Source organism: Pedobacter sp. AC402, from assembly GCF_979252805.1.
The window spans coordinates 288358-344030 of the sequence record NZ_CEEDAI010000009.1; the positions used below are offsets into that span (position 1 = coordinate 288358).

67 protein-coding genes, 1 tRNA gene and 3 pseudogenes (1 of these 71 running past the window's edge) are annotated in these 55673 nt (G+C 37.8%); 40 read left to right on the forward strand and 31 right to left on the reverse strand.

The genetic code is table 11. From position 1 onward, the window contains the following. The first annotated feature begins 121 nt into the window (after nt 1-121). The 3 genes from AC0IWE_RS11725 to AC0IWE_RS11735 all read left to right on the forward strand — a co-directional run bounded on the left by AC0IWE_RS11725 (nt 122) and on the right by AC0IWE_RS11735 (nt 1162). Nucleotides 122-361, forward strand: coding sequence for a hypothetical protein (locus AC0IWE_RS11725; RefSeq protein WP_055904767.1), 240 nt, complete (start codon nt 122-124; stop codon nt 359-361). A 27-nt stretch (nt 362-388) separates the two neighbouring features. Next, nucleotides 389-817, forward strand: coding sequence for a hypothetical protein (locus AC0IWE_RS11730; protein WP_471793211.1), 429 nt, complete (start codon nt 389-391; stop codon nt 815-817). A gap of 63 nt (nt 818-880) precedes the next feature. Next, entirely contained in the window at nt 881-1162 is a 282-nt protein-coding gene (locus tag AC0IWE_RS11735; protein ID WP_055904773.1) for a hypothetical protein, read from the forward strand. Between the two features lie 88 nt (nt 1163-1250). Here the strand turns inward: AC0IWE_RS11735 and AC0IWE_RS11740 are convergent, their stop codons facing one another. Next, nucleotides 1251-1511: a hypothetical protein gene (locus AC0IWE_RS11740; RefSeq protein WP_471793212.1), complete on the reverse strand. Its 261-nt coding sequence runs from the start codon at nt 1509-1511 to the stop codon at nt 1251-1253. 386 nt (nt 1512-1897) lie between these two features. Between AC0IWE_RS11740 and AC0IWE_RS11745 the strand changes: the two genes are divergently transcribed. From AC0IWE_RS11745 to AC0IWE_RS11780, 8 genes are all read left to right on the forward strand, one after another. Beyond that, the gene (locus AC0IWE_RS11745; protein WP_471793213.1) at nt 1898-2317 is read left to right on the forward strand and encodes an RNA polymerase sigma factor; all 420 of its coding nucleotides are present in this window, start codon (nt 1898-1900) and stop codon (nt 2315-2317) included. Nucleotides 2318-2672: 355 nt separating this feature from the next. Further along, entirely contained in the window at nt 2673-3143 is a 471-nt protein-coding gene (locus AC0IWE_RS11750) for a (2Fe-2S)-binding protein (RefSeq protein WP_471793214.1), read from the forward strand. Beyond that, nucleotides 3136-4155, forward strand: coding sequence for an FAD binding domain-containing protein (locus AC0IWE_RS11755; protein WP_471793215.1), 1020 nt, complete (start codon nt 3136-3138; stop codon nt 4153-4155). Before AC0IWE_RS11750 ends, AC0IWE_RS11755 begins: the two co-directional genes overlap by 8 nt. A 27-nt stretch (nt 4156-4182) precedes the next feature. After that, nucleotides 4183-6420, forward strand: a complete 2238-nt coding sequence (locus tag AC0IWE_RS11760; RefSeq protein WP_471793216.1) for a xanthine dehydrogenase family protein molybdopterin-binding subunit — start codon at nt 4183-4185, stop codon at nt 6418-6420. A gap of 194 nt (nt 6421-6614) precedes the next feature. Continuing rightward, complete coding sequence (locus tag AC0IWE_RS11765) at nt 6615-7133, forward strand: SDR family NAD(P)-dependent oxidoreductase (protein ID WP_471793217.1); 519 nt, start codon at nt 6615-6617, stop codon at nt 7131-7133. Further along, on the forward strand, nt 7070-7591 hold the full coding sequence (locus AC0IWE_RS11770) for an SDR family NAD(P)-dependent oxidoreductase (RefSeq protein WP_471793218.1): 522 nt from the start codon (nt 7070-7072) through the stop codon (nt 7589-7591). Before AC0IWE_RS11765 ends, AC0IWE_RS11770 begins: the two co-directional genes overlap by 64 nt. 3 nt (nt 7592-7594) lie before the next feature. Further along, nucleotides 7595-8191: an arylesterase gene (locus AC0IWE_RS11775; RefSeq protein WP_471793219.1), complete on the forward strand. Its 597-nt coding sequence runs from the start codon at nt 7595-7597 to the stop codon at nt 8189-8191. A gap of 17 nt (nt 8192-8208) precedes the next feature. Next, entirely contained in the window at nt 8209-8682 is a 474-nt protein-coding gene (locus AC0IWE_RS11780) for a hypothetical protein (protein WP_471793220.1), read from the forward strand. Between the two features lie 16 nt (nt 8683-8698). Here the strand turns inward: AC0IWE_RS11780 and AC0IWE_RS11785 are convergent, their stop codons facing one another. The 3 genes from AC0IWE_RS11785 to AC0IWE_RS11795 all read right to left on the reverse strand — a co-directional run bounded on the left by AC0IWE_RS11785 (nt 8699) and on the right by AC0IWE_RS11795 (nt 10148). Continuing rightward, a complete protein-coding gene (locus AC0IWE_RS11785) occupies nt 8699-9013 on the reverse strand; it encodes a hypothetical protein (RefSeq protein ID WP_471793221.1) in 315 nt (104 codons plus the stop codon). A gap of 174 nt (nt 9014-9187) precedes the next feature. Then, complete coding sequence (locus AC0IWE_RS11790) at nt 9188-9607, reverse strand: hypothetical protein (protein ID WP_471793222.1); 420 nt, start codon at nt 9605-9607, stop codon at nt 9188-9190. A 181-nt stretch (nt 9608-9788) separates the two neighbouring features. Beyond that, on the reverse strand, nt 9789-10148 hold the full coding sequence (locus AC0IWE_RS11795; RefSeq protein ID WP_055904797.1) for a response regulator: 360 nt from the start codon (nt 10146-10148) through the stop codon (nt 9789-9791). A gap of 242 nt (nt 10149-10390) precedes the next feature. Between AC0IWE_RS11795 and AC0IWE_RS11800 the strand changes: the two genes are divergently transcribed. The 11 genes from AC0IWE_RS11800 to AC0IWE_RS11850 all read left to right on the forward strand — a co-directional run bounded on the left by AC0IWE_RS11800 (nt 10391) and on the right by AC0IWE_RS11850 (nt 20584). Beyond that, nucleotides 10391-10768, forward strand: a complete 378-nt coding sequence (locus AC0IWE_RS11800) for a hypothetical protein (protein ID WP_471793223.1) — start codon at nt 10391-10393, stop codon at nt 10766-10768. A gap of 192 nt (nt 10769-10960) precedes the next feature. After that, the gene (locus tag AC0IWE_RS11805; protein ID WP_471794032.1) at nt 10961-12937 is read left to right on the forward strand and encodes a PAS domain-containing sensor histidine kinase; all 1977 of its coding nucleotides are present in this window, start codon (nt 10961-10963) and stop codon (nt 12935-12937) included. A 495-nt stretch (nt 12938-13432) separates the two neighbouring features. Next, nucleotides 13433-15316, forward strand: coding sequence for a type VI secretion system Vgr family protein (locus AC0IWE_RS11810; RefSeq protein WP_471793224.1), 1884 nt, complete (start codon nt 13433-13435; stop codon nt 15314-15316). A gap of 2 nt (nt 15317-15318) precedes the next feature. Then, nucleotides 15319-16179 (forward strand): hypothetical protein, encoded by an 861-nt coding sequence (locus tag AC0IWE_RS11815; protein ID WP_471793225.1) that lies wholly within the window; start codon nt 15319-15321, stop codon nt 16177-16179. A gap of 2 nt (nt 16180-16181) precedes the next feature. Next, a complete protein-coding gene (locus AC0IWE_RS11820; RefSeq protein ID WP_471793226.1) occupies nt 16182-17837 on the forward strand; it encodes a PAAR-like protein in 1656 nt (551 codons plus the stop codon). 1 nt (nt 17838) lies between these two features. After that, entirely contained in the window at nt 17839-18576 is a 738-nt protein-coding gene (locus tag AC0IWE_RS11825; RefSeq protein ID WP_471793227.1) for a PoNi-like cognate immunity protein, read from the forward strand. Continuing rightward, on the forward strand, nt 18554-19318 hold the full coding sequence (locus tag AC0IWE_RS11830) for a PoNi-like cognate immunity protein (RefSeq protein ID WP_471793228.1): 765 nt from the start codon (nt 18554-18556) through the stop codon (nt 19316-19318). Before AC0IWE_RS11825 ends, AC0IWE_RS11830 begins: the two co-directional genes overlap by 23 nt. A gap of 5 nt (nt 19319-19323) precedes the next feature. Then, on the forward strand, nt 19324-19599 hold the full coding sequence (locus AC0IWE_RS11835) for a hypothetical protein (protein WP_471793229.1): 276 nt from the start codon (nt 19324-19326) through the stop codon (nt 19597-19599). Continuing rightward, nucleotides 19586-19768, forward strand: coding sequence for a hypothetical protein (locus AC0IWE_RS11840; protein WP_471793230.1), 183 nt, complete (start codon nt 19586-19588; stop codon nt 19766-19768). The genes AC0IWE_RS11835 and AC0IWE_RS11840 overlap by 14 nt, the downstream gene beginning before the upstream one ends. Then, nucleotides 19765-20232 carry a hypothetical protein gene (locus AC0IWE_RS11845; protein WP_471793231.1) on the forward strand — a complete coding sequence of 156 codons (468 nt, stop codon included), beginning with the start codon at nt 19765-19767 and terminating at the stop codon, nt 20230-20232. Before AC0IWE_RS11840 ends, AC0IWE_RS11845 begins: the two co-directional genes overlap by 4 nt. 10 nt (nt 20233-20242) lie before the next feature. Beyond that, complete coding sequence (locus tag AC0IWE_RS11850) at nt 20243-20584, forward strand: hypothetical protein (RefSeq protein ID WP_471793232.1); 342 nt, start codon at nt 20243-20245, stop codon at nt 20582-20584. Between the two features lie 509 nt (nt 20585-21093). On the opposite strand, the gene AC0IWE_RS11855 is transcribed toward AC0IWE_RS11850, so the two are convergent. Continuing rightward, complete coding sequence (locus tag AC0IWE_RS11855) at nt 21094-21423, reverse strand: hypothetical protein (RefSeq protein ID WP_471793233.1); 330 nt, start codon at nt 21421-21423, stop codon at nt 21094-21096. A 362-nt stretch (nt 21424-21785) separates the two neighbouring features. Here AC0IWE_RS11855 and AC0IWE_RS11860 point away from each other — a divergent pair, with 362 nt between their 5' ends. From AC0IWE_RS11860 to AC0IWE_RS11875, 4 genes are all read left to right on the forward strand, one after another. Continuing rightward, complete coding sequence (locus tag AC0IWE_RS11860; RefSeq protein WP_471793234.1) at nt 21786-22556, forward strand: DUF4142 domain-containing protein; 771 nt, start codon at nt 21786-21788, stop codon at nt 22554-22556. Nucleotides 22557-22757: 201 nt separating this feature from the next. Continuing rightward, entirely contained in the window at nt 22758-23486 is a 729-nt protein-coding gene (locus tag AC0IWE_RS11865; RefSeq protein WP_471793235.1) for an AraC family transcriptional regulator, read from the forward strand. After that, nucleotides 23486-23650 (forward strand): helix-turn-helix domain-containing protein, encoded by a 165-nt coding sequence (locus tag AC0IWE_RS11870; protein ID WP_471793236.1) that lies wholly within the window; start codon nt 23486-23488, stop codon nt 23648-23650. Before AC0IWE_RS11865 ends, AC0IWE_RS11870 begins: the two co-directional genes overlap by 1 nt. A gap of 67 nt (nt 23651-23717) precedes the next feature. After that, complete coding sequence (locus AC0IWE_RS11875) at nt 23718-24455, forward strand: SDR family oxidoreductase (RefSeq protein ID WP_471793237.1); 738 nt, start codon at nt 23718-23720, stop codon at nt 24453-24455. A 202-nt stretch (nt 24456-24657) separates the two neighbouring features. Here AC0IWE_RS11875 and AC0IWE_RS11880 read toward each other — a convergent pair whose 3' ends face one another. After that, nucleotides 24658-25599, reverse strand: a complete 942-nt coding sequence (locus tag AC0IWE_RS11880) for an alpha/beta hydrolase family protein (protein WP_471793238.1) — start codon at nt 25597-25599, stop codon at nt 24658-24660. A 139-nt stretch (nt 25600-25738) separates the two neighbouring features. After that, complete coding sequence (locus AC0IWE_RS11885; protein ID WP_471793239.1) at nt 25739-26611, reverse strand: helix-turn-helix domain-containing protein; 873 nt, start codon at nt 26609-26611, stop codon at nt 25739-25741. A gap of 267 nt (nt 26612-26878) precedes the next feature. On the opposite strand from AC0IWE_RS11885, the gene AC0IWE_RS11890 reads away from it, so the two are divergent. The 8 genes from AC0IWE_RS11890 to AC0IWE_RS11925 all read left to right on the forward strand — a co-directional run bounded on the left by AC0IWE_RS11890 (nt 26879) and on the right by AC0IWE_RS11925 (nt 31142). Then, a complete protein-coding gene (locus AC0IWE_RS11890) occupies nt 26879-27097 on the forward strand; it encodes a hypothetical protein (protein WP_471793240.1) in 219 nt (72 codons plus the stop codon). A 376-nt stretch (nt 27098-27473) separates the two neighbouring features. Next, nucleotides 27474-27758, forward strand: coding sequence for a response regulator (locus AC0IWE_RS11895; RefSeq protein WP_471793241.1), 285 nt, complete (start codon nt 27474-27476; stop codon nt 27756-27758). Between the two features lie 301 nt (nt 27759-28059). Continuing rightward, nucleotides 28060-28314, forward strand: a complete 255-nt coding sequence (locus tag AC0IWE_RS11900) for a hypothetical protein (protein ID WP_471793242.1) — start codon at nt 28060-28062, stop codon at nt 28312-28314. Nucleotides 28315-28545: 231 nt separating this feature from the next. Beyond that, nucleotides 28546-28872 carry a hypothetical protein gene (locus tag AC0IWE_RS11905; protein WP_055904851.1) on the forward strand — a complete coding sequence of 109 codons (327 nt, stop codon included), beginning with the start codon at nt 28546-28548 and terminating at the stop codon, nt 28870-28872. Nucleotides 28873-28975: 103 nt separating this feature from the next. Continuing rightward, complete coding sequence (locus AC0IWE_RS11910; protein WP_055904854.1) at nt 28976-29338, forward strand: response regulator transcription factor; 363 nt, start codon at nt 28976-28978, stop codon at nt 29336-29338. Between the two features lie 472 nt (nt 29339-29810). Further along, nucleotides 29811-30206, forward strand: coding sequence for an Hsp20/alpha crystallin family protein (locus tag AC0IWE_RS11915; protein WP_471793243.1), 396 nt, complete (start codon nt 29811-29813; stop codon nt 30204-30206). Between the two features lie 82 nt (nt 30207-30288). Further along, the gene (locus AC0IWE_RS11920) at nt 30289-30597 is read left to right on the forward strand and encodes a hypothetical protein (protein ID WP_471793244.1); all 309 of its coding nucleotides are present in this window, start codon (nt 30289-30291) and stop codon (nt 30595-30597) included. Nucleotides 30598-30632: 35 nt separating this feature from the next. Beyond that, on the forward strand, nt 30633-31142 hold the full coding sequence (locus tag AC0IWE_RS11925) for a response regulator (protein ID WP_055904866.1): 510 nt from the start codon (nt 30633-30635) through the stop codon (nt 31140-31142). Nucleotides 31143-31188: 46 nt separating this feature from the next. On the opposite strand, the gene AC0IWE_RS11930 is transcribed toward AC0IWE_RS11925, so the two are convergent. From AC0IWE_RS11930 to AC0IWE_RS11960, 7 genes are all read right to left on the reverse strand, one after another. Continuing rightward, nucleotides 31189-31629, reverse strand: a complete 441-nt coding sequence (locus tag AC0IWE_RS11930) for a response regulator (protein WP_082458647.1) — start codon at nt 31627-31629, stop codon at nt 31189-31191. Between the two features lie 450 nt (nt 31630-32079). Then, nucleotides 32080-32574, reverse strand: coding sequence for an Fpg/Nei family DNA glycosylase (locus tag AC0IWE_RS11935; RefSeq protein ID WP_471793245.1), 495 nt, complete (start codon nt 32572-32574; stop codon nt 32080-32082). Beyond that, nucleotides 32502-32855, reverse strand: a complete 354-nt coding sequence (locus tag AC0IWE_RS11940) for a DNA-formamidopyrimidine glycosylase family protein (protein WP_471793246.1) — start codon at nt 32853-32855, stop codon at nt 32502-32504. The genes AC0IWE_RS11935 and AC0IWE_RS11940 overlap by 73 nt, the downstream gene beginning before the upstream one ends. Before the next feature lie 17 nt (nt 32856-32872). Further along, complete coding sequence (locus AC0IWE_RS11945; RefSeq protein WP_471793247.1) at nt 32873-33130, reverse strand: DUF3606 domain-containing protein; 258 nt, start codon at nt 33128-33130, stop codon at nt 32873-32875. Nucleotide 33131: 1 nt separating this feature from the next. After that, complete coding sequence (locus AC0IWE_RS11950; protein WP_055904879.1) at nt 33132-33323, reverse strand: hypothetical protein; 192 nt, start codon at nt 33321-33323, stop codon at nt 33132-33134. 20 nt (nt 33324-33343) lie between these two features. Next, nucleotides 33344-33538 carry a DUF2188 domain-containing protein gene (locus tag AC0IWE_RS11955; RefSeq protein WP_055904882.1) on the reverse strand — a complete coding sequence of 65 codons (195 nt, stop codon included), beginning with the start codon at nt 33536-33538 and terminating at the stop codon, nt 33344-33346. A 132-nt stretch (nt 33539-33670) separates the two neighbouring features. Beyond that, nucleotides 33671-33988: a hypothetical protein gene (locus AC0IWE_RS11960; RefSeq protein WP_471793248.1), complete on the reverse strand. Its 318-nt coding sequence runs from the start codon at nt 33986-33988 to the stop codon at nt 33671-33673. Nucleotides 33989-34258: 270 nt separating this feature from the next. Here AC0IWE_RS11960 and AC0IWE_RS11965 point away from each other — a divergent pair, with 270 nt between their 5' ends. The 3 genes from AC0IWE_RS11965 (at nt 34259) to AC0IWE_RS11975 (ending at nt 36371) form a co-directional block, all read left to right on the forward strand. Continuing rightward, a complete protein-coding gene (locus AC0IWE_RS11965) occupies nt 34259-34849 on the forward strand; it encodes a PAS domain-containing protein (protein ID WP_471793249.1) in 591 nt (196 codons plus the stop codon). Beyond that, on the forward strand, nt 34824-35798 hold the full coding sequence (locus AC0IWE_RS11970) for a sensor histidine kinase (RefSeq protein WP_471793250.1): 975 nt from the start codon (nt 34824-34826) through the stop codon (nt 35796-35798). The genes AC0IWE_RS11965 and AC0IWE_RS11970 overlap by 26 nt, the downstream gene beginning before the upstream one ends. 105 nt (nt 35799-35903) lie before the next feature. Beyond that, nucleotides 35904-36371: a DinB family protein gene (locus AC0IWE_RS11975; RefSeq protein ID WP_471793251.1), complete on the forward strand. Its 468-nt coding sequence runs from the start codon at nt 35904-35906 to the stop codon at nt 36369-36371. A 176-nt stretch (nt 36372-36547) separates the two neighbouring features. On the opposite strand, the gene AC0IWE_RS11980 is transcribed toward AC0IWE_RS11975, so the two are convergent. The 17 genes and pseudogenes from AC0IWE_RS11980 to AC0IWE_RS12060 all read right to left on the reverse strand — a co-directional run bounded on the left by AC0IWE_RS11980 (nt 36548) and on the right by AC0IWE_RS12060 (nt 52418). Next, a tRNA-Leu gene (locus AC0IWE_RS11980) sits at nt 36548-36627 on the reverse strand. Between the two features lie 88 nt (nt 36628-36715). Beyond that, nucleotides 36716-37009, reverse strand: coding sequence for a DUF3817 domain-containing protein (locus AC0IWE_RS11985; protein WP_471793252.1), 294 nt, complete (start codon nt 37007-37009; stop codon nt 36716-36718). A 144-nt stretch (nt 37010-37153) separates the two neighbouring features. Next, nucleotides 37154-37735, reverse strand: a complete 582-nt coding sequence (gene hscB, locus AC0IWE_RS11990) for a Fe-S protein assembly co-chaperone HscB (protein WP_471793253.1) — start codon at nt 37733-37735, stop codon at nt 37154-37156. Nucleotides 37736-37818: 83 nt separating this feature from the next. Beyond that, nucleotides 37819-39207: a site-2 protease family protein gene (locus tag AC0IWE_RS11995; RefSeq protein WP_471793254.1), complete on the reverse strand. Its 1389-nt coding sequence runs from the start codon at nt 39205-39207 to the stop codon at nt 37819-37821. A 29-nt stretch (nt 39208-39236) separates the two neighbouring features. Next, on the reverse strand, nt 39237-40397 hold the full coding sequence (locus AC0IWE_RS12000; protein ID WP_471793255.1) for a 1-deoxy-D-xylulose-5-phosphate reductoisomerase: 1161 nt from the start codon (nt 40395-40397) through the stop codon (nt 39237-39239). 227 nt (nt 40398-40624) lie between these two features. Beyond that, nucleotides 40625-42171: pseudogene (locus tag AC0IWE_RS12005) on the reverse strand (GH3 auxin-responsive promoter family protein). Next, nucleotides 42102-43004, reverse strand: coding sequence for a hypothetical protein (locus tag AC0IWE_RS12010; RefSeq protein WP_471793256.1), 903 nt, complete (start codon nt 43002-43004; stop codon nt 42102-42104). The pseudogene AC0IWE_RS12005 and the gene AC0IWE_RS12010 overlap by 70 nt, the downstream one beginning before the upstream one ends. After that, nucleotides 43001-43970: pseudogene (locus AC0IWE_RS12015) on the reverse strand (glycosyltransferase family 2 protein). The gene AC0IWE_RS12010 and the pseudogene AC0IWE_RS12015 overlap by 4 nt, the downstream one beginning before the upstream one ends. Before the next feature lie 68 nt (nt 43971-44038). Beyond that, complete coding sequence (locus AC0IWE_RS12020) at nt 44039-44989, reverse strand: glycosyltransferase family 2 protein (RefSeq protein WP_055914485.1); 951 nt, start codon at nt 44987-44989, stop codon at nt 44039-44041. 115 nt (nt 44990-45104) lie between these two features. After that, complete coding sequence (locus AC0IWE_RS12025; RefSeq protein ID WP_055914488.1) at nt 45105-45638, reverse strand: DUF4199 domain-containing protein; 534 nt, start codon at nt 45636-45638, stop codon at nt 45105-45107. Between the two features lie 12 nt (nt 45639-45650). Continuing rightward, nucleotides 45651-46319: a hypothetical protein gene (locus tag AC0IWE_RS12030; RefSeq protein WP_471793257.1), complete on the reverse strand. Its 669-nt coding sequence runs from the start codon at nt 46317-46319 to the stop codon at nt 45651-45653. A 101-nt stretch (nt 46320-46420) separates the two neighbouring features. Further along, nucleotides 46421-47678, reverse strand: a pseudogene (locus AC0IWE_RS12035) (dihydroorotase). After that, complete coding sequence (locus AC0IWE_RS12040) at nt 47675-49726, reverse strand: BatA domain-containing protein (RefSeq protein ID WP_471793258.1); 2052 nt, start codon at nt 49724-49726, stop codon at nt 47675-47677. The pseudogene AC0IWE_RS12035 and the gene AC0IWE_RS12040 overlap by 4 nt, the downstream one beginning before the upstream one ends. Before the next feature lie 91 nt (nt 49727-49817). Continuing rightward, nucleotides 49818-50090: a Txe/YoeB family addiction module toxin gene (locus AC0IWE_RS12045; protein WP_471793259.1), complete on the reverse strand. Its 273-nt coding sequence runs from the start codon at nt 50088-50090 to the stop codon at nt 49818-49820. Continuing rightward, complete coding sequence (locus AC0IWE_RS12050) at nt 50090-50344, reverse strand: hypothetical protein (RefSeq protein ID WP_471793260.1); 255 nt, start codon at nt 50342-50344, stop codon at nt 50090-50092. The genes AC0IWE_RS12045 and AC0IWE_RS12050 overlap by 1 nt, the downstream gene beginning before the upstream one ends. Before the next feature lie 87 nt (nt 50345-50431). After that, on the reverse strand, nt 50432-50836 hold the full coding sequence (locus AC0IWE_RS12055; RefSeq protein WP_055914500.1) for a hypothetical protein: 405 nt from the start codon (nt 50834-50836) through the stop codon (nt 50432-50434). 19 nt (nt 50837-50855) lie between these two features. Next, nucleotides 50856-52418: a L,D-transpeptidase family protein gene (locus AC0IWE_RS12060; protein WP_471793261.1), complete on the reverse strand. Its 1563-nt coding sequence runs from the start codon at nt 52416-52418 to the stop codon at nt 50856-50858. A 275-nt stretch (nt 52419-52693) separates the two neighbouring features. On the opposite strand from AC0IWE_RS12060, the gene hisG reads away from it, so the two are divergent. The 3 genes from hisG to hisC form a co-directional block, all read left to right on the forward strand. Further along, nucleotides 52694-53545: an ATP phosphoribosyltransferase gene (gene hisG, locus AC0IWE_RS12065; protein WP_055914504.1), complete on the forward strand. Its 852-nt coding sequence runs from the start codon at nt 52694-52696 to the stop codon at nt 53543-53545. Nucleotides 53546-53594: 49 nt separating this feature from the next. Next, nucleotides 53595-54875 carry a histidinol dehydrogenase gene (gene hisD / locus AC0IWE_RS12070; RefSeq protein ID WP_471793262.1) on the forward strand — a complete coding sequence of 427 codons (1281 nt, stop codon included), beginning with the start codon at nt 53595-53597 and terminating at the stop codon, nt 54873-54875. A 96-nt stretch (nt 54876-54971) separates the two neighbouring features. Continuing rightward, nucleotides 54972-55673 carry the 5' portion of a histidinol-phosphate transaminase gene (gene hisC, locus AC0IWE_RS12075; RefSeq protein ID WP_471793263.1) on the forward strand. 339 nt of this gene lie beyond the right edge of the window, so only the first 702 of its 1041 coding nucleotides appear in the window; it begins with the start codon at nt 54972-54974; its stop codon lies beyond the right edge, outside the window.

A 55673-nucleotide genomic window follows, 5' to 3' on the forward strand; every position in this document is an offset into this window, starting at 1 on the left:
ATAATCCATCATAAACTAAATTCACAACCTCTCGGAATAATAAACCAACACATATTCAAAACCATTACTGTGTGGCATTTGTATTTAAGATGGTCAGAAAGGCCAGACTAAATATTCGAAAATGGAAAAATTACTTTTATCTGAAACCGCCAAACAGTTTATGGATTATGCGGTAGATACACTTGCTGCAATGGACGGTGCGCCTGAGCATGATGAAGATAAAAAAGCAGAAATAAAGATGCGTTTCGCAAAATTGCGCGAATACCTTAACGTGGTTGAACAATCGTACATCGAAAATACTCCGGCAGATGCTGAGCCACAAGTAGATCCAGCCTATATTGCTGAAGTAGGCCATAGTTAACAATAATACAAATTTAAACACCTGAACATGGGAAAGATAACGAACCTACTGGCCGGCCTTGGAGGTGCGGTGATGCTGAATATCCTTCACGAATCACTTAAAAAGGGGAAAGATATGCCGCGTATCGACCTGTTGGGCGAAGAAGCATTGCAAAAATCTTTAGGTTATTTAGGTACTTCTATTGATGATGATAAAGAATTATACTTAAGTACGCTTGCCGGTGATGTGGCAGGAAACGCAATTTATTATAGTTTAATTGGCGGTAGTTACAGCCTGATATGGCCAAAAGCCATTATATTGGGCCTTGCCGCAGGAGTTGGGGCAGTTAAATTACCTAAGCCAATGGGCCTGCAGCCTGAACCAACCGCAAAAAATGTAAAGGTAAGTGCATTAACCATTGCCTATTACTTAACAGGAGCCATAGTAACTGGAGCAATCCTGAAAACACTTAAATAACAAAAAATTACCTTTTTGCAGGGGCATGAAACTATTTTTAACCCTTTTCCGTTTATCGCTAATATGAGCAATTACACGATTCAGGAACAATTCAATCAATATTTGGACCTTTTAAATAAAATCCACAACATCGGCCATGATATCGATGCATCCATTAACGAGGTAGAGATAAAAGACCTGGAAGCAAAAAGAACTGCTTTTAAACGCAGGCTACAAATGGTGACCAAAAACCTTGTTGATTCATTAAATAAAATGGATAGCAGGTATCCAATTCATAACTATCTTGGCAACCGCACCACCTACCTCTATACCGAAAACAATAAACTGATGTTTGAATACCATTAAAAAGCATAAAAAAAGCTCCGTTAACGGAGCTTTATACATTTATTTTTAGTCTGGTTTGTTTTCTTTCTTAACTAAGTAAGGATAATCGCTATCCTACCGGGTAACAACAGCTATTTTTATCAATTTCTGTTTTAATATCGTTGAAACCTGTTTCCAGCGTTTCAATTGTATGGGATGATTTACCCTGTAATAAATCTACCTTTTCAGTTATTGAATTAAGCTTGATATTTATTACATCAAAACGTTTATTAAAGGACTCAAAGTTTTTATCTATTTTTTCAAAAGCTGATTGAACAGCATTGATAAAAGTATCCAGTTTCTCTTCTAATTTAATTAATCTTTCGTCCATTTTCTATCTTGAGTTCGCTAATAATAATTGGTACAAACTTAATCATTAATTATAAATATCACTAATTATAAAGTATTTACGCTTTCCTCTAGCCTCTTTTGCATTATGATAAACTGAAAAAAGCGGTAATTTATTGATTTACCATCCATTGATTTTTTATTTAATTCTCACTTACAATTTATTTAATTCTTAACTATTCAGTGATTCGCCATCATCACTTTTGTTTTAATAATAGTGCTTAAAGAAAAACAAATAAAATAGCCGATATAATGTTGGTTTAACGCCTTATGAGTGCCATACATTTGGCCGCAGACAAATTGTATTATAAAAGATACAAACCACATAAAAATTTTTATGGTTGATTAAGTACCTAAAAACATTTGTCTATGAAAACAGCCACATTCAGCAGTATGGTTAGTAGCTACGCTGACCATCTCCGCGCACATGCGATGAAATTTACACGAGACCTTGATGATGCCGACGACCTTGTACAGGATACTTTGATCAAAGCACTTCGTTTTAAGGAAAGCTTTGAAAAAGGATCAAACTTTAAGGGTTGGCTATTTGTAATTATGCGCAACACTTATATTAATGATTACCGCAAAAAGGCAAGAAAAAATTCAGTAATAACCACTGAAGAAGAAATCAGCAGCATGCATCTTTACAAAAGTGCTACCACAAACGTAGCAGAGAATAGATTTGCCATGCAGGATATTCAAAATGCATTAAACAATTTACCCGAAGCTTATCGCTTGCCTTTTGTAAGGCATGTAGAAGGTTATAAATACCATGAAATAGCAGATTAACTCGAAATTCCGCTGGGCACCGTTAAAACACATATTCATCAGGCCAGGATGGAGTTGAAAAAACGCCTGAAACAGTATAGAACCGCTGTATAAATTAAGCGTAAAATAGATATTCATACCTTAAATGTCGGTTTAGAAGCTAGGTAGGTATGAATATCTGTTATTAATATATTTTTTTGTTCATATCCCGGTTTTGCTTCTCATAACCAATTCTTAAAAGAACTGATTACCTCCGTTCTAACCATCTCCCATCTCAAAGTTGAGCCCATAAGCTGCATTAATCTTCACGATCTAAAACTTTTTAAACTGCATATTAGTTTTACCAATAGGCATACCAACTTCAAAACATAATTAAATGGCCAAAACTATACTCACAGTAAATGGGATCCGCCATGAACTGGACTTAAGCCCTTGGGTTTCATTACTCGATGCACTTCGCGACCGCTTACTACTTACCGGCACAAAAAAAGGATGCGACCATGGCCAATGCGGCGCATGTACCATTATTTGTGATGACAAAAGGATATTGAGTTGCTTAAGCCTGGCTGTGGCGAAAAACGGATCAGAAATTACCACAATAGAAGGTTTGGGTGATGATGATAATCTCCATCCCCTGCAACAGGCATTTATTGATCACGATGCTTTTCAATGTGGTTACTGCACCCCCGGCCAGATTTGCAGCGCAGTAGGCATGTTAAAAGAAAACCGCGCAACAACCCGCGATGAAGTTAGCGAACTGATGAGCGGCAACCTATGCCGTTGTGGTGCCAATAAAGGAATTATCGATGCAATTATGCAGGTAAAAGACGGAGGCTATTATGAATAATTTCGAATACTTACAGGCCGCTGATGCCGACCAAGCCATTAACCTGCGCGATAAAGATATAAATGCTCAATACCTTGCCGGAGGCACCAACCTTGTTGATTTATGGAAATATAACCTCACCCATCCCGCTGCACTTATTGATATTAACCACATCAGCATAAACAATACCATTACCGAAACCCCTGATGGAGGTGTAAGGCTTGGCGCAGCAGTGAGAAATGCAGATACTGCCTACCATCCTTTAATTGAAGAAAGGTACCCTTTACTATCTAAAGCTATTTTAGCAGGGGCTTCCGCACAAATCAGGAATATGGCCAGTAACGGAGGCAATTTATTGCAGCGCACCCGTTGTTATTATTTTTATGATGATCAGGTACCATGCAATAAACGCATCCCCGGATCAGGCTGCCCTGCAAAAACAGGCTATAACCGCATACATGCAATATTGGGAACGAGCGACAGCTGCATTGCAGTATTCCCTTCAGATATGTGCATAGCACTTTCGGCATTAAACGCCAGGGTAAATGTAACCGGTTTGGATGGCGAACGAAGTATCGATTTTGCTGATTTCCACCGTTTGCCCGGCGATGCTCCTGAGCTGGACAATAATTTAAAAACCGGCGAACTCATCACCTCGATAGATCTCCCTGAAAATGGTTTTAAAGATCACTATTCATACTTAAAACTGCGCGATCGGCATTCTTATGCCTTTGCGTTGGTATCTGTAGCTACTGCACTAAAGCTTGATGGAAAATTGATCACTGAAGCCCGTATTGCCCTGGGCGGTGTTGCACACAAGCCATGGCGGGTTGCTGAAGCCGAAGATTTTTTAATTAATAAAGAGGCCAACCGCGAAAACTTTTCGGCTGCAGCAGAGCTGATTGTACAAGGTGCCAAAGGATATGGCGATAATGATTTTAAAATTGCCCTTGCCAAAAAGGCAATTGTAAGAAACTGTATGATGGCACTTGATCCATCAAGCCAGCAACCCGGCGCACAGCCTTCGGCTTAAACAATACAATCAACTATCGAAAAAACAATGGATAAAGATAAAATCGTTGGTAAGCCGATAAGTCGGCTCGAAGGTAAACTAAAAGTAACCGGTGCTGCCAAATATGCCGCAGAATATGAGGTAGAAAATCTGCTGCATGCTTATGTGGTAAACAGCCCCGTAACCAAAGGTAAAATTAAAAGCATCAACATTGATAACGCAACCGCATTACCTGGCGTAATAACAGTATTATCGCATATAAACAGGCCAAAACTGGCTTGGTTCGATCTCCAGTATGCCGATATGGATGCCCCGCCCGGAACAGTGTTTAAACCTTTTTATAATGATGAAATTTTATATAACGGCCAACCGATTGCACTGGTGGTGGCAGAAGATTTTGAAACCGCACGTTATGCAGCTACACTGGTAGAATTTGATTTTGAAGAAAAACCTTTCGAAACCTTCCTTACCGATCATACAGAGCAGGCACGACCGCCGAAATTTGGGCTGGCCACTGCACTTAAACCACCACCGCCCCCACCTACTGGCAATTTTGAACAAGCCTATCAAAATGCCGCAGTAAAGGTAGAAAGTGAATACCTACATGGCACTGAGCACCACAACCCAATGGAAACGTTTGCCACCACAACGGTGTACGATGGCGAGGGCAAACTCACCATTTACGATAAAACGCAGGGTACCATTAATAACCAGCTTTTTGTAGCCAATGTATTCGGTTTAAAATATAAAAATGTAAGGGTACTTGCGCCTTTTGTTGGTGGCGCGTTCGGTTCGGGTTTACGCCCCCAATACCAGTTGCTTTTATGTGCAATGGCCGCTATCCACTTAAAACGCAATGTGCGCCTGGTGTTAGATCGTAAGCAGATGTTCTTTTTTAGCCACAGACCGCCAACTAAACAAAATCTTAAGTTTGCAACTGATGTTAATGGCAGGCTTACCGCAATGGGCCATACCGCCTTGAGCGAAACCTCCAGTTATGAAGATTATTTTGAATCGGTAGCTTCATGGAGCCATAAGCTTTATCCTGCGCCCAATACGCTGTTTGAGCAAAAGGTTGTTCCACTGGATGTTTGTACCCCTTTAGATATGCGGGCACCCGGCGGCAGTACAGCTTTACATGCCATTGAATGTACCATGGATGAGCTGGCTTATAAACTTAAAATTGATCCGCTCGAACTCAGATTGCTTAATTATTCAGATACCGATCCTTCTGCAAAAAAACCTTATACCAGTAAAGCACTCAGAGCGTGTTACCTGCAAGCCGCAGAACGCTTTGGATGGAAAAACCGGACACCCGAACCAAGAAGCATGACGCGTGGAAATAAACTGGTAGGCTATGGCATGGCCACAGGGATTTGGGATGCTTTGCAGTTCCCATCACGGGTAGAAGCCATGATTAATGCTGAAGGTAAACTGATCCTCAATAATGCAGTAACCGATATCGGCACCGGAACTTTTACGGTAATGACCCAAATTGCAGCGGATGAACTTGGTTTATCCATTGAAGATGTGGATTTCCGTTATGGCGACAGTCAGAAACCTTTTTCTATGTTTCAGGGCGGCTCTGCAATGACTGCCTCAACAGGAGTGGGAATTGTTGTGGCCACTAAAGAACTGAAAAAGAAAATACTTAAGGTAGCCCGGAAGATGGACAATTTTCCTTTTGCCAAAAGTGATGATAAAGATATCGTATTCGAAGGTGGCAGAATTTACCTTAAAGCTGATCCGGGAATATCAATCTCCTTTAAAGAGATTGTTGCTTTTAATAAAGGCCGTAACATAAAAACCACAAATATGGGTAAGCCGCATATGCTGAAACTCAGGAATTACAGTAAGGCCACGCATAGCGCATCGTTTGTAGAGGTAGAAGTAGATATTGAACTAGGAAACGTAACCGTTACCAGGGCCGTTACCGCAGTAGCAGCAGGTAAAATCATCAACCCGAAAACAGCAAAAAGCCAGATATATGGCTCCATGGTATGGGGTATTGGCAAGGCCCTGCACGAAGAAACCATTATGGATAAAAAACTAGGTAAATACATCAATACCAACCTGGGTGAATACCATATTCCTGTTCATGCAGACATTAAAGACATGGATGTAATTTTTGCCGAAGAGAAAGACGAGCTTATTAATGAACTTGGTATTAAGGGGGTTGGAGAAATTGGATTGGTGGGCATGCCCGCAGCCATTTCTAATGCAATTTTCCACGCAACCGGAAAACGCATCAATAGCTTACCGATTCATTTTGATGAACTGATGTAACGTCTAGTTTACTGAATAAGCTTCATAATTCAGTAAAGCGATAACGGAATTTGGGTAAACTTTTGAAATTAGTACTTATTTAATTACAAAGATAAAGTCTATTCAATTCAGGGATTTAAAAAACGCAACCCATTTAATAGTTTAAACATTAGACAAAAAGAAAACATTCCCTGATTTAAGCTGGTTTAAATAATATGAAACAGCAAATTACAGAAACAAGCAGGAGAACGGTAGTTATTACAGGTGCATCTAGCGGTGCAGGAAGTGCAATTGCACTGGCATTTGCTAAAAATGGCGACCGGATCGTAATCGCCTCAAGAAACCTTAAAGCCCTTGAAGAACTGGCAAACGAATGTGCAATTTATAAAACTGAAGTTAAGTGTGTGGTTTGCGATACTTCGGATTACCGATCGGTGATTAACCTTGCCGCAGCAGCAGCTGATATAAACGGTACAATTGATGTTTGGGTTAACAATGCAGGCGTACTCGCCATTGGTGAGTTTGATGTTACCCCGATGGAGGTTAGCGAACAAGTGGTGAAAACAAATCTCCTGGGCTATATGCACGGGGCACATGCTGTGCTTCCATATTTTAAAACCCAAGGCCATGGAATTTTGATAAACAATATATCGATAGGTGGTTTCTTCCTGTGCCTTTTGGCGCAGGTTATTCGGCAGCAAAGTTCGGCCTTCGCGGATTCTCGGCAGCACTAAAAGCAGAGCTGCGCCACCTACCCAATATACGTGTATGCGATGCTTTCCCAGGCTTTTTAGATACCCCAGGCATGCAACATGCAGCCAACTATACCGGAAAAGTACTAAAGCCCGGCCCAATCGTGTATGATCCTAGCAGACTGGCAAATGAGATCGTAAAACTTTCGATAAACCCAATGGCCGAAAAAATGGTTGGAAGTTTTTCTACATTAATGCGTTTTTCACGCACGATTTTACCCGGCCTAACCACAGCAATTGCCGGAAGCGTAATCCGCACCTATTTAAAACACGCCAAAAAAACAGAAACAACAAGTGGCAATGTTTTTAACCCCGTAAATTTTGGAAACTCGGTTTATGGTGGATGGGGAATCCCAGGAAAGCCAAAAGCCCACCGAAAATACATTGCCCTTGGCGCAGCAGTATTGCTATCGGCTTTACTGATAAAAAAGAACGCATAGTAAATGGAGAAAATTGTTTTTTTTGGCAACAGCCTAATCGCTGGCTACGGCCTAAAAGATCCTCAAAGCGAATCCCTGCCTGCATTAATTGATCAGAAGTTAAAACAACAAGGATTCAGTTTCGAAGTGGTGAATGCGGGGCTGAGCGGCGACACTACAGCTGCTGCCTTATTGCGGATAGCGCCGTACCTTATAGGAAACATTGCCATTTTTGTTATTGAACTGGGTGCCAATGATTTTTTAAGGGGCCTATCTCCTACCCTTATTTATAATAACCTACAGACAATACTATCTCGTGTACGGGTTGCACAGCCATTAGCATCCATTCTTATACTGGGCATTGCACTGCCACAATGGGCATATGGGCACAGCAGCGGCTACCAAGGCATTTATGAAAAGCTGGCGAAAGAAAACGGTGTGGCAATAGTACCATCATTTTTAAAAAACGTAGCCGGAAACCGGAGCCTAAATATGCCAGATGGTGTTCATCCTTTAGCCTCAGGATACCGGATTGCAGCAGAAAACATCTGGCCGGAAATTCATACATTAATTCAGGCACGAGCCGATAGAAATAGTCCGCAAAGCAACCAATTGACATGAGTAAAAAGAGCAAGATTATGGAGGCAGAAAAATTTGCAAGTGCCAGAAACCTTGAAACTGCAAATGAATTTGCGCAGGCCATCAAGGCTTATCAATCGGTATTGAAGAAAAACCCCTTGCATACCGGTGCCACATCAAGATTGCTGATTTTATACAGAAAAGAAAAAAATATACAGGCTGAACTTTCGCTGCTAAAAGATTCGATTAAATCGCACGAAAATCATACTGAACAGGAAAAGCGCGAATGGATCAGTGAGCATAAAAAAATTGCCGAAGATTCTCGTCCGCTTGCAAAAATGCTTGGCATGCTTGGTGCTAATGAGCTGCCCAATTACGAGGACGAAATAATACAAAAGTGGCAACGCAGACTAAACGCACTCGAAAAGCGGATAAAAACGAAGGCCATTAAAAAAACAACCGCAAAGCAAACCAAGGCACGAAAAACCCCTGTAAAAGATAAACCTTTAAAAAAAGTTAATCAATCTAAATGATGTGTAATGGTAAAGCTTACCACAATGCCTTTTCTTGTTCCGTTGCAATGCTTTTATAAAGAATATATCCTAACCTGCCGCAGCGTTCTTTAACAAGCATGTCTACATCTGGAGGTACATCACTCATAATTTGATAACGGATTTTATATTTCTGGTTGTAACTCAATTGAATGGTAAGCGAGTGTACGTTTGATCTTTTTGATAAAAGGCCGATAAGGTGATAATCCTGAAGTTCTTTCGCTGCCCTCAGCAACCTGTTGTCCATAATCTTTGCCCATGCTGGCTCCCTACTAAACACTGTCTCTAAAATAGCAACTACACTCACCTTCATCAGGCAAAATTACCATCTTCATTGTCATTTGCAAGTGGGCAAAAGGTAACCTGTTGAAAACGAGAATCATTTTATTTATGCACAAAAGTCACCCTCGTACAATGATTGTACAAGCATATTTAAAGGCCATAACGGCAAATGGATTGTAAAAAACTTAGGGTTAAGCCAGGTTAATTACTTCTTTTTAGTACCGCTGGTTTTCCTTATCGCAGCTACTCCGCCAATGGCGAGAAGAATAATAGAAATTGTTTCGCCTTTATCAAGCGGACAATTATAAAGTGCAGCAATAGTAACATTTGCTCCTGTATTAACCCATGGTATACTGCAGCCACCAGAGTAAGGTGTTGTATAGCTCACCATCGCCTCACAATTACCTGTACCTTGCTTATAGCTGGTTGTTAGGGCGTACATTCTTGCTCCATTATCAGGATCAATCCCTATAAAATCAGTAAAAACACGTTCGGCCCCATTATAGTAAATAATGCAACCGTGAGGATAATCATCTGAAGCGAAAGATTTGGAAATTGACAGAAAAACGAAGAGGATAACACACACCAAAATTTTGGGCATGATACATTGAGGCGAAAATTTCATACTTTTAAAACGATAGATAGACGTAAATAGCATTCCTAAAACATCTATTTCACTTAAAAGTTTTGAATTTTAAATATTATTTTCTATAAAATCGATTTATTATAGCGTATAGTTTGATTCTCGACAATCAAAAAAGCCCACATTTAAAATAAAAGTTGCGTTAAAGAAAATAATGAAGGGTTTATTTCAGTAATTGGTTAATTGTATGCAGTAAAGAACTGTTGAGGAAAGGCTTTCCAATAATAGCATCTGCCGAACAATCTATATAAGCAATCTCATCAAAAGTGAGCCCGGTAAGTAATATAATGGGAATATGAGAGGTAGATGTTTCAGATTTTAATTCATCGCAAACGGTTCGTCCATCAGCAGTATCCAAACGGATATCCATCACAATTAAATCAGGCTTAAAATCATTAACCGATTGTATAATCTGCTCCGCTTTGGCAACCTTATGTGTATTGAAGTGCTCCATCATTAAAAAACAATCAAGTGCCTCAAGCATCAATTCATCATCGTCAATCAGTAAAATTTTATTATTCATAATTTAATCAAATCTGCATAAGCAGGTATACAGAATCTAAATACTTTGCACCAATAAATACCACAACTCATAGCTATAACATGTTAAATTACTACGTTTAAACATTGATTATAACGTGAGCACAGGAAGTATAACAAGATTGTCACAAACATTATTTACACAATTGCATACAAAGCTGTAAATTAAACATATTACTATAGGATAATAAGAAAACTAATTGGAGAAGGAAACAGGCATAAGATATGAGACAATATGACTTTTTTTATTCAGCGCTAAGGATACAGGTACTTTCAGCCTGCAAAATTGAAACCCTTTGCATAACAGATTGCAAGGAAATATCAATAAAAATATTCGCTAAAGACAGGAATTACCTGTCGGAGACTACGATAAAGCGCTTTTTTGGAGTGCTTAGAGATACAGCTGATGCATCGCCATTTGTGCTCGATAGCCTGGCGATATTTACAGGCTATACAGGATGGGAAGATTTTAAACAACAAAACAAGACGAATAAAGTATGCAATGATACAGTTACTGACCCTGAGCAGGTTAAAGCCCGCGAAATGGAGAGGATAATGAAATTACATAAGATAGAATTTCGCAACCCCAAGCATAAGCTTTAATACACACAGAATGAATTTCCTGACTAAAAACATCAACCCTTGATGAAAGATTAAAAAAAATGCTAACCAAAATTAAGGGCCATCCCGCTTTTATTTACCGTTTTATTTTATGTTTTTTTGGATATTAAGTGACGCCATATTGATTATGACTTCATATTAAATTTATTCCAATTTGCATATCTTTGACTATTGATGAATACCGAAGAAAGACCGCACGACAACAATTTTAACGACGAACTGATATTCCAGGCACTCCAGTCATCTCCAGAGCCTACTGCAATTTATAGTGGCGAAGATATGGTGATCCGTTTTGCAAACGATGGAATGCTGGCCCTATGGGGGAAAGATATTTCGGCAATAGGCAAAACACTATTAGCGGCCATACCAGAACTTGAAGGTCAGCCGTTTTTGCCCCTTCTTCAGCAAGTATGGCATTCGGGCGTTACCTACTCCGTAACAGATGCCCCTGCACAACTCATCAAAAATGGAATGCCCACCATCGGTTATTTCGATTACGAGTACAAAGCATTAATAGGTAGCGATAAAAAAACTTACTGCATCTTAAATACAGCAAAAGATGTGACAGCAAGAAGAGCTTACCTCGAACGTATTCAGCACAAAGAAGAAAAAGAACAGGCCCTAATTGAAGAAATGGCGACCACAATGGAGGAGCTGACTTCTACAAATGAAAACCTGAACAGTTCACTTAAGCTTTTAGAAGAAAGCCGCGAACACGTAAGAACCATTATTGAACAGGCACCAGTTGGCATTGCGGTGTTACAGGGCCCAGATCATATTATTGAAATAGCCAATCCCGCAATCCTGAACATATGGGGCCGCAAAGGAGAAGAAGTAATTGGCGAACCACACCATACAGCCAGACCAGAACTTAAAGGACAGCCGGTAAACGCATGGTTGAATAATGTTTTTTTAACCGGCCAGCCGAAGATTAATAAAGAATTTTTGGTAAAACTCCGTCATAACGGTGGATTAAGGGAAGCCATTGTAAACTCTATTTATCAGCCCATAATTACAATGGGTACTGTAACAGGTGTATTGGTGATCCTTGAAGAAATTACCCAACAGGTGCTAGATCGCCGCAGAAGCGAGAAAGACCAACAGATGCTTGCCCTTGCCCTCGATGCAGGAGAACTGGCAACATTTTATTATGAACCGGCAAGTAACCTCTTTTCTGGCAACCCATTGCTAAAATCGTGGTTCGGACTTACAGCAGATGAAAACCTTGATTTATCATTGGCGTTAAATTCCATTCACGATGATGATAGGGAGAAAGTAACCGCAGCCATCAGCGAATCGTTAAGAGATGGATCAAATGGCCACTATTTTATTGAATACCGGATAAAAATTCCTCAGGAGACTAACGATAGAATGGTACAGGCCAGAGGAAGAGTATTTTATAATTCAGACGGTAAAGCTGCAAGCCTGAATGGAACTTTAAGGGATATTAGCGAACAAAAAAAGGATGAGCAGCGAAAAGACGACTTTATGGCCATGGTTAGCCATGAACTTAAAACGCCATTAACATCTTTAAATGCCTATTTACAGGTACTCCAACGCCAGGCATCGCTTGCAGAGAACACAGCACAGCAAAGCATACTTGAAAGGTCGGTAAGGCAGGTGCGCAACATGAATTCCATGATCAATGGCTTCCTGAATATCTCCCGGCTGGATTCGGGAAGAATGCTGATCGAAAAATCAGCAATTGACCTTAAAAAACTATTTGCCGAATTGGAAGAGGAAATGCTTTCCACAATCCATACCCATATTATCGAATTTGAACCTGCGGAAGCATTAACGCTGATTGCAGACCGGGAAAAAATTTCACAGGTTATTCAGAACCTGATCGGAAACGCAGTTAAATATTCTCCAATGGGAAGCAAGATCACCATTGCCTCCAGGAAATTAGTACCTGATAAAGTACAATTTTTGGTAAGTGATGAAGGTATAGAGATTGCAACAGAAGACCACGAAAAGATATTTGAGCGGTACCATAGGGTTCAAAACCCACAGATCGGATCGATTGCCGGTTTTGGAATCGGCCTCTACCTCTGCCGGGAAATTATCGAACTGCACCAGGGACTAATTGGTGTAGAAAGCGGTAATGGCAAGGGAACAACCTTTGTAGTGGAACTTCCGATAGGAAATTAAAAACCGCTTATTTCACTTTCAAAATTGACTCCAGTTTATTGTGTTGCGTTATATTTTGCGCAATACAAAAGCTTCATTTCTTAATCTTTCTTCTCAGCTAATTACTGTGCTGTTTTCATTCCCCACCCCAATTCGGGGAAATTTAGAAACAATACGGGGAAAAATTACACGCCTTTTATAAATGCATCGTTTCGCATTATCCTTGTGTATCATTTAAATATTAAGCTGAACAAAAAATAAATATTTCTCTCAGCAATTGCTTTTAGTCGCTTAATGCACTAAAAACAGCAATTATTCATGATAGGAATGGGCTTTTTCACCACATCCGGCATCATCCTAACTTTTTCATACCTCATTATTAACACTTTAACTTACACAGGGTTTGATTTTTGCCTTATCTGTTTGATGCGGATGCTTAAAACAAATAATTAATGCTCACCCTAATCAAAAGCGAAAGCGAGCATACTTGTTTACAGGCATTTTAAAAAACCCCTTATGGAGAACAAACTTATTGCGGAAATCAATATAGAAGATAAAGCCATTAATCATTTTGATGCCTTCATCCTTAAACAACAGTTTAACGGTCACCATTATTTTGAACTTAGGCTCAAACATGATCAACTGGCAATTCCTGGCCTGATACGGCTAGACGATAGCAGAAATTTTGTGGGCAAAACGCTTACGGCTTCTTTTGGCCACCAAGCGGATAAAATGCAGGAATTTGCTGGCCTGGTTACAAAAGTGGAACTGGCACAGGATCATGGTTATCACGGTGTACTCATTGTGAGTGGTTACAGTCCAACCATTTTGATCGATCGCGGGCCCGACCTTGGCTCCTACCTCGCCAAAGACCTGAATGAGATTGTAAAGCTGGCCACAAAAGATACCCCGGCCAATGACTTAAAGATTGTGAGCAATGCCAGTCGTAAAACGCCGATAGATTACCTGATCCAATATAAGGAAAGTGATTTCGAGTTTTTGAACCGGCTCTCCGGAGAGTACCACGAGTGGTTTTATTATGATGGCACACAGCTTAATTTCGGCAAACCCGATAATCAGAAAGAAGTAGCATTGTTTTACGGGCGCGATGTGCAGCGTTTGCAATATTCAATGGAAGTTGCACCGATAAAGCACAAACGTTTTGCCTACAACCCCAGGCAGGATGAAATGCTGGAGAACGAAAGTAGTGGCACAGCAGCTGGAAGCCCCGATCTGGCACATGCGATTGAAGCCTCCAACTCCATGTACAGCAAAACGTTCAATCAACCTTCCATGATTAGGGTTGATAACAGCAACGACATCAAAAGCCAAGTGGAAAACGAAGAAAAGGCCAATATTTCTGAACTGTTGAAAATCAGTGCCAAAGGCGATAACGCAGAACTGAGTATTGGCAGCATTGCCGAAATTACGATGAGCATTAAACAGGAGCTTGCTTTTGTATCCGAAAGCCTGGGCAAATTTCTCATTACCGGAATCAATCACCACATCGACGTAGCAGGAAAATACCACAACACTTTTGAAGGGCTGACAGCGACAACAGAACGCATCCTGGTGAAGAATTACGAAAAGCCTGCACCGGATATGCAACTCGCCGATGTACTGGACAATGACGACCCTCAGGGCCAGGGCCGGATCAAAGTAAAATTTAAATGGGAATGCCTCACCAACGATCCCAGTGAATGGTTAAGGGTAGTTAGTCCGAATGCTGGCAGCGGCGATACAGGCAAAAACCGGGGCTTCCATGTGATACCCGAAAAAGGCGATCAGGTTGTTATTGCCTTTGAAGAAGGCAATGTGGCCCGCCCTGTTGTAATGGGCAGTGTTTACCATGGCAAAAGCGGTGATAGCAGCGGTTTTAAAAACAGCAATACCAAGGGCCTTACCTCAAGAAAAGGCAGTGCCCTAACTTTTGACGACCTGAACCATGCCCTTAACATGGGAACCAGTGCAGCAAACTTTATCAATATCAAAAACGGACAGGCTTTGTTAACAGCGCAGGCAGGCAATAAAATTGTAATCCATACGGGCTTAAGTACAATTACCATGGATAAGGAGGGGCATGTATCGATCACCGGAAAATCCTTAAGCGTCGATTTTTCTGAAAGCATCGATATCCAGTCGCCAAAAATAACCATGGGCAATCTTGCCCCTGCTGAGGGTGCTACACCTGAACAAACGGCCGCCGCAACAAAAACCATTGATATAAAAGCAGAAACCATTACCGCTGAAGGAAAAGACCTGATCGATGCGCAGGCCAAGGCCATGAACCTGGCCGCATCTGAAAATGATTTCACGATTGATGGGCAAAAGAACCTGACGATAGGCGCAGCAGCAACCGCTTCCTTAAATGGTGGCAAGGTAGAAATCAATAAGAGTTAGCCATGCTGCACAAAGAAACCTATCCAATAAATTTTGGATTAAAAGCAGGAACATCGGCAACTTACCGGATAGAACAGCAGATCAGTTATACAGTTGATGGTTACGGATATCATAATGAAATAAAAACAGAAGTGCAGCTTTCGGTAGAAAAAAAGACGGAAACAAACAATCTGTTTTCCATCCGGATATTAAAACAATGGCAGCTTAAAAATAATGGAACAGACGCAGTTGACCTGAGCATGGCCCAACTGAGAAAGGAACTCAAAATTGAAACGGATATACAGGGCAACATACAACAGGTAACCAACCTGGCCCAGATTAAGGAAGAGTGGCTAAAAATAAGGCCCGGGCTTGCAAAAAAATATGCAAATGATGCAAAAAATAAAGAACTGATTAACGATGCAGTTTTAACGCTCTATACGGATGATGGGTTGAACAAGGCGGTGCGGTCATCATACCTGTACCATGCGCTACTGCCGGGATTATTGCGACAGCGTTTCAGTAAAAGCAACAATTATTCTGTTGGGGGTTACCGTGAAATACGCAATGCATTTGGTAATACTTCATTGCCCTTTAAAACAACAGTTACGCTGGCAGATTACAACGGGGAACTGGACAGTTGCACCATAAAAATAGATGGGGAAATAGACAGGGAAAATTTTGATCAAAACAGCGTGACCGAAATGTTCAGCCATCTGCTTGACATTTATAACCTTGATGGCCGTGTTGATGGCTTTCACCTGGAAAGTTATGAATATGATAAAAATAGTTTGCCCGTACAGTCGTCACAGCTAACGCAATATGCGATTGAAGGCGTGCTGATGTACCGGAGCAGTTGCATCCTTACACCATTAAACAGTTAGCTATGGCAAAAAAATACGTTCCAGACGGAGCCTATCTGGTATGCAACAAAGGGCTTGGATATGGAAAGTTAAAGGTAACCAACCATAAAAATGTAAGCCTGTACGGTAAGCAGTCGGCCACCGAGGGCGATAAAATACCGATGGTAAACATACCCTGCCTTGGCATTTGCTCCATTACTAAAACCCCATGCCAGCCTGTCCCCATCCTGTGGCAAGGGGTGCAGGAAGGCATTACCATTGGCCCCTACCGCAAGCTGCTCGAAGATTCAAAACTGCCATGCGGTATCGGTGGTAAAATCGGCATTCATTTCAGTGTAGCGGCAGCCCTTGCTGCTATTGATGCCAATGTATCGGCAATGAAAAGCCGGCAGGTTAAAAGCCTTGGCGCAAAAGTGGATGATTGGTTTCAGAAAGGCTTTGATGCGCAGGAAAAAGCCAACAACAAGATTGGCGGAATCTACGGCAAATATGAAAATTTTAAACTCGGTGTTAACGAAGGGATTTATGGTGGTGTAAAAGGCATTGGTGAAGGACTTTTGTTCCTCGGCGAAATGAGCGACAAAGCACGTGGGGCAGCCCTGCACGCAATAACCCACCCAACAGAAACCACAGGTAAAATAAAAGATGCAGCGGTAGCCACTAAAAACACGGTAAGCAGTGCCGCTGATTGGGTTACCACCGATGGGAACGTAGAAAAAGTAGTAAAAGATTTTGGGCAGGCACACGTAAATGCCTATAATTGGGTAACCACATCGGGTAACGTTCAAAAAGCAGCGGGCACAGCTCTCAACAACACTGGCGAAGCCCTGAAAAATGCTAAAAATTGGGCGGTTAAGCAAAATCCCCGCGATTGGGGCAGATATACCGGACGCGGTGGCTTTGAAGCTGCACTAATGTTTACAGGTGTTGGCGAAGCCAAAGCCGTAGTAAGTGATGCGGAGGCGGCAAATGTAATAGGTAAAACAGGCGAAGCAGCTAACGTATTATCCAAAACAGCTGAAGCTGCAAGATTGGCTAAGGTAGCCGAAGAAGCCAATGCAGCGGCAAAAGCTGCCGAAGCAGCAAATGCGGCAGAAAAAGCAAAAACTGCAAGAATGCTTGGTGAGGTGGTATCAGAAAGTGCGGATGATATACTTAAGGCCGCTTGGGAAAAAAAATGGAGAGAGGTATTTGATGAAGATCGAATTGAGGAGGCCTACCAAGCTTATTGTAAGAAAAAAGGAAAAAATGCGCGTAGTAAAGCCGATTGGTTTAAAGGCAAAAATGGCAAGGGCGGGTATGAAAATACCCTAAAAGGGAAAATGGGCGAATACCAGGCCGACCAGTTTATGGCAAGCAAAGGATATAAAAAGCTTAATCATAACGGCGAACTTATAGATCCTTTAAGTAAAGCAAAAGGGAAAGGTATAGATGGGGTGTGGCATGATCCAGGCCCGCCGCCAAAGTATATTATTAGTGAAACCAAATATGGCTCTGGTAAACTGGGTAAAGATCAGTTGACAAATAAGTGGATTAAAAGTAATTTAGATGCTGCAATTAATGAAGAAAAACATTTGGATGCGATACAAAGGGCGTTAAATAATGGTACTGCGGAAAAGCAATTGCTTAAAGTAAATGATAATGGCAAAGTAATTACAGAAATAATAACAAAGAAATAAGATGGAAAAGAGAGAGCCATTAATGACTGTGGAGCATTTTAACAATAGGATTTTAAGCCGAATAAATCATATTAAAGAATATGAAACTGAACTCCAAGATTTCGATAATTTAAGTGGGCCATATTATACATTATATACAGATCATTTAAAGTTACTAACTTCAAAATATTCTGCAGGCTATATTATACAAGAATTAAAAGACAATGTAGCACAAGCTATAAATTGGCTAATAAAAAACATAAAACACCCTGACCATGACAATTTCTATTTAGATAATTTAGAAGATTATCTAAATTTTTTACAACTATTATCATTGGGATTTTTATTTAACATTAATAAAACAGTATTGATAAACCTGTTAGATCTATTTGAAGCGGATGGTAAGAAAGATGGAGACGCCTTATTGGATAAAATTGCTTTAAGCATTGAACCAAACAGAAAACAAGGAAATAAACTACAACACCCCAAAGCCTATCAATCACTTTTAGATGCCATTAATGCCACAAAAGAAGAGCAGGCAAAACATATGCAGAAATTTTTAAAAGGCTGGTACAAAAGCATGCGCAAATGTGGCTGGCAAGATATTCACATTAGTCCTGGCAAAAGTAATTTTAATGGTTACTGGTGTTGGGAAGCTGCCATGGTTACTTTACTGTACAATATTGATGATAGCAGCTACCGAGATATGCCTTTTTACCCAAAAGATATGGTTGACTATGGAAGGCAACATCAAAAATAGTATGCAAAAAAGGGAACCATTATTTACAGAAGAACATTTTATAGAGGTAATTAACTTCTTTACTGAAAAAATAAATGAAACAAAGCAAGATGTTAACGAACATCTTGAAGAATATAAAAACATAAGCTTTGTCTATTATTGTTTTTATGGAGATAACTGTGATTTATTGACTGCTAAATACTCCACTAGCTATCCAATTATAGATCTAAAAGATAATGCAGAACAGGCGATATATTGGTTGATTAAAAATAAAAAACATCCTGACAGTAGTCCATTTTATTTAGATTCTTTGGAAAGCTATCTAAATTTGCTTCAACTTCTATCCTTCAATGTCCTATTTGATTTAGATAAAGAACAAATAAGTATTTTATTAAATTTGCTTGCCCCGGAGGGGGAAGACGCCTTATTGGATAAAATTGCTTTAAGCATTCAACCAGATAGAAAACAAGGAAATAAACTACAACACCCCAAAGCCTATCAATCACTTTTTGATGCTATTAATGCCACAAAAGAAGAGCAGGTAAAACACATGCATAAATTTTTAAAAGGCTGGTATAAAAGCATGCGCAAATGTGGTTGGCATGATGTACACCTTAGTGTCGGTAAAGATAGCTTTCCCGGTTATTGGTGCTGGGAGGCTGCCATGGTTACTTTACTATACAATATTGATGATAGCAGCTACCGAGATATGCCTTTTTACCCAAAAGATATGGTTGACTATGCAAGGCAACAAAATTTATAAATTATATGTCTGATTTTGATAAAAAAGAACGTTTGGCTTATCTAAAAGAAAAAATAAGCAAACTAGATACAACACTTTCTCCTTTAATGGAAATGGCAGCAACCCTGGGTGTGAAATTTGATTTTAGTCTTGACAGCCTCGACTACTTGGAGCTGATCTTAATGAAAATTAGTCCAGATTTTAACCTGCCCGAACATAGTGGCCTATACGAAGATAGCTGGATTTACCTTGGCGAAACCTACAGGCGCGTACTAAAGGGCAAATGGAGTGATTGCCGATGATGAAGATTATTACAAAGAGAGCCATGATGGTTTACCCATGGTTACCGATTTTGATCCTTATAATTCAGAGCTCTTTCCAATGATTATTATTGATGTTTTCATGGACCGAAAAACACCTCAATTAATGCGTCAACAAGCTGAACAATATTTAGGTTTGACCAAGCCATGAGTTTAGAAAATTTAAGCAAAGCAGAATTAGAGGAAAAATTTGAAAATTTTATTTTCAACATTGACGATTATCTAGAGAGTTTTATAGATAAAGCAGAAGAACAGGGTTACAATCTAGATTATTCGACCAATAGCTTGAATGATTTAGAAAATTACTTGACAAAAAACAAAATTGATAAGGATAACGATGATGTTAATGATGCTGCCGCCTATTTTGGGGAAGTTGTAAGGAAAAACTATGGAGGAAATTGGATATGTAGCTTGGATATTGAAAATAATTCTCTTTATTACGGAAAACCTGTTATAGTCGGTCATACGCAACCAAAAGATTTGCAACTTTCTCCTTTTGATTCTGTATTAATCTTTGTTATAAGACCACGCAAAAATCATTTTCTCAAAGTTGTGAAAAATCATATTGACCCAGAAGAGCTAGATTTAGATGAATTTCCTACAGAAAACGGTTGATAGATAGAGCATGACAGTCGACGAAATCTATACAGCTATTGCCAAAGAAATCTTAAATGTGATTAATAACGAATGGGAAAAAGCTTGCCTGGAATTTGAATTTGTTGGGGAGGGAGTTGTAGGCTATACTGGTGATTATTTTAAAAATGATACTAGAAAAAATATTGAAGTTGAAAATATTGATGACAGTATTAGTGATTGGTTAAGTGAACTTCACGAAATAACTACAGAAGGTGGTAACAACAAATGGAACCGTTCCGTATTTACACTATTCTCTACAGGTAAGTTCGATATGGAATTTATTTGGGATCAGGAGTTAAACGATGAAATAGAGCGTTTAAGCAAGGAATAATAATTAATTACCTGGGCCTTATGAACATAGCAAATAACCTAATAAATGAAATTATTCAAATCTCAAATTCCAATATCATATCAGATAATTGGGATAGCTTTACTATAAATATTTTCGCAATAAATAAAATGATATCCATTAAAGCATTAAGCTTATTCTAAGAAAAAAGGGAAAAATGCGCGTAGTAAAGCCGATTGGTTTAAAGGCAAAAATGGTCAGGGCGGTTATGAAAATACTTTAAAATGGCAAATGGAGCATTGCCGATGATGAAGATTATTACAAAGAGAGCCATGATGGTTTACCCATGGTTACCGATTTTGATCCTTATAATTCAGAACTCTTTCCAATGATTATTATTGATGTTTTCATGGACCGAAAAACGCCTCAGTTAATGCGCCAACAAGCTGAACAATATTTGGGTTTGACCAAGCCATGAGTTAAAAAAACTTAACAAGTTCTATAGAATAAACCACTCCTCTCCATTTTGTAAGGCACTAATAATTAATAACTTATCTTCTCAGCGCAATTAAGCCGATAGCCAATAAAACAGGAAGGAGGAAATATTCTATCCCCTTATCAAAATTACAATTAATTACACTATAGTTGCCGTATGTACCTGGGTATGTGATAAGCCCATTCCGGATAATGCAAGGTGTCCCAACGGTCATAGGAGGAAGACACATTGCACTGGCATCGAAACTGGTACCATAAAAATTGTACTCACCGAAAAAGGATGTTGTATAAGCAATCCCAGTGCTGTTTCTCCGGCAGGCAGGCTGAGCTGAAATTTGTAAAATAAATAGAAATACCGATGCGATCGAGAGTAAGAGATGTTTCATTAATTGTTTGGTTTTACTGTATTGCGTATATGAACGTAGCAGTAAAACAGGCGGTTCTTATTCATTTTGTTCATCTAAATTCCCACCCAATAAGGAGAAATTTGCTATGAACTCCAATAGCACCAAATAAACACAACCCACTGGTAATGAAACGATAACATCAACATCATTTCTCTTTATTAATAAAACTATCCTTTGAATTTAAATCCACGATTTTAAATTCGCTTATGATCAACATCCGGATCCTTATTATAGATAATTCAGGTAAGGCAGCGCTATCCGAAACATCGAATTAGCATAAACTTTCATGAAATAAAAAGGTTTTTATTAAAGACAATAATAAATTCACTACAATGAAAATTATGAAATTATTTCTTGCTTCTGCCATTATATCGATCAGCCTTCCGCTATTGGCGGTAGCGCAGGCACCAGTAAAAACGAAGGCAAATGCCAAAGACAAACAATTCGTTGAACAGGCCGCACTGAATAACTTTAAGGTTGTTGGTGCTGCCAATATGGCCAAAAGAGTAGCACACGACGAAAAATTAAAAGCCTTTAGCGAAATGGAACTTTCAGAACACAATGAGGTGAACATTCAGCTGAAGAGTTTAGCTAAATCGATAAATATTGATTTACCAAAAACTTCCGATAGTAAAAATGGAAAAACATTAAGCGGTAAAAGTGAAGATCGAAAAATAGGAACTAAAACAAGTAGTTCAACATCAGCAATACTTTCTGATCAAAATTCACAGGGTAAAGCTATTCCGAAAACCGGTGAAGGAGCCAATAACAGTGCGAATGGAAATGCCAGCGGTAGTATGATTTCTGGATCAACATCAAATACAAATGGAGGTACGTCAGATGAGATGAATACAGACGCCAGGAAAATATTAAATCAACAAAATATTAGTGACGCATTACACGAACTTGGTAATTATGACGGACTGGCCTTCGATGGCGTTTATGTTCAAATGATGATCAGCGACCATGAAAATGCTGTTGCGCTTTTTGAAGCGGCCGAAAAATCAACAGATCCTCAAATTAAATCCTTTGCTTCCAAAAATCTATCCATCCTACGCCGCCATTTAAAAACAATAAAAGAAATCCGGATTCCTTCCAACGTCGGTCATTAAATTAATTAAAAAGTCAGTTCAATACATTAATAGGCTCAGCAGTAAGTTACTTCTTTATGTTTCCATAGTATAATTATTTTCGGCATTAAATAGGTTATGCTTCTGTTTACAAAACACTTACAATCTTTTTAAAACAAAAAATTAAGGAACGTTAAAATTCAGAGTGTTGCATAAGGAACAAATTAATCATAGTTTTAACTGATGAACATTGCTGAACATACCCAACAACTTCCTATTTATTCCCTAGTTCCGGATCGGTTAACAGCGAACAAAAACTTCAGGGTATATAATTTTGAAGGTAACCTGCCGGATGAAGAAGATTTATTATTGCCTCACCGAAAAAATCATTATCTGGTCGTTTTAATGAGGAAGGGAGAAACCCGGCAATGGATCGATATGACTCCTTTTACACTTAAAAGCAATACAATATACTTTTATATTCCTAACCGGATTATTGTTAAAGAAGGCATCGATGCGCTTTGGGCAACAGGCATTGCCTTTACTAAAGAATTTCTAAATATGCAAGGAGATGTTTCTATAAACAGACTTCCAATTATCGAATGCCCGCAAGGTGGCCATGAGCTGCTTCTGACGGATAATGATCTGCTTTTTATTGAAGATTTGCTGGGAAAAATAAATAAAGAATATATCAATCCGAATGATTGGCAACAGCGGATGCTATCGGCATGCCTTAACCTTTTACTCACCTATTTAAGTCGCCTGTATACCGAACAATACAAACCACAAGAAAATTCTCCTGAAAAAACCCTGCTGCGCAGCTACCAGTCAAAGGTAAACGAATCTTTTCGCGAGTTAAAAGAGGTTGGAGCGTATGCCAGCCAGTTAAATATTTCGGCAGGACATTTAAGTGAGGTGGTTAAAATGCAAAGCGGAAAACCAGCCATCAAACATATTCATGAACTCGCGTAGTGCTTGAGGCAAGACGACTGCTTTTCTATACCAATGATTCATTAAAAGAAATTGCATTTGATCTTGGCTTTTCTGATGCCTCATACTTTAACCGTTTCTTTAAACGCGAAACAGCATTAACCCCTGCAGAGTACCGTGCAAGAATCCGTAAAATGTACCATTAATACCGCTGTATGTATAACAAATTACAATGCCAGGTCGATTAGATTTGCAGTGTTAAATAAAATAAATATGAAAACAGCATTAATAACGGGTGCAAACAAAAGTATAGGTTTTGAAACCGCCAAACAATTAATAAAAGAAGGCTATTATGTATATCTGGGCTGCCGCGATTTAGAAAAAGGCCAGCAAGCGGTTAAGCAACTGGAGTTGGAAGGACTGAAAAATGTGGAACCCATTTTAATAGATGTGAACAACCCCGCCTCCATAAAAGCAGCGAAAGTTCTTTTAGAAAGTAAAATTTCTGTGCTTGATGTATTGATCAATAATGCGGGCATTGCAGGTGGTTTTCCTCAAAATGTATTGGAAACAGCTGTTGAAACTTACCGCGATGTTTTCGACACCAATGTATTTGGCGTGATAGAGGTAACACAAGCTTTTACCCCGATCCTTAAAAATTCAGAAGCACCAAGAATTGTAAATGTAACTTCAGGTTTGGGATCACTCACTTTGCATTCCGATCCATCATGGAAATATTATCCGGTTAAACCAGTAGCTTATCTGGCATCGAAGGCAGCACTTAATGGTTATACCATTGCATTGGCTTATGAACTTCGTGATACACCGTTTAAGGTAAATGCAGTTGATCCGGGATATACCGCTACAGATTTTAATCACCACAGTGGCCCCGGAACTGTTGAAGATGCCGCCTCAAGGGTTGTTAAAGCAGCTACATTGGATACAGACGGACCAACAGGCCAGTTTTATAGTGATGACAATTCGCCTGAAACAGGAATTAGTCCTTGGTAATTTTAATCGATTCCAGCCTATGCTGGGAGCAATTGTTTTCTTTATAATACCTTTTTCTGAAAATGCGGGCTGCAGTTCTTATCAACTGGCAGCCCTTATTCGTGGAATTAAGATTACTCGAATCATTCTGCCCATTAAAAACCTGGTTTATTGAAAAGCTATAAACAGAATGCGCTTTAACAATAGGTAATTTGATTTTCAATTACTTAACATCTATTTTTCCTATTGCATCAGCACTTTCAATCAACCACTTAGAAGCTTCTGACCAGGAATTATTTTCTGGATACAAAGCTGAGGTAAGATAAGCCCAGCTCAAATATGCAACTGCCTCCACCCGATCAGGATTTTCATCAGTTGTTTCTGCGGCTTCATAACCCGAAATTCCGCCAAGGCCATGCTCTGCACCAAAAAGAGTAAGCAAGGCGTTCGCACCTGGGCTTAAATAATAGGCATCGGTAAACCATTCCCAACCGCGAACCGTTAGTGCCGATATATCCTTATTCCCTGCCACAACCAGCGAAGGGGTGGTCATCTCGGTGTAACTTGGATTCATAAAAGGAAAATTCTCGGCTGCGAAAGCACTTAAATCGGCTCCTCCTTTTCCTGCTGGCGTTAATAGCACACCAGCTTTAATCCGGTCATCAGACAAATCTTCACCTAGTTTTCCATCGGGTTGAATAATCCTTGCCCCTAATAGCATACCTATAGTTTGTGCGCCAAAAGAATGGCCTACAGCGGCAATCCGGTTTCGATCTGTACGGCCTTTAAGTCCAGGGATGTACCCTTCAATTACATCAAGCTCATCAAGCATGTGTTTTACATCCTCAACCCGGAATTTCCATAACAAAGGTGTGCGTGGATCATCAGCCGGGATCGCATACCGTCTTGAATCGAGAAAAGTACACTGCACAACAACAAAACCATGTGCTGCCCAAAAGTTTACAAGCGGTGCATAACTATCTAATGACTGGCCATAACCATGCGCAAATACAATAATCGGCAAATTATTTCCAGTAGAGGGCGCAGAAATACGTACCTGCAGTTCGTTACCACGATTATTAAAAGTAGCCATGTTTATCGGACTAACTGTTATAACTGGTACGGGTACACCGAAAGGTGCTTTAAATTTTAATTTTTCCATCATTTTTGCAATAAATTATAAAAGAAATGCTTCGGCAAACCTTGCTGAATAAAATCTCATTTTATTACTTCAAAATTCTGGTTATTAGCGTCGTAAAGCTAAAGAGAATCAAACCAAAAAGTATGATATTCATACTTTTCATTTATCCCTTTCTAAAGGAATTTGGTATGCTGCCGGTAACCCTTTTAAAATAATTGTTAAAATAGGTAGGGTATTCAAAACCAAGCCCATACGCAATTTCAGCAATACTCCAGTTGGTATGCTGTAAAAGTGCCTTTGCTTCAGCTGCAATACGCTCTGCAATATGAATAGAAATGGGTTTACCTGTAACTTCCTTTACAGATCGGTTTAAATAATTTACATGTACTGCAAGGCTTTCGGCAAAGTGTTGTGCAGTACGCATCCTCAACGGATTTTTTATATTTTCAATTGGGAACTGTTTTTCAAGAAGCTCCATAAACAGGTGGGTCATCCTTGTAGCAGCATTTTTTTCCTGAAGCCTTTCCTGGGGCATAATTCGCAATGCTTCATGGATAACAAGGTCGATACAGTTTTTGAACATTTCATCTCTATGACTGTAATCACTACAATAAACAAGGAGCATCCGTTCATAAAGCCCGGAGATAAACGCCGCCTGCTCTTCATTAACAGGTACCACTGGCATCCCTTCAAAGCGGAATATAGCAGCATTAAGCAAACTGTCTGCACGTTCCCTTCCATCAATAAAACTTTCGGTAAAAAGACAGGCGTAACCACTCTGGCCGGGCGAGAGGTGTTCAACAGAATACGGAATATGAGGGTTTCCAAAAAAAAGAAAAGTGCCGTTTACAGGAATGGTTTGATCTCCATAACAAATTTTCATGTCACCTTTACCCAACACAACTTTATAATAATCCCGTCGCCCGTATACTAAAGGAGGATATGCCTCACCGGCAATCCGATGAACTTTATACCCCCTGGTTTGCAATTCATTTTTTTTAAACCCGGCCACACTACATTCCAATACTGACTTCATCCAACAAAGTTAATAAATTCAAACTTTTTTCTTGATGAAGTAAAAGAAGATAAAGAAGCATTTATTAAGGAAAAAACAGCAGAATTGCTTAAATAAAATCCCCATAGTAAGCAATACAGGCTTTAATTTTGTAAAAGCATTTTGATTTAACCAAGCTTATCACCAAAACATACAGCAAGTTATTAACCAATTTAACCTGAAGGTGTGGAATAAAAGATTTCCTGGCAAAGCTTTTTATACATTATCTTTGCATTAATGAGTTTACCAATGCGAATCACCTTTGAAAACAGAGATTACACCTACAGTGTGCTCACTAAAAACATCAATAAAGATACTGTAGAATTTAAGATCAGTGTACAGGGAGAAGAACTCACCCTGGTTCGAAGCGTAAATAAGGAATGGGTATGCCCTGAACTAACCGTTGGCAACAACCACAACCTGCTTAAAGCAATAGGGAAAAGTATCGCCCTGAGGTATCGTCTTTAAAAATAGTTCAACTCTGGTTTAAATTCATTTCACCTATTTCGCAAAATTATTTGTGCTCATTTTCGCATATATACCCTTTTTAAACAAGTAATTAACATCACAGACGGGGTTAACTACCAAATCTTCAATACAACTACTGGTTTTGCTTAGGATGAAGGAAACATTAAAAAGATGTTTTGTAATTTTCCAGAGATCAGAAACCAAATGCGGTATACCAATAAACTAAAAACCGATATTTTACTAAAGGCTAAGCAGTCTATCGTAGCATAAGTATTCATTATGGATAAGTTGTGGGTAAAAATCTTTATTTGGATAATGTGAAACAACCATCTATCGATTGACGCAAAAAAACATATGGCAAAAATACTTGTACTTGATGACGACCAGAAGCAATGCAGAAGTGATACAACTGGCCCTCGAAGACCAAGCTTTTATTGTTACCAGTATCTGCCACTCCGACCAGCTCGAGAAAACCATAACCGACTTTCAACCCGACTTACTGGTAATGGATATCTTATTGGATAAAGGCGACGGCAGGGAACTCTGCAATATAATTAAGAAAAATACTGGCACTGGCCATATCCGGATTTTATTGATTACTGCTATGTTAGAATCGCCAGGCACTAAAAGTACCGAGCCTTGCAGACGATATTATCTTTAAACCTTTCGACTACAAAAACTTACATCTAAAAGTATGTCGATTAATTAGTTAATAAGAATCAATGGCAAAGCGGATGACCTGATGAAGAATAACCTTAAATAAATATTTAACAAACTTTCCAGAATTTGATATTGTTTTTTATAAGCTTGGTTTTTTCGATAAGGGTTGCTGTTCTATTGAATCTGCAGCCCTTACTCGATTTTAAAGAAAATTAACAGTAAACAACCGGGTTTTTCATCAACCAAACTTAAGTTGAATTAACCTGAAAGCGAAAACTTAAATAATTCATTTACAGCATTATATGAAACTTAACACTTCACTCCTAAACATTATCAATAAAACATATCAACCGGATAGCTTCTTGGAAATGAAATTTGGCCGTTATGATCTTGCCCTTAAAACTGACACAGATGGCCGGGCAATTATGATCTTTCTTGGCAAAAAGGATGCTAACGGAAAAATCAGGGGCGATCGCTATGCCAGAAGATTAAAATTTGGAAAAAACAACGAATTGATTAAAGACCATTGGGAACATAAAGGTCCGGCGACACCATAAACAACATCTGTTTGTTTAAACACCCTTAATAAATTCATTTTGCAAACATTATAGCTGATTTATAGCCATTTATAACAAAAATAAAAAACCAAAATACAAAGCTCAATGTTTTATCAATGTTGCTAAATAAAAACGGGTAAGATATTCCTAACGATCACAGATTATAACAATAAAATTAACACAAAAAAGCATCAACAGCAATTTCCTTATTTTTATCAAAAAGCCATCAAAATGAATATTCCTGAAGAAAACCTGATTAAAATACCGCTTAAGGGTATTGCCAAAAAACTTAACCCATCTGTTTTTCGAAATGGCGGTTCGGTTTGCGTACTTTATGGTACAGACCCTCAGCATGGTATTTTTGGCTGTGGAAATTCTGTTGAAGAAGCGCTGGATGATTGGGACACTAACCTGCGTAAAGCGGTAAGCAGTGATATTGATATTAAAAGGATAATTGCAAATATCGATCCGCCTGAAGACGTTAAAAATTTCCTGAATGAATACCAGTTACGTGCTAAAAATGATGACACCGCTTATCGGTTAAATAAAAATTATTAGCATATCTTATAGTACAAGGTTGAAATTGAAATTCTACTTTTTCGATAATTAAAACAATTTAATGGATTAAACACTTATAGTAGGTATAACATTAGGTTAGATTATGGCAAAGAAAATATATGTTCTCGAAGATGACCCGGATATAAGGAGTATTATTGAGATGATTCTTATTGATGAAGAATATGAAGTAATGAGTTTCTCCACAATTAATGAATTTATGCAAGATAAGCATGAACATGCAGATTTGTTTCTTTTAGATATCAGGCTGCCTGACGGGAATGGAATAAATGTTTGTGAAGCACTCAAGAAAGGTTTTAATACGAAAAAAGTTCCTGTTTTAATGATGAGTGCCCATTCTAGCCAAACCGAAGTAGAAAACTCTTGTAGTGCGCAGGGTTTTATTGCCAAACCTTTTGATATAAATTATTTGATAAACCAGGTAGGCTACAGCATTGCCCACAATTAAGAAATTTAACGAGGTGTATTCAATGTATTAATTGAATACACATAAAATGATCTACCACTACGCTATTTTTGAATCCAAAATTCACATCCATCTTTCCTTTTGCGAATAAGCGTATCCTTCTCTCTAATATATCCTAATTTTTATCACTTTATTACAGCTACACTGTGGCTTGTGCTCTATTTATGTGCGATAATCTTGGTAAAAGAATATCTAAATGCCAGCTGAAAATTTTTCAGCGCTAAACTGAAAAATTTTCAGGAAAAATGCTTTTTTTTCAGTTTTAATGAATTCAAAGCACCAAAATATCGATTAAAATACTATTGGCACGCAGCTTGATCTAAGAATCCCAGAACCGCTTAAGGTTTTAGAGAAAATTAATTAATTTATAGTCCGTTTATTATTAAATTATTAAAAGGAGAATTCACTATGACATTGGTTAAATTCAATCCAGGAAAAGAAAAACAGTACATTATTGCCAGGCTTTAATGACATTTTCGAATCCGTATTAGACGACACATTTTTTTCAGACCGCCGCACCAACAACATTCCTGCTGTAAACATTTCAGAATCCAATGAGGAGTATCACATCGAACTTGCAGCTCCTGGACTGAAAAAAGAGGATTTTAAGATTTCGCTTGAGCGTGACATGCTGACCATCTCGACAGAACAACGCATGGAGAACAACGTATCTGAGAAAACCTATAACAGACGGGAATTTAGCTATTCTGCATTTACCAGGGCATTTACGCTTCCTGAAAGTGCGGATGTAGATAACATCCAGGCCACCTACAATGATGGTTTGCTTAAGCTTACTCTGCCAAAAAAAGAGGAAGCAAAAGCTGTTTCCCGACAAATTGCGATTAGCTAATTATCATTAAAAATGCCGCTTAAAGCGGCATTTTTAATTAAAGTTAAGTCTATTGAACATTGCAAACCTAAAACCTGAACAAATGGAATCAACATTAGAAATTACATTGGCACTTCATTTAAAGGGCACTGAAATTACGTATGGAAAATTTGCATTGGGAAACGACCGAAAAACCGCCATTGAAACGTTTAACCTTCTTAAAGGAGCAAAAGAGCACACGGGTGGCTGTATAATTCAGGTTGTGCTTGCCCAAACCCTGGCAGATCTTCCTATCCCGCTGGATACAATATTTTGCAACATGGACCAGCTAAAGGAAAATGTAGGTATTATTTCGAGAGAAATTTTTCGCATTGCACAGCTCGAAGAAAAGACAATTAAACCATTGCAGTAGGAAAAATAAATGATTAAATTAGTAGTATAAACAGCATGTTTACAAGTTTAGATGGTTTTGAAAATTATAAATCTCCAACAAAGCAAAAACCAGGTATAATGGAAGCAAAAAAAATATTTATTGTTGAAGATGATTTGATGCTACTTGAAACTTTACAGGAAATTTTTGAGTTGCACGGCTATCAATGCCAGGGCTCCCCTGATCCTGAGAAAGCAATTGGACTCATTGCAAACTACCGCCCTGACCTTGTAATTTTGGATTATATGCTGCCTGAATGGAACGGAGGAGAACTTTGCGGTGCCATCCGCGCTTTAGATGGATTTGAATACGTTCCCATCATTATTACTTCAGCTTATACTCAAATTCTATTTTCATTAACCGACTATGGTTGCGATGCCATATTGGAAAAACCTTTTTCAATTCAGCAAATCACCCAGCTTGTTAGCGATCTGCTTTCAGAAAAAAGAAGCGATAGTGGATTACTTCCAAAAATCAAAACGGCAATTAAAAATGCTGTGCAGGGTTTTAAGGCTAAAAATATTTAATCAGTTTTTGAGCTAATGTTAAACAGATTGATGATATAATTTGGAATTATAAATCAGAAATTTCCTCTTCACAGGCTTCTGATTTTGCAATATACTTACGTAAAATAGTGTAAAGCTCCTCAATATCAAATGGTTTGCGGATATAATCATCAAAACCATGTTTATCATAATCTAAATGGATATTTGAATTGCAACTCAAGGCAAGCACGGGTAGGCATGGATATTTTTCCTTGATAAGCGCACATATCTCCGCTGCTTTTTTTCCGTCGAGCCGATAATCCAACACCACAACATGTGGGCGGTAATCGGCTATCTTTTCCATAAAGTCAGGCTCAAGCCCTAACGATCCCATTACGGAAAATCCTCCCATCTCTAACGCGAGAATGAGTACGTCCATTATAGATTGTTCGGTTTCCTGTATAAGCACTTTGCCCATAGCGTATTCACAATTAGATCGCAAAGATATACAATTCGACCGATGTTCCATCCGTCAACGTAGATGTCGTATCTTAAAATCGGAATAATCAATTTACGTTAACACGGTATTTTGCAAATAAAGGCGTTTAATACAGATAAAACAAAAGAATGAATATAAGATAGCGATACATTTTACCTTAAATGGAATTTTTCTAAATTATAATTCTTCTAAAAGTTAAAGCATTTCAAATCTGTGGGTTTTAATTGAACCTTTATTAAATGGCTGATAATTCTTGTTCGTTGAAAAATCATCTTAAAACAACGCAAATTTACAGATCAAAGTTATGAAGCAAATATCAGAATCAACACCCGAATAAACGAAATTGTTGAAGAAATCCTGCCGGAAAAATTAACAAATCAAAATGTTGATGAAGAACCTGAAAATAAACCATTGCAAAAAACCGATGCAGTGGAACGTAAATGTGGATGAATTACATTTGAGCTTCTCCCAATAGTGGCATTATTTAAAAATTTCCTGACCTTTTACAAAATAACTCATCCTTCCACCTATTTTCTCTGAAAAAATTTCTTCTCCTTTTTCTGTTTCCTTTAGCTTGGCACTGTGCACCTGCATAAAATCACGCAATTCGCCTCTAAGTTCATCCCCATTTTCTTCAGCAATCTGTTTAATGGCTTTTTTGAGCACTAAACCAATACTTTGAAATAATTTTTTACCCTGTTTTTCCGGGATCATTTTAGCGATGGATAAAGGAGAAATGCCGGCATGATAAAGGATTTCATCTCCATAAGAATTACCGATTCCACGGATAACATGCTGATCCATAAGTAATGTTTTAATTAGGGTTTTCTTTTTGGCGAGCAAATTCAAAAAATAATCCTGCTCCATATCCAATGCATCCGGAACGGTTACCTGTTCAGGATTTAACGTTGGTGTAGCCTGCTTTTGGAGATCAACGAGTGAAAATGCATCTCCTCCTTCAAAATGGAAACCCAAAACCTGGAACCTTGGCGGCTCGCATCCTGATCAATCAACTCCAACGCTCCACGTAACATCAGGTGCAACCCCAAAACTTGCGACCCGGAGAAAAACAGCTGAAGCGTTTTCCCCGAGCGTTCTGCCTTAAGCAACTCCCTGCCTTCAAGGCTTTTTTTAAGTTCTTTTGGTGTTACATTAAGTTTTTTGGCAACGCTTACTTCAAGCGTTTCAAGCACCTTACCTTTAAATCTTTTAGTTAGGGTTTGGGCAAATACAGTTAAATCTGGTAACTCAGCCATAATTATACCGATAAAAATCATTTAATTTCAGCTATAGAGTTTCCGCGAAGTAAAACCGATGCTTTCAGCTCATCTTTACTAATTTGAAACTGCTCCGACCAATATTCGAGTGATTTTGGGTCGCTCACATCGACCGTTCCAACATCAGTTCCAAAAGTTTCAGGCTCAAGTGTATCTCCATCAGATTCTATCTCATGCAGAAAGTTTTCCTCTGGCTGATCTGCATTAATTTTATATTCGGCACTACCCAGCGGATTATTTTCATTTATCCTCATATTAATATTTCCTAACTGTATCCTGTGGATCTACCCTGGGCTGGGCAGCTGCCGAATCTGCAGGACTTTTCTTTGCAGTATCTTCATAATCTTTCTGATATGGGCCTTTTGCTCTTTCAGAAGGGCTTGTACAAGCTGTTAATACTGATGCTACAAAAGCAGCAGCGATAAAAATTGTGTGTACCGTTCTCATATTTTTTCTATTTTACGTAATCAATTTTTGTTATTTTTTTTTATCTGCTGTTCCCTTTTAAAATGCTCACGGGCACGTTTCAATCCCGTTGCAATTGCAATACCCTCCTCAAGGCCTTCAGCTAAAAGTGCATTGGCAATTTCTACAGCCTTTTCCCTTAATGGTTCAGGCTGGTTTTTGTATGAGGGCGGATAATCTCCGTTAAACCATGGCATATAGCATTACTTAATTGGTAACTATAAAACAAGGTCTGGAAGAACAATGTTTTAGAAACGTTAAAAGCGACGATAGAATCAAAAGTGAAATAAAATCTTAACACTGAAACAGCGGTAGCAAATCAGGTTACATCATTCCCTCCCATTAAAATTTAATACATTGCTCGCGTAAATTGCAACCTCATCATCCTTACCTGCGGTAGCCAATCGATTATAAAGCTGGTTTTCCCAATCCAATACGGCATCAAAAGGAGAAGTTCCTTTTCCCAAAATACCCTTTTCTCTGTCTGGCCCTAAAAGACAGCTATAATAACTTCCATCCAAAAACACGCAAGGCTTAAGCTTTTGGGCAGCAGGGGTAATTGGCCAGTCTTCGAAATCTAAAATAATTTCTTTTTTAGGGCTAATATTCATCTGTTCCATAGGCACTGTAGCTTTCTTTAATAACATTTATACAATAAAGCTGGTTTTGAAAAACCTGCAGCAACTTAATTTCAAGGATTAAAAGGCGAACAATTTTATTATTAATACTACACAGATTAACACCAATTAGCACAATTATGGAGGCCAAGATCCTAAATCTCTGAAAATAAGCTATCTATTCCCGATTAAAACTTTTATTCGTCGAACTGGTTTGGTCTTTACTACCAGTAGGTAATTTATGTTTAATTGCAGGGATATTAATTGGCAACCTTAAGCTATCATTTTATAGATTTGTACATGAATCCGCAAAGTAGCAACTCACATCAGGATGGCTCGAAGGCAAGCCCTAATGCCCACAATCAGGATAATGCGCTTATTTCAGATCAGCCTTCATCTACCTTATTGCTCAATGAAATTCCTCAACAGGTTTGGACAGCAAATACTGCCGGAGAGATCAATTATGTAAATGATACTGCTTGTAGGGATTTTGGTCAAACCAGGGAAACGATTTTGGCCTATGGCTGGACCGCATTTGTACATAAAGATGATTTGGCGGCAAGTATTGACCGATGGAAAGCATCATTAGAAAGTGGCCAGGAATATACCGCTGAGCTCCGTTTGCTTTTTTCGGATGGTAATTATTACTGGCACCTTGCAATTGCCAGGTTGGTTAGCCAAGGAAACAAATCAGCTATCTGGATAGGAACCAATACAAATATCCATATCATAAAAACCAGTGAAGCCAGAAAAGATGAGTTTATTTCTATAGCCAGCCACGAACTTAAAACACCACTCACTACCAGTAAAGGCTTTCATCAACTGCTTTTAAGAATGGTTGAGGAGGGAAAAATCAAAACCTATCTTGAAGCGTTCGGCCGGGCAACTTAACCGCCTGGAAAAGCTGATTGCCGATTTATTGGATGTAAGCAAAATCAATGCTGGAAAAATGATTTTCGATTCAAAAATTTTTGATTTTTCTGCAATGCTAATGAATGTTGTTGCAGAAATGCAGCAAATCTATCCATCGCATAAATTATTACTCACAGCGGAAGATAATATCAGCTTTACAGGAGATCAGTTTAGGCTGGAGCAGGTTGTTCATAATTTTATTTCAAATGCTGTAAAATACTCTCCTGATGCCAACAAGGTTGAAATCAGCGTTAAAGTTATTGATGAAAATATTATTGTTTCGGTAAAAGATTATGGTATTGGAATAAAATCGAACCACCTACAGCAGTTATTTGAGCGCTACTACAGGGCCGATAATTCTTCGACACGTTTTGATGGCCTTGGCCTTGGACTTTACATTTCAGCTGACATTATAAAACGGCATGGTGGAGGTTTTTGGATAGAGAGTTCGTTTGGAGAAGGATCGGTATTTTCTTTCAAATTACCGTTAATTAAAAGCATTTCGATAGCGCCTGATATACGCACCAAAAGCTATTACAAAGATAAACACCTGATTATAAACTGCCCGATAGGAAGCGATATTATGTTTGTTGAATGGACGGGATACCAGGATATTATTACTGTTAAACGTGGTGGGAGCCTGATGATAGATTATTTAAAGGAAAACAAGCGGAGTAAGGTTTTTAATGACAACCGTTTGGTTCCAGGAACCTGGTCTGAAGCATCAGATTGGGCGGCCACTACGTGGTTGCCTTTAATGGAACTGGCAGGACTTAAATATTTTGCATGGATATTGTCTGAAAGCGCATTCAGCCAGTTATCTGCAAAAAAGAGTGTGGAAAATGATGAAAAACATGCTGAAATTTTATTTTTTACACAAGCAGAAGAAGGTTTGAAATGGCTGGACGAAAAACCATCTAACAGATAATAATATCTTCGCAAGATTGAGATCAATTTTGAACTTTAAGAGTTAGAAGATTATTTTAGAGATGATTGCGATTTCTTCCCTTGTTAAATACTTATACCAATTTAAATGATTAACGAAGATTTTGCATGTAAAATTTTAAGAGCGAGTAGAATTAGGCTACGCCAATTAATAGATAAAACTAATCATGAAATATTATTTAAAATTCCAGAGGGATTTAATAACAATATAATATGGCAAATAGGTCATTGTATTACATCACAACAGAGACACATGTATATGCGTAGCGGATTACCAATGCATGTTCCTAAAGAATTTATGGAATCTTTCAAGATTGGATCATCTCCCAATTCCTGGAAAATTAACCCCGATGTTAATCAGGTTAAACAACTTCTTATTGAAACAGTTGACCTTCTTGAATCAGATCTTAAATCCAGAAAATTTGTCAATTACCAGCCTTTTGAGTTACCTATAGGATTTCAAGTAAAAAATCATCTTCAAGCACTGACAAGCGGCCATCTATCACGAAGCGGAGCACAGTGGCGTAATTTTTACATATTTGAAGCTATTAGCTAAGGGTTAATTATATCAACGAACACGGAAATTGTTAACTTGATCCAAAGTTTCAAGATTAGTTTTCGCTAAGAAATAATCCATAAACAGAATTTTATACATCATAATATTCTGTTCCAAGAGATAAAAAGTGAATAAAAAACAAAAATCCCCCTCTAAGTGATTTAGAGAGGGATTAGTACCCGGAGCCGGAGTCGAACCGGCACGGTTTCCCACAGGTGTTTGAGACCAGCGCGTCTACCAATTCCGCCATCCGGGCATTCTTGTTGGACGGGGTTGCAAATGTAGATAACGAAACCCTAATTCACAAAATTATTTTTAATTAATTTTAACTCACTGAAGCACAATTATTTTGGTCGCTCATCTTTCAATTTGCGGTCTACCACGAAGGGCATAAACGGCAAAAGTGATGCTAAAAAGATCAAAACAGCTTTACCAAACTTCCATTTTTGCTCTTGCCAGGCTAAAATTAAAGTAGCTGCATACAACACAAATAATAATCCGTGTGCCCAACCGGTATACTTTACATATAAAGGTAAATTTGCAAAATATTTTAAAGGCATGGCTACAAATAACAAGAGCAAATAGGATATACCTTCTGCTACGGCTACTTTACGAAAAATAGAAAGGGAGCTATTCATTGATCTGATTGTTTTTCCGAAAGTAAAATAAAGCCACTGGTTAACAAAAACTAAAAAATGATTTTACAATTGAGTGTTTTAAAGAAGTTGAAGGTAGAAGGTTTACGACTTGATCTTAAGACCTTTGCTACCTGACTTTACAGCCTAACTTCCTAATCCATTTTCCATCCAAAATCTTCCATCCACTCCTATTTCACCAGTCGCTCTCCTAATCCTATCAATGTATTTTTGGCGGTAAAAATTATCTTTTATTGAAGGTAACAATGCATCAGATGCTTCAGGGTTGCTATCGAACTGATTGATAAGATCATTTAATTCCTTTGCCAAATCTTCTTCTATTGATGCAACATCTCTTTTTACCTGCTCAAGCTTTTCTGCATCCGGCTCAAATTCCAAATCCATTAAAACTTCATTTACATCCATCATTTCCATCAAAAAAGATTGGGGAAGTTGGTAAGCCTCATCAGTTTCTACAATTCCCTTTAGTTCTAGCACGTATTTTAAGCACTTTTTAGCATTGCTTAGTGTTTGGTAGGCCTTGTTGTTCAAAGTTGACAGATCGAGTACTTCCTGCTGCTTCTCTTCACTTTCATTGGCATAAAAATCGGGATGAAACTGTTTGCTTAAAGCATAAAATTTTGATTTTACAGCATTTTGGTCTGGTTTGAACTGTATGGGAAGATCGTAAAATTCGAAATAATTAGGTTGTTGTACTGCTTCGCTCATGATACTTATAAAATTAAAAAGCCGCAGATGTTCAGATTGAAGATTCCAATCTGTGCATCTGCGGCAATTATATCAATTTGATTTTACTTACCGAAAGATTTTAAAATATCATTACCAAAAGCAAACACCATTAAACAAATCAGGATTACAAAACCAACGATTTGGGCCTTTTCCAACACTTTTTCGCTTACAGGCTTCCGTTGTACCATTTCAATTAGAAGAAACACCACATGGCCCCCATCAAGCCCAGGTATAGGCAATAAATTCATAAATGCCAATGCCATAGAAATTAATCCCGTTAGCGTCCAAAATTTAACCCAATCAAAAGTACTTCCATATACTTTGGCAATTCCAATCGGACTGCTAATGTTACGGGCACTTAATTTCCCTGTAATCATTTTACCAATACCTTTTGCATTATCTAAAAAAGTACTCCATGCCATATTTGCACCAACAGGGAGCGATTCGATAAAACCGAAATCCACGTGTGCAGTTTCGGGCATTTTTAAATTTGGGCCAATTCCAATTGTGCCATCTTTGCTTACTTTAAGATCGAATGTAATTGCTTTGCCTTTGCGCAAGGCATTAATGGTAATTGGTTTTAATTTATTTGTAGAAACTTCTTCTTTAAACTGGTCGAAAAAGGTAATCTGTTTGCCGTTAACCGATAAAATACTATCGCCGGGTTTAATGCCCGCAGCATAGGCCGGGTAAACTGGCTTTTCAAATTTCCGTCCAAATAGTTTATCAAAGAACGAAGGTTTATCAGCTTTCTCATCCGGTGCACTCACTTTATCTACACTTTCCATCCGATAACGCGGAGAAATAAAATTCTCCTTATCGTTTTTAGAAATCTTATTTAAAATGGTATCCGGAACGGAAATATAAAGTGTTTGGTTACCTCTTAAAATGGTTAACTGCGCGCCATCAAATAAAACTTTACTTGATATCGCATCCTCAAAACGGATCAGTTTATTGCCATTAATGGCTAGAATTTTATCTCCGTTTTTTAAACCAATTTCTTTACCGATTGCACCAACAGAAATACCATCATTTAATTTACTATTAACCGTATAATTTTGTCCGATATTAAAAGTCAGCATCCAAAAGATAAAAATACCAACTATTACGTTTACGATAATACCACCAAGCATCACAATTAAGCGTTGCCAGGCCGGTTTTGAGCGGAATTCCCATGGTTGCGCAGGTTGAGCCATTTGCTCTGTATCCATACTTTCATCAATCATTCCGGCAATTTTCACATAACCGCCAAGTGGTAACCATCCCACACCATATTCAACATCACCTTTTTTGAAACTGAAAAGTTTGAAACCCCATGCATCAAAAAACAAATAAAACTTTTCTACTTTAATACCAAATGCCCTGGCTGCCAAGAAATGCCCTAATTCGTGTAATATTACCAATAAAGACAATCCGAGCAGCAGCTGCCCCGCCATAATCAATCCATTCATATTTTCTTATAAAATTTTTATGTTAGATGTTAAACTATATTTTTTGTTACTAATTCGCCGGCTAAGATACGGCTATGTTTGTCAGTTTCTAAATAATCGATCAATTGCGGTTTTTCCACGAAACTGATTTCAGCCATACACTGTTCAATAACTTCACTCATCTGCAGAAAACCGATCTTATCATTCAAAAATGCCGCTACAACAATTTCATTCGCCGCGTTTAAAATACAAGGCATGTTCCCCCCTTTTCGTAAAGAAGTAAATGCAAGTTCTAAATTCCTAAAGGTTTCCATGTCGGCTTTTTGAAAGCTAAAATTTGGGTAATCTAAGAAGTTAAAACGCTTAAAATCGTTTTTTAGCCTATCGGGATAATTTAAAGCGTATTGAATGGGCAGTTTCATATCCGGAACACCCAGTTGTGCTTTCATCGAACCATCGGTAAACTGCACAATAGAATGGATAATGGATTGTGGGTGAACAATTACATCAATCTGATTTACATCAAGATCAAACAGCCATTTCGCCTCAATTACCTCTAAACCTTTGTTCATTAAAGAAGCAGAATCGATCGTGATTTTTGCTCCCATTACCCAGTTGGGATGTTTTAACGCCTGCTCTTTTTTTACAGTTGATAAAAAATCTTTGCTTTTACCTAAAAATGGACCACCCGAAGCGGTAAGATAGATTTTTTCGATTTCATTCTGCGTTTCGCCAACCAAACACTGAAATATTGCCGAGTGTTCAGAATCTACAGGTAAAATTTTAACCTGATGCTCAATGGCCAGTTTCGTTATCAATTCTCCGGCTACCACCAAAGTTTCTTTGTTGGCAAGCGCAATATCCTTCCCTGCTTTTATAGCGGTAATGGTTGGCTCTAGCCCTACTGATCCCATTAAGGCAGTTAATACCACATCGCTTTCCTGGTAGGCAGCAACTTCGGATAAAGCAGCTTCGCCAGCCAAAACTTTGGTATTTAGCGCAGATAAGGCATTTTTTACTTCAATATATTTGCTTTCATCACAGATTACCACAACATCGGGTTTAAATTCCAATGCCTGTTCTATCAGTAATTCCGAATTTTTTAGCGCAGATAATACCGTTACTTTAAAAACTGTAGGGTGGTCTCTAACAACTTCAAGTGCTTGCGTACCTATGCTGCCTGTAGAACCAAGTATTGTTATTCTTTTCAAATTCTTTTAATATCATGGTGCTTAAGTTTAATTAAGCATTTTATCTAATTTTTTTGTTGTCCGCTTGCCCCTATCCTTCTCGCTGTACTTCGTCATTGCGAAGCTGAACTTGAGCGAACTGATGCAATCTGTTTTGCTTAATAAGATGGCCAACCCTCATTGCCATGGTTCGTGTTTCCACAAATCATTTTTTTCGTTTCGTGAAGATACGAATCGAGTAAGATTAACTAAACAATATACTTCTCCAACCCGTCTGCCAGTTTCCGATCATTACTTAAACGCGGCACTTTATTTTGTCCGCCTAGTTTCCCCTCACTTTTCATGTAATTTACAAAAGCATCTTTTTGCAAAGTACGTATAATCAATGGCTGTAGGATGTTTCCTTCAATCAGGTCAAAGTAATAAATATTTTTCTTTTGCAAAGCCTCATCAACTTTTTTGCTAAACGCAACCATATCTTTTGGTGCAGACGAAAACTCTACAAACCACTCATGATAAGGCAGTTGCCCAGACGCTGGATTAACCTGAGGCGCAACTGTAAATTCTGTAATTTCTACCTGCTCTTGGTTTGCAACACTCAAAATTGCCTGCTCAACCTCCTCGCCAATTACATGTTCGCCAAAGGCTGAAATAAAGTGTTTTATCCGGCCAGTTACTACAATTTTATAAGGATTTTTCGATACAAACTTCACTGTATCGCCAATGCTGTAGCCCCATAAACCTGCATTGGTATTTAAAATCAATGCATAATTGATAGCTAATTCTACTTCTCCAAGTGATAATCTTGTCGGGTTATCATTATAATATTCATCGGCAGGCACAAACTCATAAAAAATACCTGCATCAGCCAACAAGAGTAAGCCTTTATCTCTCTGCGAATCCTGATAAGCAATAAATCCTTCAGAAGCTGGATAAGTTTCTATCGCATTTATCTTTTTGCCGATACTTTGCTCAATTTTAGCACGGTAAGGCTCAAAATTTACCCCACCATATATAAAAAGACTAAAATTCTTAAATATTTCGCCTATTTTCTTTCCACCGGATTTTTCTGAAAGTTTGTCAAAATACATTTGTACCAGGTGGAATCCCGAAATCAAGGTCATATTTTCATTGAGGGTTTCCTCCACAATGGCATCAACTTTTTGTTCCCAATCTTCAATAATATTGGTTTCGTAAGAAGGTAATCGGTTTTTTTGCAGGTATGCGGGCACATGGTGGGCTACAATTCCTGATAAACGGCCTACATTAATTCCATTTTTTACAGTTAAAACCGGGCTTCCTTGTAAGAAAATCATTTTTCCGTTTACAAAATCGGCATTGCCAGTTTCATGAATATAAGTTAGGATGGCATTACGGGCAGCTTTGATGTGCTCGGGCATCGATTCTTTCGAAAGCGGGATATATTTTACACCTGATGTGGTGCCTGATGTTTTTGCAAAATAAAGTGGTTTCCCCTTTCCATAGTACATCCGGTTCTCCTGCCACCACACGATCTACGTAAGGCTTTAGTCCTTCATAATCCTGAACAGGAACATATTTTTTAAAATCATCATAGGTTTTAATATCGGAAAAATGATGGTCTTTCCCAAACGCTGTATGTCTGGCCTCCTCAATAAGCTTTTTCAGGATCTTATTTTGAGCATATAACGGCATTATGCTTCCATTTGTTAATCTGCCAAACTGCAAATGCCGCAAAGGGCTTACTTAATGATGCTTTAAGCCCCCACCCCGCTGAAGGGGACTTTTCCTTTCTATGGTTCTGTTCTTTTTCCATAAATTTCTAATCTGATTTTCACCCCCTTCAGGGTTTAGGGGGTTAAACGATATTATGCAAAATATCCGGATGCCTACATCGCCTTTATACTCACCCGAAATTTTACGGTATGCAACCGTTAATGCTACACTGGAAAGCGGAACAATTATAAATGAACTTAAAATATTTACAATGAAAGCAACAAGCGGCCATTGCAGGTAGTTTAGCAATAAATAAATTAAATATCCCCCACCTAAAACAACCAATAACAATAAAATTTTAGTGAAATTTCCTTTAGTAGTAGCTAAACTCAATTTAATCGAATCAAATGGTGTTGCACCTTTATCGATGATAAAAAACGGGAAAAATGAAATTCTTAACCAGGTAATAAAAATAGCTATGATACCAACCGAAATGGCTACATTTTTCACAATAGCAACATTAATTCCTGTATAAATGAATGGAAAAGCTACAAGTATAACCACCAGGTAAACACCAAGGATGCAACCTACAAAATAAAGAGTGGCTACTAAAAATCTAATAATTTGCTGCCTCGTTGGCAGTGTATCAACAATTTTTACATCGTTTTCTTCATCATCCATTAAATGAAAAATATATTTAAACAGCGAAAGGTTGATGGTAAAATAAAGCAATACAAAAATAATTACCATAATAACGCTCAGCGCTTTGCTTACGTCCTTTATAAAAAAGGCCATTAAACTTGATGCACTTGCCGTAATAAACATTAAAAAACATAGCGTAGCAATCGAGAAATAGTGTTTCTTGGTAATGCTCCATGCCTTTTGCATTACATCATTAACGGCGAACGTACTTTCTTTTAGATAATTGATCATTGTTGTTTAAATACCACTCGTTTAAATAAATCCTGAATAAATCCTAAACCATAAGCGGTTAATTGGATAAATGAAGATATAATGCTCAAAAATGCAACTTTTAAAGATTTATTTACAGACCATGAATGAAAAAATATCAACATAAAGTAAATCAATAAGAAGAAGTTACAAACATATGCCAGCGGTGGATAAATAAAATTACACAAAATAGTGAAACCAAAGCCTAAAGTAAATAATGCTGGAAAAAAGTGTACAAGCTTTAATTCTTTTGGAAAATGTTTATAAATATTAATTCTTGCCCTTCCAAAAAAGTGTAATTGCTTATAAAACTGGCTAAAACTTGTTCTGCGTTTATGATAAACCTTTGCCTCTGGAATCAGGCCGATTTTAAAGCCGTTTTCATGAATCCGGATGCTGTACTCAATATCCTCACCCAATCGGGTTAATATAAAACCACCTACCTTTTCCCAAGCATGGCGGGATACACCCATGTTAAAACTACGGGGGTGAAACTGCCCTACATGCTGTTTATTTCCACGGATACCACCAGTGGTGAAAGGTGATGTCATGGCGTAACTGATTGCTTTTTGCACAGGCAGTAAAACTATCATGCGCAGCATCAGGGCCACCATAAGCATCTAAATGATGCTCGTATAAATAATTTTTAACCGTTTCGAGGTAATTTGAAGGGATTAAACAATCCGAATCGAAAATTACAAAGTAATCACCTGTAGCCCGTTCAAAACCAAAATTACGTGCGAAACCTTGTCCGGCGTTTTCCTTAAAAAAATATTTAATATCCAGTTTATCAGCATAAGAGGCTACTATTGCCTTCGCATCGTTTTTGGAACCATCTTCAATAACCAGCACTTCAAACTGCAAATAAGTTTGTTTAGTTAAGGTATTTAATAACTCGTCTATTTCCTGTGGACGATTATAAAGGGGAATAAGGATGGAGAAAAACATGTCTTTAAGCTGAAAGCTAAAAGACTAAAGACCAAAGCGCTTTATGCTTTAAGCTTTAGTCTTTCAGCTTATTTAATTTCTTTTTCTATTAAATACTGGTTTCTTTCTGGTGCGTTGCGTGATAATAGCTCGGCGATAAAACCAGCTAAAAACATCTGCGATCCTACAACAATGGCAACCAGTGACAAATAAAACAAAGGCTGATCGGTTACATCACGATAAGGTAAGCCTTTCCAGATTAAAATCTGTTTTTCTATAAGTACGTAAAGCGACATTACAATTCCTAAAAAGAAACTCAATACGCCCAAAGAGCCAAAAAAGTGCATTGGCCGCTTACCGAATTTACCAACAAAAAATATGGAAAGTAAATCTAAAAAGCCATTGATAAACCTACTGAAACCAAATTTTGTTGTGCCATATTTACGGGCTCGGTGTTCTACCACCTGCTCTGATATTTTACTAAATCCTGCCCATTTGGCTATTACCGGAATATAACGGTGCATTTCGCCATATACTTCTATGGTTTTGATAACATCGCTTCGGTAAGCCTTTAATCCACAATTAAAATCATTCAGCTCAATGCCACTCATTTTGCGGGTAGCTGCATTAAATAATTTTGTAGGGATTGTTTTTGTAATCGGATCGTAACGTTTCTTTTTCCAACCGGATATAATGTCGAGTTTTTCTTCTCTAATCCTTCGGTATAATTCAGGAATTTCATCCGGACTATCCTGTAAATCAGCATCCATGGTAATTACCACATCGCCCTGTGTAGCTTCAAAACCTACATTTAGTGCTGCAGATTTACCGTAATTACGCCTAAATTTAATGCCTTTTATGGCAGGATTTTGAAGCCTTAATTCTTCAATTACCTCCCAAGATCTATCGGTACTGCCATCATCAACCAAAATAACCTCGTAACTAAAGTTATTGTCTGTCATCACTTTATCAATCCAAGCCGTTAATTCTGGCAAAGATTCATCTTCATTAAATAAGGGTACTACAACTGATATATCCATTTTTTAAGCATAAACCCCGCAAATTTTAAAAACATGCGAGGTTTGTTTAAATTAAAACGTGCAAATTTCATCAAATTAAATGATAAAACCTGCACGTTCAAAATTTATAAGGAAATTAAACTCTATCTTTTTTTATTACTGCGGCAGTGATTAAGCTAATTACCAAACCAATCAGCGTATAGGTTATAGCAGATCCGAATGCAATCATATAGATCATATACTTGCTCATCATATTTACCCCTTTAAGTGTCTGTTCGTTATCCCCTGCGGCTTTGATTTGAATATCCAAAATATTTTGTAATGCACCTTTATCTATAACGCCATAATAGAGCATCATTAATAAACCAATAAAAAGGCCTGAATACGCAGCTACTTTAAAACCGGCAGAAAATGCTCTACCGTAAGTTATAAAACCACCCAATTCATTTTTATGCTTGTTCTGAGCGTAGTAAATTGCCAAAATAAAAGTACCATACGACAGGATAACTGAAATTACTTTTTGCCAAATTGGTGTACCTTCTACCTGCGCACTTACACCAAGCAGGTTCATGATGAATATTAATGCTAAAGTGTAAAAGGCAAAAGCAATTGCTACTTGAAATGCCAATGCATTGGGTTTCTTTTCTTCCTGAAGTATCTGTTGTTCCATGATTAATTTAATTTAGTTATTAATTGTTGTAATTAATATATAAGTAGCAGAATCGAATGATTTGTTACGGCTAAACTGAATTATTTCTTTAGTTGTTTCTGCACTACCTTCTACATCAAGGAAAAAAGCCATAAAAGGAACAAATAATTCTTGCATTTCTTCGCTGATATTTAGCGTAGCTGCCGTTTTGCAAATTTCTTCTACACTGCTTTCGGCCAATTGCTGATTGCTGATCAGTTCTTCGTAAATCTCAAATTCATCCTGAAACTCATCATCCTCCACCAACAAAAATTCTTTTAAGAAATCGCCCAATTCGGGATCTAAATCTTCATCCTTGCATTCTTTAATATACAACAGAAGGTTTAAGAGTTCTGTTCCCCTATCAATGGTATCTTCTTCTATATTTGCCCATTCATCACTTTCCAGGTAATCTTCTTCCAGTTTCTGTACATCGCTGCTAAAGAAGTTTACCATTAATAAATCGAAAAATACTTCACGTAGTTCTTCAAATTTAGGATGCGCATCAAAAACCGCATCGAAAGCAGCCGCTTTATCTAAAAAATTAACATCTAGCTCGAAAGCAGCCAATAATTCTGTCTCAAAACCTTCTACGTTGGTTGCCGAAACCTCAGCATATTTATTAATGGTTGCGCTCAGCGCTTTTTTTACTCTGTTATCCATGATTAAGATTTTTTGGATTTAAGGATTTTTAATGTCAATAGTGGATCATGCAATATTTAGTTCAGCAACTATCCATGATAATGACAGCCAAATATTTTCAACTAACTTTCCGAATACTGATTGTTATTATAAACCAACTTCACTTTTCCTGTAAGTTCAGTATCCAATAACGGACTGTTTGCCGACTTTGAATAATTACTTGCAGCATTATACAACCATTTTTCTGTCGTATTGAAAACGGTAAAGTTAGCTTCAGCTCCTTCTTCTATTACCGGAACAGCTAAATTTAACAATTTACGTGGATTTATAGCCAATTTCTCCGCAATTAAAGTAATATCCAAACCTGCTTTTATTAACAATGGTAGTACAGTTTGCAAAGCTATAATGCCATAATGAGCAATTTCGAACTCCACATTTTTAAATTCAATTTCCTCTGGTCGGTGCTGCGAAGTTATCGCATCAATGGTTCCGTCTTTTAAACCGGCAATTAGTGCCTTTAAATCTGCTTTTCCCCGTAGTGGTGGCTTAACTTTGTAATTGCTATCAAAATCACTTAAAAGTTCTTCTGTAAATACCAGGTGATGCGCCGTTACATCGCAGGTAACCTGCACCCCATCTTTTTTTGCCTTGCGGATCAATGCTACTGCACCTGCGGTAGAAATATTGCTGATGTGAATTTTAGTATCGTTATAAGCTGCCAGGAAAATATCCCGTACAATATGCATTTCCTCAGCAAGTGCGGGTAAACCCTTCATGCCCAAAAGCACTGAGTTTTTACTTTCATTTATTTGCGATTTCCCCGCAATGGATTTATTTTCGGGGTAAACCATTAAAAGTGCATCGAAACCTTTGGCATATTGCAAAGCACGGCTCATAAAACCATCATCCTGTATGGCCCTATCACCATCAGAAAAAGCTACAGCACCAGCCTGCTGCATATCAAAAAGTTCGGCAAGTTCTTTTGCTTCACGGTTCTGGCTTATTGCCCCTACCGGAAAAACATCAACCAAGTTGTTTTTTTGCCCTGTTAATTACATATTCTACCTGAGATTTTGACTGTACAACCGGGCTTGTTTGTGGTAATAAAGCCAATCCGGTAAAACCACCAGCCTTTGCTGTAGCGGTTAAGGTTTTAATATCTTCCTTGGTTTCGAACCCCGGATCGCCGGCTACGCAATTTAGATCGAAAAAACCTGGAGTTAAAAAGGCACCTTGAGCATCAAAAACCGTTTCGTTTTTATCGGCAGTTAATTTACCTATGTTTTTAATTTTACCATTATCTACCCGAACATCGCATTGTTGAGTGTTAAATTTACTTTGCGGATCGGCAATGGTTACATTTTTAACCAGGAGATTCATATTGTTTTTTTTGTGTTGTTAAAAAATCGGATGAGCAAAATTTCTGCTGCAATAAAAATCAGCGACAAAATTAGACAAAGTTTCCATAAAGTTCGGCCGATTTTATTGGCACCGGCAATTAATTTAATGGCATCTTTATCGGTATCGAATATTTTCAAATTACTTTTACCTGCCAACAGATCAAGTTCTGCCTTACTCAAATAATGCATATCAGATTCGGCTCTGCCACTGTTAAAACTATAAACAGCAACTAATGAGTCAGCAAGTTTCAGGTTATAAAAACCCGCATTTTTTATTTGATCGGCGATGTAAATCAGTGTTTTCCCATCTGACTGACGGATTTCGGGAATGGCTTCGAAATGGTCTGCGGTAATTTTTAAACTTTGGTTTTTACCCAACGTAATCTTTTTACTGGCCAGGGCATTATCATTGCCCAGATTGTAATATAAAGGTGTTTCATTTCCTCCACTTAAGGCTAAGCGGTAAATTAAAGGCACAAAAACCGGATGACGGGCCAGATTTCCTTCATTGGCATTTAAGCCAGAAGCTGATAAATAAACCTGTCCGTTACCAACTGTATATTTTGAGAAAAAAGGTTTCCTGCCGGGCAATAACATAATGTCTTCTTTATTGGAGGTATTTTTCTCAACAAAAGAATAATAACGGTTAACAGTTGGCAGATCTAAATTCTTTGGAATTTCTTCAAAAACAGTTTTGAAGATCGGATTTTGCAAATCGATCTGATCAACCTTTGTTGCTGTAGTATTTAGTGTTTGAATGGCAGGAAGTGATAAAGCAGTTAAAAATGAATTGTAATCCTGAATATCAGCATCTAAATCAGGAAACAGAACCACAGACCCACCGGCATTAAGAAAAGTTTTTAACTGTTGTGCCAATCCCGTTGATGGATTTTTTAGCCCATTTAAAACAATTAATCCATAGTTGGCAAAATTGCTATAATTAACATTGCTTTCAGCATTTTCGGTTAATTTGTAATAACGATCGGCGGCAAAAAGTGCTTTAATGTAATTGCCTGCACCAGGCCCGTTAATACTTAATACAGGAAAACTTTCGTCTACCTTAAAACTAAATGATAAGGTATCATCGAAAGTTACCGGAAAATCTTTAATGCTAATGATGCCTTTTTGCCATCCTGCATTTAATCCGGAAAAGTTCAAGGTATCTTTAACTGTTTTACCAGCGGGAATACTTACAGCACCTAAACCTTTTTGTTGGTTGTTGATGCTTAATTTTAAGGGGATGTTTTTTGCTTCTTCTTCTGAATAATTTTTTAACTGTACAACCAATCGCTCATTTGCACCAGGTTGATGATTTGGCGAAAGCACCCAAACACTATCAACTGCAACATTGGGTAATGTATTGGCATTCAGTTTTAAAAATGAATATTGAATATCAGTTTTGGTTTCTAGCTTTTTAGTCGTTGAAATATTTTTCTGAAAATCAGAAATTAAAAAACTGTATTTGTTATTTGCTCCGGTCAGAATATTTCCTTGCCGGTTCAGAATTTGCTGCAGGTTTCTATTCGCTGCAGAGATTTTTACATCATCAAGGGCTTTTAAAAATTCTTCCTCATTTAAAAGTCGTTGGTGTTTCCCTTCGAAATTATTGGTTAGCAGTTGAAAACGATCATTGATACCAAAACCCTTTATGAGTTCTTTGGCTCTTCTTTTCGCTTCATCAAGCAAGTTACCATCTTTATTGATGGCTTCCATACTGTAAGAATTATCGATATATATGCTCACGAAATTATTAGCGGCAGCTGTTTTTTGATTTTGCTCTGGTATATAGGGTTGGGCAAATGCCAGCACCAAAAACACAATAGCCAAAATCCTCGAAAGCAGTATTAACAGGTTTTTAAGTTTTTCTTTGGAAGAGTTTTGCTGTTCTACCTCTTTTAGAAGCTGAACGTTAGAGAAATAAACTTTTTTAAACTTCCTGAAATTGAATAAATGAATGATAACCGGAATGGCAACCGATAATAGTGCGAAAAAGAAGAGCCCGGATAAAGGAAATTCATTAAAAACCAAAGATAGAAAAATTATGGAACTGCGAATAACTTTCGTTATTTATTATTATCAATGTTTTGATGGTGAATATTGTTAACATTTAGAAATTGATCTATTTATCGTTGTAATGACCAGCAGCAGATAAAACCAATACGCTAATTGTTTCATCATTTATTTGATAAATGAGTCTATGTTTTTGGGTTATTCTTCTCGAATACAAGCCTGATAATTTATATTTTTTTAGTTCAGGCTTCCCTGTGCCGCTGGTTGGATGATCAATAAGTTCCAATAATAATTTTTGAGCCTTTTTATAAGCACTTTGATCTGTTTTCTTTAGCCACTTAAGATCCTCTATTACCTGAGGAGTGAACTCTAGGCTATACATTATAAATCTTTAAGAAAATCTACTAAAGCATCTCTTCCTGTAACCTTTGTAACTTTTCCATTTTTTGCCTGCACAAGTGATTTTTCAATTTTTTCGACCATCTCTTTTGAAAAATAAATGTCATCATTGGTTATTGGGGTTATTGAATATGCTTTATTTTTACCTCTTTGAACAATAATCTGTTCTCCATTATCGGCCATATCCATATACTCAGCCTGTTTCTCCCTAAATTCTCTACTGCTTACCACTAACATAAATTTAATTTAAGTGTACCATATTGGTACAAATATAATTATTTATACTGTTATAGTGATAAGGTTAATTGTAAATCATTAACCCAATCAATAACTAAACCCCGGAAATTCAATATTTACAATTTTCCAGCTGCCGTTATATAGTGCAAAGTAAAGTTTGAAAGGCCCGCTTATAATTTTTGATTGTTTTTGGATAACAGCTCTATAACCAGCTACGCCTTCAACAAAGCCCATACCTTTGCCTTCGTTCATCAATTCAAAATTAACATCGATAATATCATATCTACCGCCAACATATTCATCAGAACGACCGAACACACCTTTTAAACGTCCAATAATTACATCCTTGCCGATAATTTTATTACCCGGGAGGATAAAAAAATCATTCAGTTCGTTGGTGATGGCCTTCGATTGTTTAAACCAAGAATTTATAAATCTAATGGCACTATTTACGATATCAGCCTGATTATTGAATGCAGGGGTTTCTTCCATTTTGCAAAATAAAGCTTTCTTAGCGATACTTTTTCATCGCAGCCCAAAGTTTTTCATCCATACCATAAACATCAGGTCTGTATTCAATCTTATCATTTTGCGCCCAGGCCGTAATATAAGTGATAATTAATGGCACAACTTTTTTCGGTCCGAACCATGCTGGTTTAAGTTGAAAAGCTTTGGTGGTATCTGCCTTTTGCGCCATCCGTTTTTTATACCATTTTACATGTGTACTATCGATCGGTGGCAAATCTACCTCTGCCCTAAGCTTATCATAAGTGTAAGAATCCTTTACCAAAAGTTCGGCAAATTCAAGCGGTTTTTCTATTCGCACACAACCATGACTGATGGCCCGGTTAGTAAGGTTAAATCCATTTTTATTATTGGTGTCGTGAAGGTAAATACTAGAGCTGTTATCGAAGATAAATTTGAACTTCCCTAAGGCATTTCCACCACCCGAACCTTGCTTAAATTTGAAGGGTAATTTATCACGCGAGTACTTGCTCCAATTGATTGTATCCGGCTCTCCAATCAGTTTGTCTTTATAGTAAACTTTGATGTTACTATTAGATAAATAAAAAGGATCTTTTCGGGCCATCCAATAGATCTCACTTTGTGCAATACTTACCGGAATATTCCAGATTGGATTGGCCTGAATAGAATTGATTTTACTGAACAACAATGGCGTTTCGTGGTTCTTAGGTTTATCATCCAAATTACCCGATTTTGCAAAGGCTTTTAACTTCTCTTCATATCCATTTTCGCGCTTGCCACCTACACATACTTTCATCGAAATTACGGTATCTTTTTTATCCAGCCAGGTTAATCTAAAATCAGGAATATTTACCTGCACATAGTTATCTCCCGTCTCCGGCATTTTCCAGCGAAATCTTTCCATATTTAAAAGTAAAATACGCTTTTCATCTTCGCTATTTGCCGCTAAATATGCTGATTGTAACGCTTTATATTGCGCTGATTTTGGTTGAACAGATCTTAAACTATCAACAAGGCTTTTACTGTTTAAAAAATTAATCATTCCCATGCTATCCGGACGCTTAACCTTGATGTAATAACGCGAAAAAATTGCACGCGGATTAACCACTCCGTATTTGAGGTAATTGGTATAATTTAAATAGGCATTTGCCGATAACAGCTCCAGTTTGGCAATTAAAGGATAACTTTCATCAACTTTTTTAAATTTATTTGCAGTTAATTCATCCAGTAAACCTTTAATTTCTTCACCTTTAAAAATTTTAGGGTTGAAACCGTGTACCTGGCTTTGATTTAAATAGTTTACGAGCGAATCTAATTCACCATTGATGTAGAATTGAGTTACCAGCCTTGGCTGTGTATAATTATTGGCATAAAAAGCCTTAATCGTTTTAGGATTAACAAATTTAGCCGAAAGACTGTCCATTGTCTTTACAAAAATGCTATCATAAGCTACAGTATCGAAATCTTTGTAAATTTTATTTTTAAAATGTTCAGATAACACTTTACCGATCTCGGGCGGGCTTTTAAACCATCCACAGGCAGAAATAAACAAAATAAACGGTAAAATTAGAAAGCGAAACTTTTTCAAAATGTTAATTTTATGATACAAAATAAGTGTTGTTGGCAATAAAAACACGATAATGGCAAATTAAGTGCCATTATTTTTTGTTTTCCCATTTCAAACGCTATATTTGCCATCGCATATCAGCTAAAGTATTGATACTGGCAGAAATAATTTATGAATTTAACTTTGAACCATCACTTACATTTACACCATCGCCGATAGGCGATATGATATGTTTGTTTTGTACTTCAAAACTTTTTTCCGTAAAATAATTTCTTGTTCACTCTATATTCAATACTTTGAAAACACTTAAAATCGCTATCCAAAAATCGGGTAGGTTAAACGAAAAATCTGTAGAAATACTTAAAAACTGTGGTTTATCTTTCGAAAACTACAAAAGTTCACTCATCTCAACCGTTACCAATTTTCCTTTAGAAATTCTTTTCCTCCGCGACGATGATATTCCAGAATATGTACAAGATGGTATTGCCGACTTAGGTATAGTGGGAGAAAATGTTATTGTAGAAACCAAAGCCGAAGTAGATTATCTTCAAAAGTTAGGCTTCGGAAAGTGTACTTTAAAAATTGCAGTTCAGGCCACAAGTAATATCCAAAATCTTGAAGAGTTAAACGGCAAAGCCATCGCTACTTCTTATCCTGTTATCCTCGAAAAATTCTTAAACGAAAAAGGCATACAATCTGACATCAGAACCATTTCAGGATCGGTGGAAATTGGTCCGGGCTTGGGCTTAAGTGATGCCATTTTCGACATCGTTTCTACAGGCGGAACATTAAAGAGCAATGGCCTAAAACCTTTTGCCGATGTAATGCAATCTGAAGCGGTTTTAATCGGAAACAAATCAATCGCCGACAATCCTGAAGTTGCAGAATTGCTTCAACGCATCCGCTCAGTACTCAGTGCAAAATCTAACAAATACGTGGTACTAAATGTATCAAAAGATAACCTTCAAAAAGTAGTGGATTTATTGCCAGGTGTTAAAAGCCCAACAGTTGTTCCGCTGTTCGAACCAAACTGGGTAGCCGTGCATTCTGTAATTGCCGAAGAAGATTTCTGGGATAAAATAAACAGTTTAAAAGCTGCTGGTGCCGAAGGAATTTTAGTAATGCCAATTGAGAAAATAATTAAGTAAAATCGTTTAAATTCATATTAACTATTAGTTAATTTAAAATTATAAAACATTGAAAATCTACAATTATAAAGATTTATCTGAATCAAAAATTGAAGAACTTTGTTCAAGGCAGATTGAAGACGATAAACTGGTTGAAGAACGGGTAACTGACATCATCAGCACGGTAAAAAAAGATGGTGACCAGGCACTTTTCAACTTTGCAAAAGCATTTGATAAGGTTGATTTGGACAAACTGTTTTTAGATGCAGAAGAATTGGAATCAATCGCATCTACTATCCCTGCCGATGCGAAAAAAGCAATTGATACAGCATATCAAAACATCAAAGCTTTTCACCAATCGCAATTAAAAAACGAAGATAAAATTGAAACAATGCCGGGCGTTGTATGCTGGCGCGAATCGAGGGCAATTGAAAAAGTTGGACTTTACATTCCGGGAGGAACAGCAGTTTTACCGAGCACATTTTTAATGCTTGCCACTCCGGCAATCATTGCCGGCTGTAAACATATTGTGGTATGTTCTCCTCCGCAAAGTAATGGTAAAACCAATTGTTATTTAGCTTACTGCGCTGTGCTATTGGGAATCGATAAAATATACCTGGTTGGAGGTGCACAGGCAGTGGCTGCAATGGCTTTCGGAACGGAAAGCATACCTCAGGTATATAAAATCTTTGGCCCTGGCAACCGTTACGTTACAACGGCAAAAACAATGGTTCAAAATAAGGTAGCTATTGATATGCCTGCAGGTCCTTCGGAAGTATTGGTCATCGCTGATGAAACTGCCAATCCGTCATTTGTTGCTGCAGATCTACTTGCTCAGGCCGAACATGGTGTTGATAGCCAGGCAATTTTGGTATCTACTTCAAATCAAATTATCGTTGATACCTTAAAAGAAATTGAAAATCAGCTCACTATCTTACCACGGCAAGAAATTGCAGCTAAGGCCATAGCAAATTCTTATGCGGTTTTAGCTGAAAACCTGGATGTTGCAATGAAATTTTCAAATGAATATGCTCCAGAGCATCTGATTTTAGCAACTGAGCATTTTGAAAGCCTGATTCCATCAATTGCAAATGCAGGATCTGTGTTTTTAGGCAACCTTACACCAGAAAGTGCTGGCGATTATGCCTCAGGAACAAACCATACTTTACCAACCAGTGGTTTCGCAAAAGCATATTCCGGCGTATCAACAGATGCTTTTTTAAAGAAAATAACTTTTCAGCACCTGTCTCAGGAAGGGCTAAAAAACATCGGCAATACGGTTGAGATTCTTGCTGACGCAGAAGGATTATATGCGCATAAGAATGCAGTAACTATAAGACTTAAAAATTAGATTAGATCACTATCTTCAATATGCATCGTGCTAAATTTAGTTCAGCACCTAACAAGTCCCTGAACTAAATTGAGAGTGACGAATAAAAATATAAAAATGGACATTAACGATTTAGTAAGAGAAAATATAAAAAACCTTCGCCCCTACTCTACTGCGAGGGACGAATTTAAAGGGCAGGCATCTGTTTTTTTAGATGCAAATGAGAACAGTTATGGTTCGCCGCTACCAGCAAATTATAACCGTTATCCTGATCCTTTGCAACTCGATTTAAAAGATGCAATCAGCAAAATAAAAGGCGTACCAATTGAAAATACTTTTTTAGGAAACGGCAGCGATGAAGCGATAGATTTGTTGTTTCGTGCATTCTGTAATCCAGGGAAAGATAACGTAATTGTGCTGCCACCAACTTATGGAATGTACGAAGTTTCGGCCAACATTAACGATGTAGAAATCCGCAAAGTGAGCCTGCTTCCAAACTTCCAGTTGGATATGGAAAAGATTGCAGAAACCATTGATAAAAACACCAAATTAATCTTCATTTGTTCGCCCAATAATCCGACCGGGAATTCGATAAACCGCGAAGATATTGAAACCATTTTAGCCAACTTTAATGGCATCGTTGTAGTGGATGAAGCGTACATAAATTACGCCCGCCAAAAGACGTTTATCCAGGAGTTAACCGAGTACGGAAACCTGGTGGTTTTACAAACTTTTTCTAAGGCTTGGGGGCTCGCCGCTTTACGTTTGGGGATGGCATTTTCATCAACAAAAGTGATCGATGTTTTGAACAAAATTAAG

What these genes read in the sequence shown, in the direction of transcription:
- AC0IWE_RS11725 (WP_055904767.1), top strand. Translation starts at nt 122, where the DNA reads ATGGAAAAATTACTTTTATCTGAAACCGCCAAACAGTTTATGGATTAT.
- AC0IWE_RS11730 (WP_471793211.1), top strand. Translation starts at nt 389, where the DNA reads ATGGGAAAGATAACGAACCTACTGGCCGGCCTTGGAGGTGCGGTGATG.
- AC0IWE_RS11735 (WP_055904773.1), top strand. Translation starts at nt 881, where the DNA reads ATGAGCAATTACACGATTCAGGAACAATTCAATCAATATTTGGACCTT.
- AC0IWE_RS11740 (WP_471793212.1), bottom strand. Translation starts at nt 1,511, where the DNA reads ATGGACGAAAGATTAATTAAATTAGAAGAGAAACTGGATACTTTTATC.
- AC0IWE_RS11745 (WP_471793213.1), top strand. Translation starts at nt 1,898, where the DNA reads ATGAAAACAGCCACATTCAGCAGTATGGTTAGTAGCTACGCTGACCAT.
- AC0IWE_RS11750 (WP_471793214.1), top strand. Translation starts at nt 2,673, where the DNA reads ATGGCCAAAACTATACTCACAGTAAATGGGATCCGCCATGAACTGGAC.
- AC0IWE_RS11755 (WP_471793215.1), top strand. Translation starts at nt 3,136, where the DNA reads ATGAATAATTTCGAATACTTACAGGCCGCTGATGCCGACCAAGCCATT.
- AC0IWE_RS11760 (WP_471793216.1), top strand. Translation starts at nt 4,183, where the DNA reads ATGGATAAAGATAAAATCGTTGGTAAGCCGATAAGTCGGCTCGAAGGT.
- AC0IWE_RS11765 (WP_471793217.1), top strand. Translation starts at nt 6,615, where the DNA reads ATGAAACAGCAAATTACAGAAACAAGCAGGAGAACGGTAGTTATTACA.
- AC0IWE_RS11775 (WP_471793219.1), top strand. Translation starts at nt 7,595, where the DNA reads ATGGAGAAAATTGTTTTTTTTGGCAACAGCCTAATCGCTGGCTACGGC.
- AC0IWE_RS11780 (WP_471793220.1), top strand. Translation starts at nt 8,209, where the DNA reads ATGGAGGCAGAAAAATTTGCAAGTGCCAGAAACCTTGAAACTGCAAAT.
- AC0IWE_RS11785 (WP_471793221.1), bottom strand. Translation starts at nt 9,013, where the DNA reads ATGAAGGTGAGTGTAGTTGCTATTTTAGAGACAGTGTTTAGTAGGGAG.
- AC0IWE_RS11790 (WP_471793222.1), bottom strand. Translation starts at nt 9,607, where the DNA reads ATGAAATTTTCGCCTCAATGTATCATGCCCAAAATTTTGGTGTGTGTT.
- AC0IWE_RS11795 (WP_055904797.1), bottom strand. Translation starts at nt 10,148, where the DNA reads ATGAATAATAAAATTTTACTGATTGACGATGATGAATTGATGCTTGAG.
- AC0IWE_RS11800 (WP_471793223.1), top strand. Translation starts at nt 10,391, where the DNA reads ATGAGACAATATGACTTTTTTTATTCAGCGCTAAGGATACAGGTACTT.
- AC0IWE_RS11805 (WP_471794032.1), top strand. Translation starts at nt 10,961, where the DNA reads ATGAATACCGAAGAAAGACCGCACGACAACAATTTTAACGACGAACTG.
- AC0IWE_RS11810 (WP_471793224.1), top strand. Translation starts at nt 13,433, where the DNA reads ATGGAGAACAAACTTATTGCGGAAATCAATATAGAAGATAAAGCCATT.
- AC0IWE_RS11815 (WP_471793225.1), top strand. Translation starts at nt 15,319, where the DNA reads ATGCTGCACAAAGAAACCTATCCAATAAATTTTGGATTAAAAGCAGGA.
- AC0IWE_RS11820 (WP_471793226.1), top strand. Translation starts at nt 16,182, where the DNA reads ATGGCAAAAAAATACGTTCCAGACGGAGCCTATCTGGTATGCAACAAA.
- AC0IWE_RS11825 (WP_471793227.1), top strand. Translation starts at nt 17,839, where the DNA reads ATGGAAAAGAGAGAGCCATTAATGACTGTGGAGCATTTTAACAATAGG.
- AC0IWE_RS11830 (WP_471793228.1), top strand. Translation starts at nt 18,554, where the DNA reads ATGGAAGGCAACATCAAAAATAGTATGCAAAAAAGGGAACCATTATTT.
- AC0IWE_RS11835 (WP_471793229.1), top strand. Translation starts at nt 19,324, where the DNA reads ATGTCTGATTTTGATAAAAAAGAACGTTTGGCTTATCTAAAAGAAAAA.
- AC0IWE_RS11845 (WP_471793231.1), top strand. Translation starts at nt 19,765, where the DNA reads ATGAGTTTAGAAAATTTAAGCAAAGCAGAATTAGAGGAAAAATTTGAA.
- AC0IWE_RS11850 (WP_471793232.1), top strand. Translation starts at nt 20,243, where the DNA reads ATGACAGTCGACGAAATCTATACAGCTATTGCCAAAGAAATCTTAAAT.
- AC0IWE_RS11855 (WP_471793233.1), bottom strand. Translation starts at nt 21,423, where the DNA reads ATGAAACATCTCTTACTCTCGATCGCATCGGTATTTCTATTTATTTTA.
- AC0IWE_RS11860 (WP_471793234.1), top strand. Translation starts at nt 21,786, where the DNA reads ATGAAATTATTTCTTGCTTCTGCCATTATATCGATCAGCCTTCCGCTA.
- AC0IWE_RS11865 (WP_471793235.1), top strand. Translation starts at nt 22,758, where the DNA reads ATGAACATTGCTGAACATACCCAACAACTTCCTATTTATTCCCTAGTT.
- AC0IWE_RS11875 (WP_471793237.1), top strand. Translation starts at nt 23,718, where the DNA reads ATGAAAACAGCATTAATAACGGGTGCAAACAAAAGTATAGGTTTTGAA.
- AC0IWE_RS11880 (WP_471793238.1), bottom strand. Translation starts at nt 25,599, where the DNA reads ATGATGGAAAAATTAAAATTTAAAGCACCTTTCGGTGTACCCGTACCA.
- AC0IWE_RS11885 (WP_471793239.1), bottom strand. Translation starts at nt 26,611, where the DNA reads ATGAAGTCAGTATTGGAATGTAGTGTGGCCGGGTTTAAAAAAAATGAA.
- AC0IWE_RS11890 (WP_471793240.1), top strand. Translation starts at nt 26,879, where the DNA reads ATGCGAATCACCTTTGAAAACAGAGATTACACCTACAGTGTGCTCACT.
- AC0IWE_RS11895 (WP_471793241.1), top strand. Translation starts at nt 27,474, where the DNA reads ATGACGACCAGAAGCAATGCAGAAGTGATACAACTGGCCCTCGAAGAC.
- AC0IWE_RS11900 (WP_471793242.1), top strand. Translation starts at nt 28,060, where the DNA reads ATGAAACTTAACACTTCACTCCTAAACATTATCAATAAAACATATCAA.
- AC0IWE_RS11905 (WP_055904851.1), top strand. Translation starts at nt 28,546, where the DNA reads ATGAATATTCCTGAAGAAAACCTGATTAAAATACCGCTTAAGGGTATT.
- AC0IWE_RS11910 (WP_055904854.1), top strand. Translation starts at nt 28,976, where the DNA reads ATGGCAAAGAAAATATATGTTCTCGAAGATGACCCGGATATAAGGAGT.
- AC0IWE_RS11920 (WP_471793244.1), top strand. Translation starts at nt 30,289, where the DNA reads ATGGAATCAACATTAGAAATTACATTGGCACTTCATTTAAAGGGCACT.
- AC0IWE_RS11925 (WP_055904866.1), top strand. Translation starts at nt 30,633, where the DNA reads ATGTTTACAAGTTTAGATGGTTTTGAAAATTATAAATCTCCAACAAAG.
- AC0IWE_RS11930 (WP_082458647.1), bottom strand. Translation starts at nt 31,629, where the DNA reads ATGGAACATCGGTCGAATTGTATATCTTTGCGATCTAATTGTGAATAC.
- AC0IWE_RS11940 (WP_471793246.1), bottom strand. Translation starts at nt 32,855, where the DNA reads ATGGCTGAGTTACCAGATTTAACTGTATTTGCCCAAACCCTAACTAAA.
- AC0IWE_RS11945 (WP_471793247.1), bottom strand. Translation starts at nt 33,130, where the DNA reads ATGAGGATAAATGAAAATAATCCGCTGGGTAGTGCCGAATATAAAATT.
- AC0IWE_RS11950 (WP_055904879.1), bottom strand. Translation starts at nt 33,323, where the DNA reads ATGAGAACGGTACACACAATTTTTATCGCTGCTGCTTTTGTAGCATCA.
- AC0IWE_RS11955 (WP_055904882.1), bottom strand. Translation starts at nt 33,538, where the DNA reads ATGCCATGGTTTAACGGAGATTATCCGCCCTCATACAAAAACCAGCCT.
- AC0IWE_RS11960 (WP_471793248.1), bottom strand. Translation starts at nt 33,988, where the DNA reads ATGTTATTAAAGAAAGCTACAGTGCCTATGGAACAGATGAATATTAGC.
- AC0IWE_RS11965 (WP_471793249.1), top strand. Translation starts at nt 34,259, where the DNA reads ATGAATCCGCAAAGTAGCAACTCACATCAGGATGGCTCGAAGGCAAGC.
- AC0IWE_RS11975 (WP_471793251.1), top strand. Translation starts at nt 35,904, where the DNA reads ATGATTAACGAAGATTTTGCATGTAAAATTTTAAGAGCGAGTAGAATT.
- AC0IWE_RS11985 (WP_471793252.1), bottom strand. Translation starts at nt 37,009, where the DNA reads ATGAATAGCTCCCTTTCTATTTTTCGTAAAGTAGCCGTAGCAGAAGGT.
- hscB (WP_471793253.1), bottom strand. Translation starts at nt 37,735, where the DNA reads ATGAGCGAAGCAGTACAACAACCTAATTATTTCGAATTTTACGATCTT.
- AC0IWE_RS11995 (WP_471793254.1), bottom strand. Translation starts at nt 39,207, where the DNA reads ATGAATGGATTGATTATGGCGGGGCAGCTGCTGCTCGGATTGTCTTTA.
- AC0IWE_RS12010 (WP_471793256.1), bottom strand. Translation starts at nt 43,004, where the DNA reads ATGATCAATTATCTAAAAGAAAGTACGTTCGCCGTTAATGATGTAATG.
- AC0IWE_RS12020 (WP_055914485.1), bottom strand. Translation starts at nt 44,989, where the DNA reads ATGGATATATCAGTTGTAGTACCCTTATTTAATGAAGATGAATCTTTG.
- AC0IWE_RS12025 (WP_055914488.1), bottom strand. Translation starts at nt 45,638, where the DNA reads ATGGAACAACAGATACTTCAGGAAGAAAAGAAACCCAATGCATTGGCA.
- AC0IWE_RS12030 (WP_471793257.1), bottom strand. Translation starts at nt 46,319, where the DNA reads ATGGATAACAGAGTAAAAAAAGCGCTGAGCGCAACCATTAATAAATAT.
- AC0IWE_RS12045 (WP_471793259.1), bottom strand. Translation starts at nt 50,090, where the DNA reads ATGTATAGCCTAGAGTTCACTCCTCAGGTAATAGAGGATCTTAAGTGG.
- AC0IWE_RS12050 (WP_471793260.1), bottom strand. Translation starts at nt 50,344, where the DNA reads ATGTTAGTGGTAAGCAGTAGAGAATTTAGGGAGAAACAGGCTGAGTAT.
- AC0IWE_RS12055 (WP_055914500.1), bottom strand. Translation starts at nt 50,836, where the DNA reads ATGGAAGAAACCCCTGCATTCAATAATCAGGCTGATATCGTAAATAGT.